General features: G+C 66.0%; 53 protein-coding genes (2 of these 53 running past the window's edge). 32 read left to right on the top strand and 21 right to left on the bottom strand.

Going from position 1 to position 56,238, the window contains the following annotated elements; genetic code table 11:
• The 10 genes from WFQ67_RS16385 to WFQ67_RS16340 all read left to right on the top strand — a co-directional run.
• Positions 1–1,079, top strand: the 3' portion of a protein-coding gene (locus WFQ67_RS16385; protein WP_213626716.1) for a sodium:proton antiporter. It extends 79 nt beyond the left edge of the window; the window shows 1,079 of its 1,158 coding nt (coding positions 80–1,158); its start codon lies beyond the left edge, outside the window; it ends in the stop codon at positions 1,077–1,079.
• Positions 1,066–2,307 carry an NAD(P)/FAD-dependent oxidoreductase gene (locus WFQ67_RS16380; protein WP_337057531.1) on the top strand — a complete coding sequence of 414 codons (1,242 nt, stop codon included), beginning with the start codon at positions 1,066–1,068 and terminating at the stop codon, positions 2,305–2,307. Before WFQ67_RS16385 ends, WFQ67_RS16380 begins: the two co-directional genes overlap by 14 nt.
• Positions 2,308–2,318: 11 nt before the next feature.
• Positions 2,319–3,047: a class I SAM-dependent methyltransferase gene (locus WFQ67_RS16375; RefSeq protein ID WP_213626720.1), complete on the top strand. Its 729-nt coding sequence runs from the start codon at positions 2,319–2,321 to the stop codon at positions 3,045–3,047.
• Positions 3,044–3,535 (top strand): DUF3261 domain-containing protein, encoded by a 492-nt coding sequence (locus tag WFQ67_RS16370; protein ID WP_173171199.1) that lies wholly within the window; start codon positions 3,044–3,046, stop codon positions 3,533–3,535. Before WFQ67_RS16375 ends, WFQ67_RS16370 begins: the two co-directional genes overlap by 4 nt.
• On the top strand, positions 3,532–4,719 hold the full coding sequence (locus WFQ67_RS16365) for a beta-ketoacyl-ACP synthase (RefSeq protein WP_337057527.1): 1,188 nt from the start codon (positions 3,532–3,534) through the stop codon (positions 4,717–4,719). Before WFQ67_RS16370 ends, WFQ67_RS16365 begins: the two co-directional genes overlap by 4 nt.
• Positions 4,716–5,165, top strand: coding sequence for a hotdog family protein (locus WFQ67_RS16360; protein WP_337057525.1), 450 nt, complete (start codon positions 4,716–4,718; stop codon positions 5,163–5,165). Before WFQ67_RS16365 ends, WFQ67_RS16360 begins: the two co-directional genes overlap by 4 nt.
• Positions 5,162–5,890, top strand: a complete 729-nt coding sequence (gene fabG, locus WFQ67_RS16355) for a 3-oxoacyl-ACP reductase FabG (protein ID WP_213626724.1) — start codon at positions 5,162–5,164, stop codon at positions 5,888–5,890. The genes WFQ67_RS16360 and fabG overlap by 4 nt, the downstream gene beginning before the upstream one ends.
• Complete coding sequence (locus WFQ67_RS16350) at positions 5,890–7,116, top strand: beta-ketoacyl-ACP synthase (RefSeq protein WP_337057521.1); 1,227 nt, start codon at positions 5,890–5,892, stop codon at positions 7,114–7,116. Before fabG ends, WFQ67_RS16350 begins: the two co-directional genes overlap by 1 nt.
• A gap of 43 nt (positions 7,117–7,159) precedes the next feature.
• On the top strand, positions 7,160–7,606 hold the full coding sequence (locus tag WFQ67_RS16345; protein WP_173171186.1) for an excinuclease: 447 nt from the start codon (positions 7,160–7,162) through the stop codon (positions 7,604–7,606).
• Positions 7,607–7,733: 127 nt separating this feature from the next.
• Positions 7,734–7,961 carry a hypothetical protein gene (locus tag WFQ67_RS16340; RefSeq protein WP_337057519.1) on the top strand — a complete coding sequence of 76 codons (228 nt, stop codon included), beginning with the start codon at positions 7,734–7,736 and terminating at the stop codon, positions 7,959–7,961.
• 49 nt (positions 7,962–8,010) lie between these two features.
• Here the strand turns inward: WFQ67_RS16340 and hemE are convergent, their stop codons facing one another.
• From hemE to WFQ67_RS16285, 11 genes are all read right to left on the bottom strand, one after another.
• Positions 8,011–9,078: a uroporphyrinogen decarboxylase gene (hemE, locus tag WFQ67_RS16335; protein ID WP_173171184.1), complete on the bottom strand. Its 1,068-nt coding sequence runs from the start codon at positions 9,076–9,078 to the stop codon at positions 8,011–8,013.
• Between the two features lie 264 nt (positions 9,079–9,342).
• On the bottom strand, positions 9,343–10,761 hold the full coding sequence (locus WFQ67_RS16330) for an FAD-dependent oxidoreductase (RefSeq protein WP_213626728.1): 1,419 nt from the start codon (positions 10,759–10,761) through the stop codon (positions 9,343–9,345).
• Between the two features lie 100 nt (positions 10,762–10,861).
• The gene (gltB, locus tag WFQ67_RS16325) at positions 10,862–15,307 is read right to left on the bottom strand and encodes a glutamate synthase large subunit (RefSeq protein ID WP_337057514.1); all 4,446 of its coding nucleotides are present in this window, start codon (positions 15,305–15,307) and stop codon (positions 10,862–10,864) included.
• A 253-nt stretch (positions 15,308–15,560) separates the two neighbouring features.
• Positions 15,561–17,234: an AAA family ATPase gene (locus WFQ67_RS16320; RefSeq protein WP_337057512.1), complete on the bottom strand. Its 1,674-nt coding sequence runs from the start codon at positions 17,232–17,234 to the stop codon at positions 15,561–15,563.
• A gap of 10 nt (positions 17,235–17,244) precedes the next feature.
• On the bottom strand, positions 17,245–18,348 hold the full coding sequence (gene aroB / locus WFQ67_RS16315; protein WP_263151512.1) for a 3-dehydroquinate synthase: 1,104 nt from the start codon (positions 18,346–18,348) through the stop codon (positions 17,245–17,247).
• A gap of 51 nt (positions 18,349–18,399) precedes the next feature.
• Positions 18,400–18,918: a shikimate kinase AroK gene (aroK, locus tag WFQ67_RS16310; protein ID WP_173171174.1), complete on the bottom strand. Its 519-nt coding sequence runs from the start codon at positions 18,916–18,918 to the stop codon at positions 18,400–18,402.
• Between the two features lie 5 nt (positions 18,919–18,923).
• Positions 18,924–21,002 carry a type IV pilus secretin PilQ gene (pilQ, locus tag WFQ67_RS16305; RefSeq protein WP_173171172.1) on the bottom strand — a complete coding sequence of 693 codons (2,079 nt, stop codon included), beginning with the start codon at positions 21,000–21,002 and terminating at the stop codon, positions 18,924–18,926.
• Positions 21,003–21,055: 53 nt separating this feature from the next.
• On the bottom strand, positions 21,056–21,589 hold the full coding sequence (pilP, locus tag WFQ67_RS16300; RefSeq protein WP_173171170.1) for a type 4a pilus biogenesis lipoprotein PilP: 534 nt from the start codon (positions 21,587–21,589) through the stop codon (positions 21,056–21,058).
• Positions 21,586–22,209 carry a type 4a pilus biogenesis protein PilO gene (gene pilO / locus WFQ67_RS16295; RefSeq protein WP_337057506.1) on the bottom strand — a complete coding sequence of 208 codons (624 nt, stop codon included), beginning with the start codon at positions 22,207–22,209 and terminating at the stop codon, positions 21,586–21,588. The genes pilP and pilO overlap by 4 nt, the downstream gene beginning before the upstream one ends.
• Complete coding sequence (locus WFQ67_RS16290; RefSeq protein WP_173171166.1) at positions 22,206–22,778, bottom strand: PilN domain-containing protein; 573 nt, start codon at positions 22,776–22,778, stop codon at positions 22,206–22,208. The genes pilO and WFQ67_RS16290 overlap by 4 nt, the downstream gene beginning before the upstream one ends.
• Entirely contained in the window at positions 22,778–23,842 is a 1,065-nt protein-coding gene (locus tag WFQ67_RS16285; protein ID WP_173171164.1) for a pilus assembly protein PilM, read from the bottom strand. The genes WFQ67_RS16290 and WFQ67_RS16285 overlap by 1 nt, the downstream gene beginning before the upstream one ends.
• Before the next feature lie 184 nt (positions 23,843–24,026).
• Between WFQ67_RS16285 and WFQ67_RS16280 the strand changes: the two genes are divergently transcribed.
• Positions 24,027–26,447, top strand: a complete 2,421-nt coding sequence (locus WFQ67_RS16280; RefSeq protein ID WP_337057614.1) for a penicillin-binding protein 1A — start codon at positions 24,027–24,029, stop codon at positions 26,445–26,447.
• A gap of 113 nt (positions 26,448–26,560) precedes the next feature.
• Here the strand turns inward: WFQ67_RS16280 and WFQ67_RS16275 are convergent, their stop codons facing one another.
• The 3 genes from WFQ67_RS16275 to rpmE form a co-directional block, all read right to left on the bottom strand.
• Positions 26,561–27,829 carry a malic enzyme-like NAD(P)-binding protein gene (locus tag WFQ67_RS16275; protein WP_337057504.1) on the bottom strand — a complete coding sequence of 423 codons (1,269 nt, stop codon included), beginning with the start codon at positions 27,827–27,829 and terminating at the stop codon, positions 26,561–26,563.
• Positions 27,830–27,928: 99 nt separating this feature from the next.
• The gene (locus tag WFQ67_RS16270) at positions 27,929–29,383 is read right to left on the bottom strand and encodes a M48 family metalloprotease (protein ID WP_337057503.1); all 1,455 of its coding nucleotides are present in this window, start codon (positions 29,381–29,383) and stop codon (positions 27,929–27,931) included.
• A gap of 198 nt (positions 29,384–29,581) precedes the next feature.
• Positions 29,582–29,794, bottom strand: coding sequence for a 50S ribosomal protein L31 (gene rpmE / locus WFQ67_RS16265; protein ID WP_111262825.1), 213 nt, complete (start codon positions 29,792–29,794; stop codon positions 29,582–29,584).
• A gap of 162 nt (positions 29,795–29,956) precedes the next feature.
• Here rpmE and WFQ67_RS16260 point away from each other — a divergent pair, with 162 nt between their 5' ends.
• The 10 genes from WFQ67_RS16260 to WFQ67_RS16215 all read left to right on the top strand — a co-directional run bounded on the left by WFQ67_RS16260 (position 29,957) and on the right by WFQ67_RS16215 (position 42,734).
• Entirely contained in the window at positions 29,957–32,176 is a 2,220-nt protein-coding gene (locus tag WFQ67_RS16260) for a primosomal protein N' (protein ID WP_337057501.1), read from the top strand.
• A gap of 146 nt (positions 32,177–32,322) precedes the next feature.
• Positions 32,323–34,062, top strand: a complete 1,740-nt coding sequence (gene argS / locus WFQ67_RS16255; RefSeq protein ID WP_337057500.1) for an arginine--tRNA ligase — start codon at positions 32,323–32,325, stop codon at positions 34,060–34,062.
• A gap of 6 nt (positions 34,063–34,068) precedes the next feature.
• Entirely contained in the window at positions 34,069–34,767 is a 699-nt protein-coding gene (locus WFQ67_RS16250) for an SPOR domain-containing protein (RefSeq protein ID WP_337057499.1), read from the top strand.
• Between the two features lie 96 nt (positions 34,768–34,863).
• Complete coding sequence (gene hslV, locus WFQ67_RS16245) at positions 34,864–35,394, top strand: ATP-dependent protease subunit HslV (protein WP_213626752.1); 531 nt, start codon at positions 34,864–34,866, stop codon at positions 35,392–35,394.
• 26 nt (positions 35,395–35,420) lie between these two features.
• The gene (gene hslU, locus WFQ67_RS16240) at positions 35,421–36,758 is read left to right on the top strand and encodes an HslU--HslV peptidase ATPase subunit (protein ID WP_173171150.1); all 1,338 of its coding nucleotides are present in this window, start codon (positions 35,421–35,423) and stop codon (positions 36,756–36,758) included.
• Positions 36,759–36,838: 80 nt separating this feature from the next.
• Positions 36,839–37,210, top strand: coding sequence for a DUF971 domain-containing protein (locus tag WFQ67_RS16235; protein WP_337057498.1), 372 nt, complete (start codon positions 36,839–36,841; stop codon positions 37,208–37,210).
• A 291-nt stretch (positions 37,211–37,501) separates the two neighbouring features.
• The gene (phaC, locus tag WFQ67_RS16230; protein WP_337057496.1) at positions 37,502–39,181 is read left to right on the top strand and encodes a class II poly(R)-hydroxyalkanoic acid synthase; all 1,680 of its coding nucleotides are present in this window, start codon (positions 37,502–37,504) and stop codon (positions 39,179–39,181) included.
• Between the two features lie 152 nt (positions 39,182–39,333).
• On the top strand, positions 39,334–40,191 hold the full coding sequence (phaZ, locus tag WFQ67_RS16225) for a poly(3-hydroxyalkanoate) depolymerase (protein ID WP_021221356.1): 858 nt from the start codon (positions 39,334–39,336) through the stop codon (positions 40,189–40,191).
• Between the two features lie 184 nt (positions 40,192–40,375).
• Entirely contained in the window at positions 40,376–42,058 is a 1,683-nt protein-coding gene (phaC, locus tag WFQ67_RS16220) for a class II poly(R)-hydroxyalkanoic acid synthase (RefSeq protein WP_337057494.1), read from the top strand.
• Positions 42,059–42,119: 61 nt separating this feature from the next.
• On the top strand, positions 42,120–42,734 hold the full coding sequence (locus WFQ67_RS16215) for a TetR/AcrR family transcriptional regulator (RefSeq protein WP_213626760.1): 615 nt from the start codon (positions 42,120–42,122) through the stop codon (positions 42,732–42,734).
• 46 nt (positions 42,735–42,780) lie between these two features.
• On the opposite strand, the gene WFQ67_RS16210 is transcribed toward WFQ67_RS16215, so the two are convergent.
• The 3 genes from WFQ67_RS16210 to WFQ67_RS16200 all read right to left on the bottom strand — a co-directional run bounded on the left by WFQ67_RS16210 (position 42,781) and on the right by WFQ67_RS16200 (position 44,595).
• Positions 42,781–43,668 carry a phasin family protein gene (locus WFQ67_RS16210; RefSeq protein ID WP_337057492.1) on the bottom strand — a complete coding sequence of 296 codons (888 nt, stop codon included), beginning with the start codon at positions 43,666–43,668 and terminating at the stop codon, positions 42,781–42,783.
• 10 nt (positions 43,669–43,678) lie between these two features.
• The gene (locus WFQ67_RS16205; RefSeq protein WP_111262815.1) at positions 43,679–44,119 is read right to left on the bottom strand and encodes a phasin family protein; all 441 of its coding nucleotides are present in this window, start codon (positions 44,117–44,119) and stop codon (positions 43,679–43,681) included.
• Between the two features lie 200 nt (positions 44,120–44,319).
• Positions 44,320–44,595, bottom strand: a complete 276-nt coding sequence (locus tag WFQ67_RS16200; RefSeq protein WP_213626765.1) for a polyhydroxyalkanoic acid system family protein — start codon at positions 44,593–44,595, stop codon at positions 44,320–44,322.
• A 142-nt stretch (positions 44,596–44,737) separates the two neighbouring features.
• Between WFQ67_RS16200 and ubiE the strand changes: the two genes are divergently transcribed.
• The 11 genes from ubiE to WFQ67_RS16145 all read left to right on the top strand — a co-directional run bounded on the left by ubiE (position 44,738) and on the right by WFQ67_RS16145 (position 53,200).
• Positions 44,738–45,508, top strand: a complete 771-nt coding sequence (gene ubiE, locus WFQ67_RS16195) for a bifunctional demethylmenaquinone methyltransferase/2-methoxy-6-polyprenyl-1,4-benzoquinol methylase UbiE (RefSeq protein ID WP_111262836.1) — start codon at positions 44,738–44,740, stop codon at positions 45,506–45,508.
• A complete protein-coding gene (locus tag WFQ67_RS16190; protein WP_173171136.1) occupies positions 45,508–46,125 on the top strand; it encodes a ubiquinone biosynthesis accessory factor UbiJ in 618 nt (205 codons plus the stop codon). Before ubiE ends, WFQ67_RS16190 begins: the two co-directional genes overlap by 1 nt.
• The gene (gene ubiB, locus WFQ67_RS16185) at positions 46,122–47,717 is read left to right on the top strand and encodes a ubiquinone biosynthesis regulatory protein kinase UbiB (protein ID WP_173171135.1); all 1,596 of its coding nucleotides are present in this window, start codon (positions 46,122–46,124) and stop codon (positions 47,715–47,717) included. Before WFQ67_RS16190 ends, ubiB begins: the two co-directional genes overlap by 4 nt.
• An 80-nt stretch (positions 47,718–47,797) precedes the next feature.
• Positions 47,798–48,199: a phosphoribosyl-AMP cyclohydrolase gene (gene hisI, locus WFQ67_RS16180; protein WP_337057490.1), complete on the top strand. Its 402-nt coding sequence runs from the start codon at positions 47,798–47,800 to the stop codon at positions 48,197–48,199.
• Entirely contained in the window at positions 48,192–48,527 is a 336-nt protein-coding gene (locus WFQ67_RS16175; protein ID WP_111262810.1) for a phosphoribosyl-ATP diphosphatase, read from the top strand. Before hisI ends, WFQ67_RS16175 begins: the two co-directional genes overlap by 8 nt.
• A 23-nt stretch (positions 48,528–48,550) precedes the next feature.
• The gene (locus tag WFQ67_RS16170) at positions 48,551–48,817 is read left to right on the top strand and encodes a twin-arginine translocase TatA/TatE family subunit (protein WP_173171130.1); all 267 of its coding nucleotides are present in this window, start codon (positions 48,551–48,553) and stop codon (positions 48,815–48,817) included.
• 6 nt (positions 48,818–48,823) lie between these two features.
• Positions 48,824–49,234, top strand: a complete 411-nt coding sequence (gene tatB / locus WFQ67_RS16165; protein ID WP_213626771.1) for a Sec-independent protein translocase protein TatB — start codon at positions 48,824–48,826, stop codon at positions 49,232–49,234.
• Positions 49,231–50,025: a twin-arginine translocase subunit TatC gene (gene tatC, locus WFQ67_RS16160; RefSeq protein WP_173171124.1), complete on the top strand. Its 795-nt coding sequence runs from the start codon at positions 49,231–49,233 to the stop codon at positions 50,023–50,025. The genes tatB and tatC overlap by 4 nt, the downstream gene beginning before the upstream one ends.
• Entirely contained in the window at positions 50,022–50,729 is a 708-nt protein-coding gene (locus WFQ67_RS16155) for a 16S rRNA (uracil(1498)-N(3))-methyltransferase (RefSeq protein ID WP_173171121.1), read from the top strand. Before tatC ends, WFQ67_RS16155 begins: the two co-directional genes overlap by 4 nt.
• 72 nt (positions 50,730–50,801) lie before the next feature.
• Positions 50,802–52,718, top strand: a complete 1,917-nt coding sequence (locus WFQ67_RS16150; RefSeq protein WP_337057489.1) for a methyl-accepting chemotaxis protein — start codon at positions 50,802–50,804, stop codon at positions 52,716–52,718.
• A gap of 59 nt (positions 52,719–52,777) precedes the next feature.
• The gene (locus WFQ67_RS16145; RefSeq protein ID WP_173171116.1) at positions 52,778–53,200 is read left to right on the top strand and encodes a UPF0158 family protein; all 423 of its coding nucleotides are present in this window, start codon (positions 52,778–52,780) and stop codon (positions 53,198–53,200) included.
• 95 nt (positions 53,201–53,295) lie between these two features.
• Here WFQ67_RS16145 and WFQ67_RS16140 read toward each other — a convergent pair whose 3' ends face one another.
• From WFQ67_RS16140 to dtd, 4 genes are all read right to left on the bottom strand, one after another.
• Entirely contained in the window at positions 53,296–54,030 is a 735-nt protein-coding gene (locus tag WFQ67_RS16140; protein WP_173171698.1) for an amino acid ABC transporter ATP-binding protein, read from the bottom strand.
• Entirely contained in the window at positions 54,023–54,985 is a 963-nt protein-coding gene (locus WFQ67_RS16135) for an amino acid ABC transporter permease (RefSeq protein WP_173171113.1), read from the bottom strand. The genes WFQ67_RS16140 and WFQ67_RS16135 overlap by 8 nt, the downstream gene beginning before the upstream one ends.
• 110 nt (positions 54,986–55,095) lie before the next feature.
• Positions 55,096–55,887 (bottom strand): transporter substrate-binding domain-containing protein, encoded by a 792-nt coding sequence (locus tag WFQ67_RS16130; protein ID WP_111262802.1) that lies wholly within the window; start codon positions 55,885–55,887, stop codon positions 55,096–55,098.
• Between the two features lie 138 nt (positions 55,888–56,025).
• Positions 56,026–56,238 carry the 3' end of a D-aminoacyl-tRNA deacylase gene (dtd, locus tag WFQ67_RS16125; protein ID WP_111262801.1) on the bottom strand. It continues 225 nt past the right edge of the window, so the window shows 213 of its 438 coding nt (coding positions 226–438); the start codon falls outside the window, past its right edge; its stop codon occupies positions 56,026–56,028.

Genomic DNA, 56,238 nt, shown 5'->3' with positions numbered 1-56,238 from the left:
TCCCCATCGTCAGCCAGCTGTTGCTGGCCAGCTTCGGCCTGCCGCTGGTGATGCTCTGGCTGGCCGCGCCGGTGGGCCTGGACAACGCCCAGGTGCTGGCCGCGCCCTGGCTCAAGCCGCTGTACGGCGTGGCCTTCACCCTGCTGCTGGGGCACATCCTCAGCGATGTGATCGACCTGCGCCTGGAAGCGGCCAGCGTGAAGATCGCCCTGCCGAGCTTCTTCCTGCCGTTCTTCTGCGGCCTGGGCTGTGCCCTCTGGCTGCTGCCCGCCGACGGCCTGCTCTCGGCCATCGCCGTGGGCCTGCTGTTCGCCCTGACGGCGATCCCGGTGCTGTTCCTCTACCTGCGCCACCTGGGCTACGCCGAGGCGTCCATCCGCCGCCTGCTGCAGGCGGCGATCCTGATGGACCTGATGTGCTGGAGCATCTTCGGCCTGGCCCAGGGCAGCGCCGCGCCCGGCGCCCTGCTCTGGCCACTGCTGGCCGCCCTGCTGCCCCTGGCGCTGCACCTGGCGCGGGTGCGTGCGCCGCTGGCCTACAGCCTGGCCTTCTTCGCGCTGCTGCTGACGCTGCAGCAGCTCAAGCTCAACGCCCTGGTGTTCGGCATCGCCTACCTGCTGGTGATGGCCCTGCTGCGCGTGCCGTTCCGCCTGCCGTTGCCGGCGCGCGTCTTCCACGACGTGCAGGTGTGGCTGGCGGTGCCGCTGATCCTCGCCTTCGGCCTGCTGCAGATCGACTGGCACACGGCCTGGCAGAACTATTCCTGGCTGCAGTTCGGCGCCCTGCTGGTGTTGCCCATCGTCAGCAAGCTGGCGGGCAACTGGCTGGGCCTGTCCTGGGCCGAGGGCCGCCTGGCGGCCAGCCCGGTGAAGTGGCGCGAGACCGTGCTGCTCAACACCCGCGGCCTGACCGAGATCGTCTTCCTCAACCTTCTGTTCCAGCAGCACATCATCAGCGCGCAGCTGTACTTCGCGCTGATGCTGATGGGACTGATCGCCACCCTGTTGCCGGCCCTGACGCGCAGAGCGCACGCGGTCGCCACCCCCGCCCCGGAAAGGAGTCCCCATGAAGCCCATTGAAATCCAGCAGCGCCAGGTCGTGGTCATCGGTGCCGGCCCCTCCGGCGCCATCGCCGCCGCCCTGCTCAAGCGCAAGGGCCACGATGTGCTGATCCTCGAACGCCAGCGCTTCCCGCGCTTCTCCATCGGCGAGAGCCTGCTATCCCACTGCCTGGACTTCATCGAGGAAGCGGGGATGCTCGAAGCGGTCATGGCCGCCGGCTTCCAGATCAAGCACGGCGCGGCCTTCGCCTGGGGCGGGCGCTACACCGCCTTCGATTTCCGCCACAAGTTCACCCCCGGCAAGGGCACCACCTTCCAGGTACAGCGGGCCGACTTCGACAAGCTGCTGGCCGACCAGGCCGAACTGCAGGGCGTGGAGATCCGCTACGAGGAGGAGATCATCGCCGCCGCGTTCGAGGGTGACTGCCCGCGGCTCACCGTGCGCCGCCTGGACGGCAGCCAGTACCAGGTGGAGACCGCCTTCGTCCTCGACGGCAGCGGCTACGGCCGGGTGCTGCCGCGCCTGCTGGACCTGGAGGCGCCGTCCAGCTTCCCGGTGCGCCAGGCGGTGTTCACCCATATCGAGGACCGCATCGACGATGCCGGCTTCGACCGCGAGAAGATCCTCATCAGCATCCACCCCGAGCACCGTGACATCTGGTTCTGGCTGATCCCCTTCAGCAACGGCCGCTGCTCCCTGGGCGTGGTGGGCGAAGCCGGCCGCTATGCGGGCCGCCCCGAGGACCTGGATGCCTGCCTCAAGGGCTTCATCGCCGAGACGCCGAACCTGCGCCGCCTGCTGGCCAATGCCGTGTGGGACACCCCGGCCCGCGCCCTGGGCGGCTACTCGGCCAACGTGAAGGCCTTGCACGGCCCGGGCTTCGCCCTGCTGGGCAACGCGGCCGAGTTCCTCGACCCGGTGTTCTCCTCCGGCGTGACCATCGCCATGCGCTCGGCGAGCATGGCCGCGGCGGTGCTCGACCGGCAGCTGAACGGCGAACAGGTGGACTGGGAGAGCGAGTTCGCCACGCCGCTGAAGAAGGGCGTGGACACCTTCCGTGCCTACGTCGAGGGCTGGTACGAGGGCAGCTTCCAGGACGTGATCTTCCATGAGGGCGGGTCGCCGGAAATCCGCGGGATGATCTGCTCGATCCTCGCCGGCTACGCCTGGGACACGCGCAACCCCTTCGTCGCCGAGCCCAAGCGCCGCCTGCGCATGATCAGCGAATTCTGCGCCACGGAATGAGGGAGCCGACCATGGAACGCGCCGCCGCCACCTACGTCGAGGAGACCCGCTTCGGCTTCTGGTTCCTGCAGAGCCACACCTGGCAGCACCATGTGCTGCGCGTGGCGATCAACGACCTCAGGGGCCTGTTCAGCGAGCCGCTGCCGGAGGCGCCGGTGCTGCTGGACGCCGGCTGCGGCCAGGGCAAGTCCTTCCGCCTGCTGGCGGACACCTTCACCCCGGCGCGGATGATCGGCCTGGACGCCGACCCGCACAGCCTCGACTGCTCCCGCGCCGAAGCCGAGCGCCTGGGCCTGGAGGTGCAACTGGTGAGCAGCGACTGCGCCGCGATCGCCCTGCCGGACGCCAGCGTCGACCTCCTCTTCTGCCACCAGACCTTCCACCACCTGGTGGAGCAGGAGCGCGCCCTGGCCGAGTTCTGGCGGGTGCTGAAGCCGGGCGGCTACCTGCTGTTCGCCGAATCCACGCGCTACTACATCGACACCTGGGTGATCCGCTGGCTGTTCCGCCATCCGATGCACGTGCAGCGCACCGCCGAGCAGTACCTGGAGATGCTGCGCGGCCAGGGCTTCGTCTTCGAGGCGCGCAATGTGTCCTACCCCTACCTGTGGTGGAGCCGCTCCGCCGACTTCGGCCTGCTGGAGCGCTGGGGGCTGCGCAACCCGCCGCCGCCCGGCCAGCGCAACGAGACCCTGGTCAACGCCGTGGCGCGCAAGCCGCTGGAGACTGACGGTCGATGAAGCGCCTGCTGCTCGCCGGCCTGTGCCTGCTGCTCGCCGCCTGTGCGGCGCGTACGCCGGTGCCCGAACGACCGCCGCGGCTGGACCTGCCGCAATCCCTGCAGGTGCAGCGCCAGGCGCAGGGCGAGACCCGCGACTGGCTGCTGGTGGTGCAGGCCGAGGGGCCGGCATTGCGCTGGTCGCTGTTCGACCCGCTGGGAGTGCCCCTGTCGCGCCAGGTGCTGGAGGACGGTTCCTGGCGCAACGACGGCCTGCTGCCGCCCAACGACGAGGCCCGCGAACTCTTCGCCGCGCTGCTCTATGCCCTGGCCCCGGCCGAGGCATTGCAGCCGGCCTACGCCGGTATCGAGCAACGCATCGCCACCGATGGCCGGCGCGAGCTGGCCGGACGCTGGAGCATCGCCTACCGCGCGCCGCTGGACTTCGACCTGCAGCGCCGCGACGGCCCGCACTACCGAATCACCGCTCTCGACGAGGAACCCCGATGATCGCCAATCTCAATGCCCTGGGCCTGGTCTGCGCCCTGGGCCAGGGCAAGCAGGCGGTGGCCGACGCGCTGTTCGCCGGCGACGCATCGGGCATGCGCCGCCAGGCCGGCTGGGTCGCGGGACGCGAACTGAGCATCGGTGCGGTGCCCGGCGACCTGCCGGCCATGCCCGCCGGCCTGGAGGCCTGCCAGAGCCGCAACAACCAGTTGCTGCTGGCCGCCGCGCTGGAGATCGAGCCGCAGTTGCGTGCCGCCATCGAGCGCCATGGCCTGGACCGCGTGGGCATCGTCCTCGGCACCAGCACCTCGGGCATCCAGGAAGCCAGCGAAGGCATCGGCGAGCACCTGCGCACCGGCACCCTGCCGGATGACTACCGCTACCCGCAGCAGGAACTGGCCGCCCCGGCCGCCTTCCTCGCCGCCTGGCTGGGCACGCGCGGCCCGGCCTATTGCATCTCCACCGCCTGCACCTCCAGCGCCCGCGCCCTGCTCAGCGCACGCCGGCTGCTGGCACTCGGCGTGTGCGACGCGGTGATCTGCGGCGGCGTGGATTCGCTCTGCGGCCTCACCCTCAACGGGTTCAGCGCGCTGGAAGCGGTCTCCGCCGAGCCCTGCAACCCGCTGTCGCGCAACCGCAACGGCATCAACATCGGCGAAGGCGCGGCGCTGTTCCTGCTCGACCGCGAGCCGGGCCCCATCGCCCTGCTGGGTGCCGGCGCCTGCTCCGACGCGCACCACATCTCGGCCCCGGAGCCCGGCGGCGTCGGCGCCCAGCGCGCCATGCGCCTGGCCCTGGCCGACGCCGGGACCAACGCCGCAGGCATCCACTACCTGAACCTGCATGGCACCGCCACGGTGCACAACGACGCCATGGAGAGCCATGCCACCGCCGCGCTGTTCCCCGCCGGGCTGCCGGTGTCGTCCACCAAGCCGCTGACCGGCCACACCCTGGGCGCCGCCGGTGCGCTGGAGGCCGCCTTCTGCTGGCTGGCGCTGAGCGAGCACAACCGCGACCGCCTGCTGCCGCCGCACCTGTGGGACGGCGAGGCCGACCCCGAGCTGCCCGCGCTGGAACTTGCGCACCGTGGCCGCGCCCTGGAGCCATCCTCGGGCCGCCGCCTGATGAGCAATTCGTTCGCCTTCGGCGGCAGCAACATCAGCCTGATCATCGGAGATGCGCCATGAACGACTGGCCGATTGCCGAGCTGGTCCCCCATGCCGGGGACATGATCCTCATCGACCGCGTCCTGCGCTTCGGCGACGAGGACGTGGAAACCCTCGCCACCGTGCGCCCCGGGCTGTTCAGCCAGGACGACGGCAGCCTGCCGGCCTGGGTCGGCGTGGAGCTGATGGCCCAGAGCATCGCCGCCTACGCCGGCTGCCAGGCACGCCAGGCGGGGCTTCCCGTGGAGCTGGGCTTCCTGCTCGGCACCCGCAACTATCAATGCGACGTCGACCGCTTCCCGGCCGGCGCCGAGCTGCACATCATCGCCACCCGCACGCTGCAGGACGACAACGGCATGGGCGTGTTCGAATGCCGCCTGGAGGGGCCGGGCCTCACGGCCTTCGCCCGCCTCAATGTCTTCCGTCCGCCGCAGGTGGCCAGTTACCTGGAGGAACCCCAACCATGAGCGAGACCATCCTGGTCACCGGCTCCAGCCGTGGCATCGGCCGCGCCATCGCCCTGCGCCTGGCGCGCGCCGGCTTCGACCTGGTGCTGCATTGCCGCTCGCGCCGCGACGAAGCCGAGGCGGTGAAGGCCGAGATCCAAACCCTGGGCCGCAGCGCCAGGGTGCTGCAGTTCGACGTCTCCGACCGCGCTGCCTGCCGCGCGCAGCTGGAGGCCGACGTGGAAGCCCACGGCGCCTACTACGGCGTGGTGTGCAACGCCGGCCTGACCCGCGACGGTGCCTTCCCGGCCCTCAGCGAGGACGACTGGGACAGCGTGCTGCGCACCAACCTGGACGGTTTCTACAACGTGCTGCACCCGCTGTGCATGCCGATGATCCGCCGCCGCAAGCCGGGACGCATCGTCTGCATCACCTCGGTCTCGGGCCTGATCGGCAACCGTGGCCAGGTCAACTACAGCGCGTCCAAGGCCGGCGTGATCGGCGCGGCCAAGGCCCTGGCCATCGAGCTGGGCAAGCGCCGCATCACGGTCAACTGCGTGGCCCCGGGGCTGATCGATACCGAGATACTCGACGAGCAGGTGCCGGTGGAGGAGATCCTCAAGATGGTTCCGGCGCAGCGCATGGGCACGCCGGAAGAAGTGGCCGGCGCCGTGAATTTCCTGATGTCCGAGGAGGCGGGGTACATCACCCGCCAGGTCCTCGCTGTGAATGGTGGGTTGTGCTGATGAAACGCGTCGTCATTACCGGCATGGCCGGCGTCACCTCCCTGGGCAACGACTGGGCCGGCATCTCGGCCAACTTCCTGGGCAACCGCAGCGGCATCCGGCGCATGGACGAGTGGGACCGCTTCACCGAGCTGAACACCCGCCTGGCCGGCCCCATCGATGATTTCGCCACGCCCTCGCACTGGACGCGCAAGCAGATGCGCAGCATGGGTCGCGTCTCCAAGCTGGCGGTCTACGCGGCGGAGCGGGCGCTGGCCGATACGGGGCTGGCGGGTGAGGCGATGATCAAGGACGGGCGCATGGGCGTGGCCTGTGGCTCGTCCACCGGCAGCACCGACGAGATCAAGGCCTTCGGCAACATGCTGCTGAACTCGGTGGCGGACGGCCTCAACGCCAACTCCTACGTGCGCATGATGCCGCACACGGCAGCGGCCAATATCAGCATCTTCTTCGGCCTCAAGGGCCGCCTGATCCCCACCTCCAGCGCCTGCACCAGCGGCAGCCAGGGCATCGGCTACGCCTATGAGGCGATCAAGTTCGGCCGCCTGCCGATGATGCTCGCCGGCGGCGCCGAGGAGCTCTGCCCCACCGAGGCGATGGTGTTCGATGCGCTCTACGCCACCAGCCTGAAGAACGACGCCCCGCACACCTCGCCGCGCCCCTACGACAGCGGCCGCGACGGCCTGGTGATCGGCGAAGGCGCCGGCATCCTGGTGCTGGAGGAGCTGGAGCATGCCCTGGCCCGGGGCGCGAAGATCCACGCCGAGATCGTCGGCTTCGGCTGCAATGCCGACGGCCAGCACACCACCAAGCCGGAGCAGGCGACCATGCGCGGCGCGATGGAGCTGGCCCTGGCCGACGCCGGCCTGGCACCGGAGGCCATCGGCTACGTCAACGGCCACGGCACCGCCACCGAGCAGGGCGACGTGGCGGAGACGCTCGCCACCAGCAGCCTGTTCGGCGCGCGCATGCCCATCAGCTCGCAGAAGAGCTTCCTCGGCCACACCCTGGGCGCCTGCGGGGCGCTGGAGTCCTGGTTCAGCATCGAGATGATGAACAGCGACCAGTACATCCACACCCTCAACCTCGACGCCGTAGACCCGGCCTGCGGCGAGCTCGACTACCTGCGTGGCGAGCCCCGGCAGATGAGCAACGAATACGTGATGAACAACAACTTCGCCTTCGGCGGGGTCAACACCTCGTTGATCTTCCGTCGCTGGCGCTGACTTCCAAGCCCCCATACCCAACAAGACCGTCAAGGAGACGACCATGAGCCTCAAGACCTGGACCGCTGTTGCTGTACTGTCCGCCGCTGTTCTGCCCGGCATCAGCCAGGCCCGCGATACCGTGCATTACCTCGACTTCAATTCGGTGGTCACCGAGGCCGTGCAGGCAGGACGCCTGGATGGCAGCGTGAAGTTCTACCTGGCCGGCAACACCCCCGCCGGCAAGGTGACGGTGATCAACCCCAACATCACCACCAACCAGAAGACCAACGCCTTCAACAAGAGCGACGAGGAAGCCTGCCGCTGGGTGCTGCAGTCCGCCCTGATCCGCCTGCAGGACGCGGCCAAGTCGGCCGGCGCCAACGCGGTGGTGGACATCGCCAGCAACTACAAGCGCAAGGAATACAAGGACGCCAGCAAGTACGAGTGCCACGCGGGCGCCTTCGTCGCCGGCGTCGCCCTCAAGGGCGCCATCGCCAACGTCAAGTAAGGCGTTGCAGCTGTTGGGGAAGGCCGCGCGAGCGGCCTTTTTCATGGGCGCGGGAAATGCCCTGAACGAAATAGCTGACCGCCAAGTCAACTCAATCGAGACCGCCCACCCTCCGAGGAGACCGCGCATGCCCCTGCAGCCGTACACGATCCACTATCGCTTCCACGACGAACCGCGCCGCCACGTGCTGGAGCTGGAGCACCGCCCCGACCCGTGCGAAACCGCCATGCACCTCCTGGTGCTGCATTTCGCCGACGCCGAGAACAGCCTGGTGATGCCCGCGGCGGACGCTTCTGCGCAGGAGATCATCCAGCAGGCCGAGCTGCTGGGGATAAGCGATATGCGCCTGGACTAGGGCAGAAGAAAGGCCGCATCAGCGGCCTTTTTTCACGGGCGGGTGCCACTCAGCGGTGGTACTGCGCCGACAGCTCGTGGACGGCCTCGAAGAAGGCGCCGGCGTTGGCCGGGTCGACTTCCGGGGTGACGCCATGGCCGAGGTTGAACACCTGGCCGCTGCCCTGGCCGTAGGCGGCGAGGATGCGCCCCACTTCGGCGCGGATGGCGGCGGGGTTGGCGTAGAGCACGGCCGGGTCCATGTTGCCCTGCAGGGCGACCTTGGCGCCGACGCGGGCGCGGGCGCTGCCGATGTCGCAGGTCCAGTCCAGGCCCAGCGCTTCGGCGCCGCTATCGGCCATGGATTCGAGCCACAGGCCGCCGCCCTTGGTGAAGAGGATCACCGGCACGCGACGCCCGTCATGCTCGCGGATCAGGCCGTCGATGATCTGTTTCATGTAGGCCAGGGAAAACTCCTGGTAGGCCGCCGCCGAGAGGCTGCCGCCCCAGGAGTCGAAGATCTGCACGGCCTGGGCGCCGGCGCGGATCTGCCCGTTGAGGTAGGCGATGATGGATTTCGCCAGCTTGTCGAGCAGGGCGTGCATGGCCTGGGGGTCGTTGTAGAGCATCGCCTTGGACTTGCGGAAGTCGCGGCTGGAGCCGCCTTCGACCATGTAGGTGGCGAGCGTCCAGGGGCTGCCGGTGAAGCCGATCAGCGGCACGCGGCCGTTCAGCTCGCGACGGATGTTGCGCACGGCGTCCATCACGTAGCCCAGGTCCTGCTCGGGATCGGGGATCGGCAGGGCCTCGACGTCGGCCAGGCTGCTCACCACCTTCTTGAAGCGCGGACCTTCGCCGGTCTCGAAGTACAGGCCCTGGCCCATGGCGTCGGGGATGGTGAGGATGTCGGAGAAGAGGATCGCGGCGTCCAGCTGCGGGTAGCGGTCCAGCGGCTGGATGGTGACCTCGCAGGCCAGCTCGGGGTTCTTCATCAGGCTGACGAAGTCACCGGCCTTGGCGCGGGTGGCCCGGTATTCCGGCAGGTAACGACCGGCCTGGCGCATCATCCAGACGGGGGTGACATCGACGGGCTGCTTGAGCAGGGCGCGGAGGAAACGGTCGTTCTTCAAGACGGTCATGGCAGTGTCCAACGAAAAAGTGCGGGCATTTTCGCAAAGCCCAACGCAAAAGGCACGGCGGGGGCCGTGCCTTTTGTCTTTAGCGACAGAATGTCGCGGTCAGGAGCTACACGCCTCAAGTCACAAGCGGGCGTCACTTGTGGCATGTCGGGTGGACCACACTCCACCGGCCCACCGCAGCGGAGCCCCGATCAGCACCGCTGGTGGATGCAAAGAGCGGCATCCACCCTACGCACTTGTAGCTTGTAGCGTGCGGCTTGCCCCTCAGACCCCCAGATAATCGAGGATGCCTTCGGCAGCGTTGCGGCCTTCGAAGATCGCCGTCACCACCAGGTCGGAACCGCGGACCATGTCGCCACCGGCGAAGATCTTCGGGTTGCTGGTCTGGTGCTTGAACGCGTTCTGCTCGGGTGCGACGACGCGGCCCTGGCTGTCGATGCTGATGCCGAACTGCTCGAACCAGGGGGCCGGGCTCGGGCGGAAGCCGAAGGCGATCAGCACGGCTTCGGCCGGGATGATCTCCTCGGAGCCCGGGATCGGCTCGGGGCTGCGGCGGCCACGGGCGTCCGGTTCGCCGAGACGGGTCTCGACCACCTTGACGCCTTCCACCCTGTCTTCGCCGACGATGGCGATGGGCTGGCGGTTGAAGAGGAACTTCACGCCCTCTTCCTTGGCGTTCTTCACCTCTTTGCGCGAGCCGGGCATGTTCTCTTCGTCGCGGCGGTAGGCGCAGGTCACGGACTTGGCGCCCTGGCGGATGGAGGTGCGGTTGCAGTCCATCGCGGTGTCGCCGCCACCGAGGACGACGACGCGCTTGCCCTTCATGTCGATGAAGTCTTCCGGCGCCTTCTCGAAGCCGAGGTTGCGATTGACGTTGGCGATGAGGAAGTCGAGCGCGTCGTGCACGCCCGGCAGGTCTTCGCCCGGGAAGCCGCCCTTCATGTAGGTGTAGGTGCCCATGCCCATGAACACGGCGTCGTACTCATCCAGCAGTTGCTGCATGGTGACGTCCTTGCCGATCTCGGTGTTCAGGCGGAACTCGACGCCCATGCCGGTGAAGACCTCGCGGCGGCGGCTCATCACGGTCTTTTCCAGCTTGAACTCGGGGATGCCGAAGGTCAGCAGGCCACCGATCTCGGGGTTCTTGTCGAATACCACCGGGGTCACGCCGTTGCGCACCAGGATGTCGGCGCAGCCGAGGCCGGCCGGGCCGGCGCCGATGACGGCGACGCGCTTGCCGGTGGGCTTGACCTTGGACATGTCCGGACGCCAGCCCATGGCGAAGGCGGTGTCGGTGATGTACTTCTCCACCGAGCCGATGGTGACCGCGCCGAAGCCGTCATTGAGGGTGCAGGCACCTTCGCAGAGGCGGTCCTGCGGGCACACGCGGCCGCAGACTTCCGGCAGGGTGTTGGTCTGGTGGGACAGTTCGGCGGCGGCCAGGATGTTGCCTTCCGAGACCAGCTTCAGCCAGTTCGGAATGAAGTTGTGCACCGGGCACTTCCACTCGCAATAGGGGTTGCCGCAACCGAGGCAGCGGTGCGCCTGGTCAGCCGCCTGCTGCGGCTTGAACAGGTCGTGGATCTCGACGAACTCGCGCTTGCGCTGGCGCAGCAGCTTCTTCTTCGGATCCTTGCGCCCGACCTCGATGAACTGGAAGTCGTTGTTCAGACGTTCAGTCATTTGAAAAACCTCTTAACAGCAGCGGCAAGCTACAAGCTGCAAGCTGCAAGACTCATCACGGTACCCGGCAGGCCGATGGGCCTGCCGGGCTGGGCGTTTGTTATTGCGGGTTGGCTCGGGTGCTGGAGAGCAGCGAGGCGAGATTCGCGGCCTTCGGCTTGACCAGCCAGAACTTGCGCAGGTAGTCGTCCAGGTTCTCCAGCAGGTGGGCGCCCCACTCGCTTTCGGTTTCCTTGACGTACTCGGCCAGCACGCTGTGCAGATGGCTGCGGTAGGCCTCCATCGCCTCGTTGCTGATGCGCTGGATCTCCACCAGTTCGTGGTTCACCCGGTCGACGAAGCTGTTGTCCAGGTCGAGCACGTAGGCGAAGCCGCCGGTCATGCCCGAGCCGAAGTTGTAGCCGGTCTTGCCGAGGACGCAGACGAAGCCGCCGGTCATGTATTCGCAGCAGTGGTCGCCGGTGCCTTCCACGACCGTGTGGGCGCCGGAGTTGCGCACGGCGAAACGCTCGCCCGCGGTGCCTGCGGCGAACAGCTTGCCGCCGGTGGCGCCGTACAGGCAGGTGTTGCCGATGATGGCCGACTCCTGAGTCTTGAACGGGCTGCCCTTGGGCGGGGTGATGACCAGCTTGCCGCCGGTCATGCCCTTGCCGACGTAGTCGTTGGCGTCGCCTTCGAGGTACAGGTTCAGGCCGCCGGCGTTCCACACGCCGAAGCTCTGGCCCGCGGTGCCCTTGAAGCGGAAGGTGATAGGCGCCTTGGCCATGCCCTGGTTGCCGTGCACACGGGCGATCTCGCCGGAGACACGGGCACCGATGGAGCGGTCGCAGTTGCAGATGTCGAGGGCGAACTCGGCGCCGCTCTTGGCGTCGATGGCGGCCTTGGCCAGTTCGACCATCTTCTCGGCCAGCAGGCCCTGGTCGAACGGCGGGTTCTTCTCGACTTCGCAGAACTGCGGCTTGTCGGCCGGGACCTTGTCGCTGCCCAGCAGCGGGGACAGGTCCAGGTGGCCCTGCTTCTCGGTCTCGCCGGGGAGCATTTCCAGCAGGTCGGTGCGGCCGATCAGCTCGCCCAGGCTCGGCACGCCGAGCTTGGCCAGCCACTCGCGGGTGTCTTCGGCGACGTAGGTGAAGTAGTTCATCACCATTTCGACGGTGCCGATGAAGTGGTCCTTGCGCAGCTTGTCGTTCTGGGTGGCCACGCCGGTGGCGCAGTTGTTCAGGTGGCAGATGCGCAGGTACTTGCAGCCCAGGGCGACCATCGGGCCGGTGCCGAAGCCGAAGCTCTCGGCGCCGAGGATGGCGGCCTTGATCACGTCGAGGCCGGTCTTCAGGCCGCCGTCGGTCTGCACCCGGACCTTGCCGCGCAGGTCGTTGCCGCGCAGGGTCTGGTGGGTCTCGGCGAGGCCGAGCTCCCAGGGGCTGCCGGCGTACTTGATGGAGGTCAGCGGCGAGGCGCCGGTGCCGCCGTCATAGCCGGAGATGGTGATCAGGTCGGCATAGGCCTTGGCCACGCCGGCGGCGATGGTGCCGACACCGGCTTCCGCCACCAGCTTCACCGAGACCAGCGCCTTGGGGTTGACCTGCTTGAGGTCGAAGATCAGCTGCGACAGGTCTTCGATGGAGTAGATGTCGTGGTGCGGCGGCGGCGAGATCAGGGTCACGCCGGGGACCGCATAGCGCAGCTTGGCGATCAGGCCGTTGACCTTGCCGCCGGGCAGTTGGCCGCCTTCGCCGGGCTTGGCGCCCTGGGCGACCTTGATCTGCAGCACTTCGGCGTTGACCAGGTACTCGGGGGTGACGCCGAAGCGGCCGGTGGCGACCTGCTTGATCTTGGAGCTGCGCACGGTGCCGTAGCGCGCCGGGTCTTCACCGCCCTCACCGGAGTTGGAGCGGCCGCCGAGGCGGTTCATGGCTTCGGCGAGGGCCTCGTGGGCCTCCGGAGACAGGGCGCCGAGGGAGATGCCGGCCGCGTCGAAGCGCTTGAAGATGGCGTCCAGCGGCTCGACCTGGTCGAGCGACAGCGGCTGGTCGGCGAGCTTGACCTTGAGCAGGTCGCGCAGCATCGACACCGGACGGTTGTCCACCAGCGCGGCGTATTCCTTGTACTTGGCGTAGTCGCTCTGCTGCACGGCGGCCTGCAGGGTGTTGACCACATCGGGGTTGTAGGCGTGGTACTCGCCGCCGTAGACGAACTTGAGCAGGCCGCCCTGCTGGATCGGCTTGCGGTTGTTCCAGGCTTCGAAGGCGAGCAGCTTCTGCTCGGCCTCGATGTCGACGAAACGCGCACCCTTGATGCGGCTGGCGACGCCCTTGAAGCTGAGCTCGACCACTTCCTCGGAGAGGCCCACGGCTTCGAACAGCTGCGCGCCGCGGTAGGAGGCGATGGTGGAGATGCCCATCTTCGAGAGGATCTTCAGCAGGCCCTTGGAGATGCCCTTGCGGTAGTGCTTGAAGACTTCGTAGAGATCGCCCAGCACTTCGCCGGTACGGATCAGGTCGGCCAGCACTTCGTAGGCCAGGTACGGGTACACGGCGGAGGCGCCGAAGCCGACCAGGACGGCGAAGTGGTGCGGGTCACGCGCGGTGGCGGTCTCGACCAGGATGTTGCAGTCGCAACGCAGGCCCTGCTCGGTCAGGCGGTGGTGCACGGCGCCGACGGCCAGGGACGCGTGGGCCGGCAGCTTGCCGGGGCCGATGTGGCGGTCGCTGAGGACCAGCAGCACCTTGCCCGAGCGCACGGCTTCCTCGGCCTGGTCGGCGATGTTGCGTACGGCGGCCTCGAGGCCGATGGACTCGTCGTAGTTGAGGTCGATCACCTGGCGCTCGAAGCCTTCGCGGTCGAGGCTCATCAGCGCACGCCACTTGGCCGGGGAGATCACCGGGCTGCTGAGGATCACGCGGGTGGCGTGCTCGCGGGACTCGGAGAAGATGTTGCGCTCGGCGCCCAGGCAGATTTCCAGGGACATGACGATGGCTTCGCGCAGCGGGTCGATCGGCGGGTTGGTGACCTGCGCGAATTGCTGGCGGAAGTAGTCGTAGGTGGAACGCACGCGACGCGAGAGCACGGCCATGGGAGTGTCGTCGCCCATGGAGCCGACGGCTTCCTGGCCCTGCTCGCCCAGCGGGCGCAGCACCTGGTCACGCTCCTCGAAGGTGACCTGGAACATCTTCATGTACTGCTTGAGCTGGTCGCTGTCGTAGCTGGCCACGCCGTGGTCGTCGTCGAGCTTGGCCTGGATGCGCACGGCGCTCTGGCGCAGCCACTGCTTGTAGGGGTGGCGCGACTTGAGGCGGTTGTCGATGTCGTCGGTGGTGAGGACCTGGCCGGTCTCGGTGTCCACGGCGAGGATCTGGCCGGGGCCGACACGGCCCTTGGCGATGACGTCCTCGGGCTTGTAGTCCCAGACGCCGATCTCGGAGGCCAGGGTGATGTAGCCGTTCTTGGTGGTGACCCAGCGGGCCGGGCGCAGGCCGTTGCGGTCGAGCAGGCAGACGGCGTGACGGCCGTCGGTCAGCACGACGCCGGCGGGGCCGTCCCAGGGTTCCATGTGCATGGAGTTGTATTCGTAGAAGGCGCGCAGGTCGGCGTCCATGGTCTCGACGTTCTGCCAGGCCGGCGGAATGATCATGCGCAGGCCGCGGAACAGGTCGATGCCGCCGGTGACCATCAGCTCGAGCATGTTGTCCATGCTGGAGGAGTCGGAACCGACGCGGTTGACCAGCGGGCCGAGCTCGTCGATGTCGGGCAGCTGGTCGTTGGCGAACTTGGTGCGACGGGCCAGGGCCCAGTTGCGGTTGCCGGTGATGGTGTTGATCTCGCCGTTGTGGGCGAGGAAGCGGAAGGGCTGCGCCAGCGGCCACTTCGGCAGGGTGTTGGTGGAGAAGCGCTGGTGGAAGACGCAGATGGCGGTCTGCAGGCGCTCGTCACCCAGGTCCGGGTAGAACTGCTGCAGGTCGGCCGGCATCATCAGGCCTTTGTAGATGATGGTCTTGTGCGAGAGGCTGCAGATGTAGTGCTCGCTGTCATCGGCGTTGGCCACCGAGGAACGACGACGGGCGCTGAACAGCTTGATGGCCATCTCCTGGTCGGAGAGGCCTTCGCCACCGATGAACACCTGCTCGATCTGCGGCAGGCGCTCGAGGGCCAGGCGGCCGAGGACGCTGGTATCGATCGGCACCTTGCGCCAGCCGATCAGCTGCAGGCCGGCGGCTTCGATCTCGCGGTTCATGTTGGCGCGGGCGGCGTCGGCACGAGCCTGGTCCTGGTTCAGGAAGACCATGCCCACGGCGTACTGGGTGGGCAGGTCGACCGCGAACTCGGCCTTGGCCGTGGCGCGCAGGAACAGGTCGGGTTTCTGGATCAGCAGGCCACAACCGTCGCCGGTCTTGCCGTCGGCGTTGATGCCGCCGCGGTGGGTCATGCAGGTCAGTGCTTCAATAGCGGTTTGCAGAAGATGGTGGCTTGCCTCGCCTTGCATGTGGGCGATCAAGCCGAAACCGCAGTTATCCTTGAACTCATCAGGATGGTACAGACCTGCTTTCATAGGGAACTCTCACCAGGAACTGCCTTGGTAAAAAGGCAAAATTGCTTTGTAGTTCAACCACTTACCACACGCGCAGGACTAGGCGCCAGCTTTGCGCAGGCAAAAGGGAGGTCATTGTACATATCCACTTGGTCCGTCACAAATCTTCGCGACGATTAAGTGAAAGTTTATGTCGCCAAACCGAAGGATTAGACCGAAAGGTCGTGCTAACGACCCTCCGGTCACGGAGGCGGGAGGGAGATGGCGCCCGCTGTCAGCGGGCGATTTCCTGCTGGATGCTGGCGAAGCTCTTGGGCCAGGGCTTGCCGGCCTGGACCTTGGCGGGGAGCCCCTTGATCGCGGCCTGGGCGGCATTGCGGCTGGGGAAATTGCCATAGGTGACGACGTACAGCGGCTTGCCCTGGTGGACTTTCTTGAAGTAGCGGTACTCGCCGCCGTTCTGCTGGACGAATGCCTTGGCACTGCCTTCGGAGCTGGTCCCGAGGATCTGCACGGCGTAATGACCGCCGGCCTGGGAGCGATACCAGCCATCACCGGCACCGGCGGACGCAGTGCCGGCAGCGGCCACGGCCGGTGCGGCAGCGGGCTTGGCAGCAGGCTTCTCGGCCGGCTTGGCCGGAGTCGTGGCCGCAACGGCGGGCTTGGCGGGCGCCGTGGGCACGGCAGCCGGGGCGGACGCGGCGGAAGTCGGCGCAGTGGCGATCGGCTGGATCGGCTTGACCGCCGGCTGCTGGGTGATCACCGGAGCGGGCGGCACGGCCGGAGCGGTGCCGGCGACAGCGCCCACAGGCGGTGCGACGGTGGTGACGGTCGGCGGAATGGCCGCCTGGGAGCCAGGCTGGGCACCACCATCATCGAGATCGTCCTGGCCTGCCGCCTGCGCCAGCGGCTCGCGGATCACCGGCTGGGCTTCGCCCACCAGGGGCAGCGGCAGGGGCTGCGAGGAGCCGGCGAATTCCACCGCGGGTGCTTCCGCCGGTGCCTGGGGCTGGCCAGCGGGCGCTTCACCGGCAGGCGTCGGCTGCTGGCCCATGGGCAGCTGTGCGGTCGTGGGCTGCGTGGAAGCCGGGCTGTCCGAACGGTTCTGCATCAACAGGGCCGCGACGACGCCAATGGCGACGACCCCCAGTGCCAGCAGGTGCTTCTTCGGTAGATTCAAGCTGAACCCTCCTTTGCGCGAGGCCCCCCGCTCGGCGAGCATGGCCTCGACCAACAGTTCACGAGCGGACTGATTGATGCCGCCGGGCCAACCACCGGATTGCAGATGGATGTCCTCGATCTGCTCCTCGGTCAGCAGCTCAATCCCCTGTCCGGCGCCTTCGAGCCGCTGCGCCAGATATTCGCGGGTTTCGTCCTCGCTGTAGGGCAGAAGTTCAATGGCGTGGAAACGTTCTTCGCCATCGGCGAGCAGTTCCAGGCGCGGCAGCAGGTTGGAGTCGGCGAAGAGGAAGACATGCGGGCGCGCCTCGCTGTTGCCAGCGGCCAGGGTCAGCAGGTTGTCGAGGCCGGCGTCGTCGAGGTCTTCGGCATCGTCCACCAGCAGGTAGACCTCCTGGCCGGTCAGCGCGAGCTGGCCGACCTGGGCGAGGACCGAGCGCGCGTCACTCTGGGCAACGCCCAGCGCCTGGGCGACCAGGCGCATCAGACCACCCGCCTCGGCCGCGCCGCGCGCGGAAACCACCACGCTTTGCACCGCCTGCTTGTTGGTGCTGGCGACCAGCGCCTGGCGCAGCAGCGTCTTGCCGCTGCCCTGGGGACCGGTCACCACCAGCAGCAGCTGGCTGTAGCGGGCCAGGTGGTGCAACTGCCCAAGCACCGGCTTGCGCTGGGCGGGATAGAACTTGAAGCCGGGTACCCGCGCGGCGAAGGGGTCGTGGGTGAACTGGTAGTGGGCCAGGAAGGCCTCGTCGGCGTGCAGGCTGGTCATGGGACTCTTTTTACTCTCCAAGCTGGTCAGCCAGGGCGCGATAGTCCGCGCTCAGGGTGTCGTCCAGAATATTTCGCGGGTAATCCGCAGTGACAACGGCCTCGCCGATCGCGCGCAACAGCACCAGGCGCAGCTGTCCGTCGAGGACCTTCTTGTCCACTGCCATGTGTTCGAGGAACTGCTCGGGCGTCATCTCCTCCGGCGGCACGATGGGCAAGCCGGCATCGCGCAGCAGGCGGATCGAACGATCACGCTCCTCTTCGTTGATCCAGCCCAGGCGCCGGGACATCTCCAGTGCCATGACGGTGCCGGCGGAAACCGCCTCGCCATGCAACCAGACGCCATAGCCCATGTGGGTCTCGATGGCATGGCCGAAGGTGTGGCCGAGGTTGAGAGTGGCGCGTACGCCGGACTCGCGCTCGTCGGCCCCGACGACCCGGGCTTTCGCCGCACAGGAGCGCTCGATGGCTTCGGTCAGGGGCTCCTGTTCGAGGCTGCGCAGGGCGGCCATATGCTCTTCAAGCCAGGGCAGGAAGGGCTCGTCGCAGATCAGGCCGTATTTGATCACTTCGGCGAGGCCGGCGGAGAGCTCGCGCGGCGCAAGCGTGCGCAGCGTCGCAGTATCGATGATCACGGCCCGGGGCTGGTAGAAGGCGCCGACCATGTTCTTGCCCAGCGGGTGGTTGATGCCGGTCTTGCCACCCACGGAGGAGTCCACCTGGGACAGCAGGGTGGTGGGCACCTGGATGAAATCGACACCACGCTGGTAGCAGGCCGCCGCGAAGCCGGCCATGTCACCGATCACGCCGCCGCCCAGGGCGATGACGGTGGTGCGGCGATCGTGACGGGCGGTGAGCAGGCCGTCGAAGATCAGTTGCAGGGTTTCCCAGTTCTTGAAGGCTTCGCCGTCGGGCAGGACGATCGGCTGCACCTTGTAGGCGGAAAGCGTGCGGGTCAGCTGTTCAAGATAGAGAGGGGCGACGGTCTCGTTGGTGACGATGGCCACCTGCTTGCCGGCGATATGGGGCGCGAAAAGCTCGACCTGCGTCAGCAGGCCAGCGCCGATATGGATGGGATAACTACGCTCGCCAAGATCGACCTGAAGTGTCCGCATGGGGCCCCCACTATGAAAAGGGCACTAGGATAGCGCAGTTCGGTCCCTGCTTTAACGGGGTGGCAGCGCCTGCAATCGTTCGAGGATTTCCTGGACCACCAGACGCGGAGGCCGCTCATCGGTCTCGATGATGATGTCGGCGATCTCACGGTAAAGGGGGTCGCGGATGGCCATGAGGTCACGCAGTACACGCCCCGGATCAGCGGTGCGCAGCAACGGCCGGTTTCGGTCGCGGGAGGTGCGGTCGATCTGCTGCTCAACCGAGGTGTGCAGATAGACGACCCGGCCTCCCCCCCTGAGCGCTTCGCGGTTGGCAGGCCGCAAGACAGCTCCGCCCCCCGTCGCAACCACGACGCCATCGGCGAGGCAGAGCTCCTGAAGCATCGACTGCTCGCGATCACGAAAACCCTGCTCGCCTTCGACATCGAATATCCAGGGGATGTCCGCACCCGTCCGCTGCTCGATTTCCTTGTCGGAATCCTTGAAGGGCAGGCGCAGTTCTTTGGCAAGCAAACGCCCGATGGTGCTCTTTCCAGCTCCCATCGGGCCAACGAGGATCAAATTACGCACTGATGTCAGCGACTCACCGCAATAGCCTGGTTGTTCATGATACGCGGGGTGAGGAAGACCAGCAGCTCGGATTTCTTGTCCTGGACCACATCACGCTTGAACATGCGGCCGAGGAACGGCAGGTCGCCGAGGAATGGGACCTTGTCAGTCGCCTTGGTCTGGGTGTTGGAGAACACACCACCGATCACGATGGTCTCGCCATCGCTGACCAGAACCTTGGCATTGACCTCGTTCTTGTTGATCGGCGGTACGCCGTTCAACGCGTTGGAGAAGTCCGGGGCATCCTTGGTCACCTTGACTTCCATGATGATGCGGTTGTCAGGCGTGATCTGCGGAGTCACCTCCAGGGACAGGGCCGCTTCCTTGAAGGACGTGGTACTGGCACCGCTGGAGCTGGCTTCCTGGTAGGGAATCTCGGCGCCCTTAAGGATCTTCGCGGTTTCCTTATCCGAAGTTACGACCTTCGGCTGGGATACGATCTCGCCGTTGCCGGTCTTCTCCATGGCGGAGAGTTCGAGGTCGAGGATGGTGTTGTCGGTTACGAAGCCGATGCCAATGGAGGAAGTAGCACCTGTAGCCCCCATATCAACAAAGGTACCAAGAGCCGCGTTGGGGCTGGTGCCACCACCACCGGTACGAGTGCCACCTTCCCCGCCGATGACGAAGTTGTTGTCACCCACACGCGCACCGCGCCAGTTCACACCCAGCGATTTGTCGTAGTCGACGTTCGCCTCGACGATACGAGCCTCGATCATCACCTGACGGACCGGGATATCGAGCTGGGCCACGATGCGGCGCAGTTCGTCCAGCTTGTCCTGGGTCTGGTAGGCGATGATGCTGTTGGTGCGGTCATCCACAGTGATCGAACCACGCTCATCCGACGACTCGTTGCCACTGGTCACGGACTGGAACAGCTTGGCGATATCGGCAGCCTTGGCGTAGTTCACCTGGATCAGCTCACGACGCAGCGGAGCCAACTCGGCGATCTGCTTCTGGGACTCCAGCTCTTGACGCTCACGAGCAGCAATTTCGTCAGCCGGTGCAACCAGCAGCACGTTGCCAACCTTGCGCTTGTCGAGCCCCTTGGTTTTCAGCACCAGGTCCAACGCCTGGTCCCAGGGCACGTTCTGCAGGCGCAGGGTGATGTTGCCCTGCACGGTGTCCGAGGCCACCAGGTTGAGGTCGGTGAAGTCAGCAATCAGCTGAAGCACCGAACGCACATCGATGTCCTGGAAGTTCAAAGAGAGCTTTTCACCCGAGTAGGCAAAACGCTCGGACTTGCGCTTCTCGACATCTTCTTGCGTCAGCGGCTTGATGCTGACAGTCAACTTGTTATCGGTTTGATAGGCCAGGTAATCGTAGAAACCAGTCGGCTCGATGGTGATGCTGGCGTTACCTGAAGAGCCCGCTGCGCTGACGAACTGAACCGGCGTAGCGAAATCCTTCACATCCAGGCGTACGCGCAACGACTCGGGCAATTGGGTCTTGGCGAAATCAAGGCGAATCTTGCCACCCTGTTCCTGAATGTCCGGGCTTACAGTGGGATCGGAAAGCGTGATTACAACATTGCCTTCACCCTGGTCACCGCGCTGAAAATCAATGTTGCTGATGGCCTTGCCTGCCGCAGCAAAAGTCTTGACGGGTGCTGCGGGGGCTGCCGGAGCGGCAACAGGAGAAGTACGGGTCGCTTGCTGCGTGGCACCGCCCGCCTCACCCACCACGACATAGAGATTGTTACCTTCGACACGCGTGCTGTAGGGCACGAGTGTCGCCAGGTTGATAATCATCCGGGTGCGATCCTTGGCCTCGACTATGGTGACGCTCCGCGCGTTGCCCACACCCAGCTCACGATTCTTGCTCCCCAGCTTGTTGGTTACCCCGGGCAGGTCCAGGGCAATACGCGCAGGCTGCTCGATGGTATAGCCCCGAGGCGCGACAACCGGCTCGTCGAAGGCAAGTTTCAGTTCAACCTTACCGCCAGGCAAGGCTGCCACATCGAGACCCTGCAGGTCGGCAGCCAGCAATACTGGCGACAACATGGCGGCCAATAGGGTAAGGCCGAAGCGCGAAAGCGAGCTGTTCATCATCTGGTTCCGTTGTGCAGACCGGTGTTTGTTTTTCATAAGTCACCCCGCCCTTAAGAGCGCTCCTTGAGCGTGAGACTGCGCGGGCGCTCGAGCCAGCCACCCTCGCCATCCGGGACTATCTCTACGACGTCGATCTTGGATTCGTTTATCGCGACGACCTTGCCGTCATTGCGCCCAAGGAAATCACCCACCCTGATTCGATGCACCCCTCCAGCGCCTCGAACCAGAGCGAACATGCCTCCCTCATTGGAAAGCGTGCCAACCATCTCGAAGGACTCGATGTTGAACCCTTCAAGGAATTGTTTTACCCGCGTCTCATCCGGGTGCACGTCCTTGCTGCCCTTGATCTTGTTCGCCAGGTCGATCTTCACCGGCGGCTGGAACGGGCTGCGCAAGGCGGCTGCGCTGTATGTAAAGGCCTCATAGGGCTGGAACTTCGGGAGCGGTTCGATCGTGCCTTTCGGGCGGGCACGAACTTCATCCATGTAAGCCTGGAGATCGGCGAAATCACCGCCACCTCCGCATCCGGACAGGCTAGCCAGCAGAAGACCACTGAGAATCAGACGGGAGCTGGTACGAATCATTTCTGCAGCCCCTTGTCGTTGTAGCGATAGGTCTTCGCCAGGATACTCATGCGCAACTGCGTGGTGCTTCCAGCATTGGCAGGAGCAATGCTGAAATCATGCAGCGTCACGATGCGGGGAAGGCTTGCAACTCCGCTCACAAAGGTGGCCAGGTCGTGGTACGTCCCCACCACCGATATCTGGATCGGCAGCTCGATATAGAACTGCTGGGCGACTTCCGGAAGGAGCTTGATCTCCTCGAACTCCAACCCGCTTCCAAGACCAGTGCGGGTGATGTCCTCCAGCAAGCCAGGGACTTCGGTATCACTGGGCAGCTGCCGAAGAAGGGCACCAAAGGAAGTTTCCATTTCCTTCATTTGATCTTTATAGGCTTCGAGGTTGGCCGCCTGGAAAGCCTTTGTCGTGAACTGCTGCTTGAGCGTTTCTTCTTCGGCGCGCTGCTGATCGAGCTGAAGTTCCAGATCCTTGAGATGGAAGTTGTAACCCAGCGCAAGGACAGCTGCGATCAGCAAGACGCAGGCAATTACTTTTACCGCGCCCGGCCAGGAACCAACGTTGTTGAAGTCGAGGTCGTTCAGATCGACCTTGCGTAGACTTTCGAGCGAATCAGCCAAGCTCATTTCTTGGCTCCTTCTGCGTCGGCGGCAGGCTGGGTCTGCTGCACGGTCAACTGGAAGACATTTGCCTGGTCGACCGCGCCAGCGGTAATCGCCCGGACCTCGGTAAGGTTCGGAGCGGTCAACCATTCGGAGGCATCGAGATTACGCATCAGGTTGGAAACCCTGTTGTTGGACTCGGCAGCGCCAACGATGGCGATGCTTTGCCCTTTCATCGCTACGTTCGTGAAGAAGACCCCATCCGGCAACGTGCGCACCAACTGGTCGAAAACGCGACCAATGATGGGGCGGTTGCCCTGCAGGTCCTGAATGATCTTCATTCGCTCGAGCAGTTGCTGGCGACGCGTCTTGAGCTCGCTGATCTCTTTGATCCGAGTGTCCAGCACCGCAATTTCCTTGCGCACGAACTCGTTACGCGCCTGCTGGTTCTCGATCTCGCCGTTCAGGTACTGATCGCCGAGGAAAACCAGGCCAGCCGAAATCACCAGCACACCCGCAAGGGCCACGAGAAATCGCTGCTTGCGTTCCTCGCGCAGCTGCTCCCGCCAGGGGAGTAGGTTGATGCGTGCCATCAGTCGAAACTCCTCATCGCCAGTCCGCAGGCAATCATCAGCGCCGGGGCATCACTGGCCAATGCGCCCGCATTGACCTTGCCACTCAGCGCCATCTCCGCGAAGGGGTTGGCAACCTGGGTAGGAGTGCCGATCTTCTGCTGGATCAAACGATCCAGATCAGGAATGGACGCCGTGCCACCCGCCAGGAGGATGTAGTCGACATCGTTGAACTGGCCCGCAGCGAAGAAGAACTGCAGCGAACGGGACACTTGCTGGACCACTGCGTCCTTGAACGGTTGCAACACTTCGCTGTCGTAGTCATCCGGAAGACCGCCCTGCTTCTTGGCAAGACCCGCTTCTTCCACGGACAGGCCATAGCGGCGCTGGATCTCCTCGGTGAGCTGGCGTCCGCCGAAAAGCTGCTCGCGGCTGTAGATGGTCCGGCCGTTGTGCAGGACGCTCAGGGTCGTCATGGTCGCCCCGATATCCACGACGGCGACCGTCAGTTCGTCGCTCCCGTTGCCCAGTTGCGCAGCGAGAAGTCCGTAGGCACGTTCCAGCGCATAGGCTTCGACGTCGACGACCTTGGCGGTCAGGCCCGCCAGGGCCAGAGCGGCTTCACGGACCTCGACGTTCTCCTTGCGGCACGCGGCGAGGAGCACATCGACCCGCTCAGGGTTGCGCGCGGAAGCGCCCTGGACCTCGAAGTCGATCGCGACTTCTTCGAGCGGATAAGGGATGTACTGGTCCGCCTCGATCTTCAGCTGGTTCTCCAACTCATCGTCGGAAAGACCGGCATCCATCTCGATCGTCTTGGTGATTACAGCGGAGCCCGCGACCGCTACGGCGACGGACTTCGAACTGGCCTTGGCCTTGCCAAGAACACGAGACAACGCCTGGCCGACCCCCTCCAGTTCGGCGATGTTCTTTTCGACCACAGCATTCGGTGGGAGCGGCTCGACGGCGTAGGCCTCTACCTTGTAGCGGCTTCCCGAGCGACTCAATTCAAGGAGCTTGACTGAAGTCGAGCTTATGTCGATCCCCAGCAGCGTATTCGCTTTCTTGTTGAAGAGCCCTAGCACGACCGATTTCCTATCAGCATCCGAGACTTACGGACGATTTATGTTTTTCCACATTAAATAACAGTCTTGACAGAAGCGCAAATGGCTACCCGGGAAAAAAAACGCATATAATGTGAACAGTTTTTCCCTTTTAAGATCTGCTTCCGCTTAACTCATTCTTTTATCTGGAAATCCAAGAGCCTTGATACGCCTGCTGAAGTTTTTCTGGTGGTCCTGCGTCGCCGTTTTTTGTGGGCTGTTGCTCAGTTTCAGCGGCGCTTATCTCTACCTTAGCCCGACTCTTCCTTCTGTCGATTCCCTGCGCAGCATCCAGCTGCAGATCCCGCTGCGCGTGTACAGCAGCGACGGCAAGCTCATCGCCGAGTTCGGCGAAATGCGCCGTGCGCCCATTCGTTTCGCGGACATACCACCGGAATTCATCCAGGCATTATTGGCTGCCGAGGATGACAACTTCGCCAACCATTATGGCGTCGACCTCACCAGCCTGGTGCGCGCTGCCACGCAATTATTGAAGAGCGGTCATATTCAGAGCGGCGGCAGCACCATCACCATGCAGGTGGCGAAGAACTACTTCCTCACCAGCGAGAGAAGTTTCTCCAGAAAGATCAATGAAATACTTCTCGCCCTGCAGATCGAGCGGGAGCTCAGCAAGGATGAAATCCTCGAGCTCTACGTGAACAAGATCTACCTGGGCAACCGCGCCTACGGCATCGAAGCCGCCGCCCAGGTCTACTACGGCAAGTCCATCCGCGACGTCAGCCTGGCGCAGATGGCGATGATCGCCGGCCTGCCCAAGGCACCTTCGCGCTTCAATCCCCTGGTCAACCCGACCCGCAGCAAGGAGCGTCGCGACTGGATCCTCGGCCGCATGTTCAAGCTCGGCCGTATCGACCAGGCCCGCTACGACCAGGCGATAGCCGAGCCGATCGACGCCAGCTACCACGTGCCGACGCCGGAAGTGAACGCTCCCTACGTCGCCGAGATGGCCCGCGCCGAAATGGTCGGCCGCTATGGCAGCGATGCCTATACCGAAGGCTTCCGCGTCACCACCACGGTACCGAGCGACCTGCAGGAAGCAGCCAACAATGCACTGCGCAGCGGCCTGATCGAATACGACCAGCGTCACGGCTACCGAGGCCCGGAATCGCGCTTCCCCGGCATGACCCGCGAGAGCTGGGCCCAGGAGCTGGCCAAGCAGAAGTTCATCGGGGGCCTGGAGCCTGCGATCGTCACCCAGGTGGAGAAGAGCGGCATCCTGGTGCTCACCCGTAGCGGCAAGGAAGAAGCCGTGGGCTGGGACAGCATGAAATGGGCCCGCCCCTTCCTCAACACCAACAGCCTCGGTCCGCGCCCCCAGCAGCCCGCCGATGTCGCACAGGTCGGCGACCTGATCCGCGTCCAGCGCCAGGCGGACGGCACGCTGCTGTTCGTCCAGCAACCGGCGGCGCAGAGCGCCCTGGTGTCCCTGGACCCGCAGAACGGCGCGATCCGTTCCCTGGTCGGTGGCTTCTCGTTCGAGCAGAGCAACTACAACCGCGCGGTCCAGGCCAAGCGCCAGCCGGGCTCCAGCTTCAAGCCGTTCCTCTACAGCGCGGCACTGGATAACGGCTTCACCGCCGCCAGCCTGGTGAACGACGCCCCGATCGTCTTCGTCGACGAATACCTGGACAAGGTCTGGCGCCCGAAGAACGACAACAACACCTTCCTTGGCCCGATCCGCCTGCGCGAAGCGCTTTACAAGTCGCGCAACCTGGTGTCGATCCGCCTGCTCCAGGCGGTGGGCATCGAGTACGCGCTGAACTACATGAGCCGCTTCGGCTTCAACAAGCAGGAGTTGCCGCGCAACCTGTCCCTGGCCCTGGGCACCGCGACCCTGACGCCGATGGAGATCGCCAGCGGCTGGAGCACCTTCGCCAACGGTGGCTACAAGATCCAGCCCTACCTGATCGAACGCATCGAGAGCCGCGACGGCAAGGTCATCTTCACCGCCAACCCGCCGACCGTGCCGAAGAACGACGCCCCTGACACGCAGGTCGCCCAGACCGTCGCCGCGCCGGATACCCGCCTTCCCGGCGCGGAGCCGCAGGAACCCGCAGTCGCCGAGCGCATCGTCGATGCACGCACCACCTACATCCTCACCAGCATGCTGCAGGATGTGATCAAGCGCGGGACCGGCCGGCGCGCCCTGGCCATGGGGCGCGGCGACATAGCCGGCAAGACCGGCACCACCAACGAATCCAAGGACAGCTGGTTCTCCGGCTACAACGCGGACTACGTGACCACCGTCTGGGTCGGCTTCGACCAGCCGGAAAGCCTGGGCCGCCACGAATACGGCGGCACCGTGGCCCTGCCCATCTGGATGACCTACATGAGCGCTGCCCTGAAGGACAAGCCGGAGCACGTGCTGCCCGAGCCCGAAGGCCTGCTCACCCTGCGCATCGACCCGCTCAGCGGTCGCGCTGCGGCCCCGGGGACGCCCAACGCCTTCTTCGAACTGTTCAAGAGCGAAGATTCGCCGCCGCCCATGAGCGAATTCGATCCAGGCATGAGCGCGCCGGGCAGCCCACTGCCCGCCGACGAGGCAGCCCCCATCGATCTGTTCTGATCGCCGCGAAGACAACAAGAAGCCCGCCTCGACAGCGGGCTTTTTGTTGCCCGAAGGAAATCGCGCCCAATAAAAAACCCGCCGTGAGGCGGGTTCTTCATCGACCAGGCCGATCAGCCGTTGAACACGTCTTCCACCGACTTCAGCGGATAGTGTTTCGGGTAGGGCAGCGTCGCGACACCGGACTCGATGGCGGCCTTGGCCACGGCATCGGAAACCACGGTGATCAGGCGCTTGTCCATGGGCTTCGGAATGATGTACTCACGGCCGAACTCGAGGGACGCGACGCCATATGCATCGCATACATCCTTGGGCACCGGCTCCTTGGCCAGGTCGCGAAGGGCCAGGGCGGCGGCGATCTTCATATCTTCGTTGATGCGGGTCGCGCGAACGTCCAGGGCACCACGGAAGATGAAGGGGAAGCCCAGCACGTTGTTGACCTGGTTCGGATAGTCCGAGCGGCCGGTGGCCATGATCACGTCATTGCGGGTCGCGTGTGCCAGTTCCGGCTGGATTTCCGGGTCCGGGTTGGAGCAGGCGAAGACGATCGGGTTCGGCGCCATGCGCTTCAGGTCTTCGGCGCTCAGCAGGTTGGCGCCCGACAGGCCGACGAACACGTCCGCGCCATCCAGTGCATCCGACAGGGTGCGCTTGGAGGTTTCGTGGGCGAAGACCGCCTTGTACTGGTTCAGATCATCGCGACCAGCATGGATGACGCCCTTGCGGTCGATCATGAAGATGTTCTCGACCTTCGCCCCCATGCTCACCAGCAGCTTCATGCAGGAGATGGCCGCAGCGCCGGCGCCCAGGCAGACGATCTTGGCTTCCGGCAGGCTCTTGCCGGCGATTTCCAGGGCGTTGAGCATGCCGGCAGCGGTCACGATGGCGGTGCCGTGCTGGTCATCGTGGAAAACCGGGATGTCGCACTGTTCGATCAGGGTGCGCTCGATCTCGAAGCACTCGGGCGCCTTGATGTCTTCAAGGTTGATGCCACCGAAGGTGATGGAGATGCGCTTGACGGTATCGATGAAGGCCTGGGGGCTCTCGGCGTCGACCTCGATGTCGAACACGTCGACACCAGCGAAGCGCTTGAACAGCACGCCCTTGCCCTCCATGACCGGCTTGGAGGCCAGCGGGCCGAGGTTGCCGAGGCCGAGAATCGCGGTGCCATCGGAGATCACTGCCACCAGATTGCCCTTGCCGGTGTACTTGAAGGCCAGCTCCGGATCGCGGGCGATCTCGCGGACGGGCTCGGCCACACCCGGGCTGTAGGCCAGCGACAGGTCGCGGGCGGTGGCGGTCGGCTTGGTCAGCTCGACGCTGAGTTTCCCGGGACGGGGCTGGGCGTGGTACTCGAGAGCGGCAGTTTTCAGATCAGACATTTTGGCATTCCGCTTTTACTGTTGTGACAGACGGACGGGCGAGGATACGCAAGATACCGGGGGCCTACAAGACTGTTCAGTCACGCCACGTCAAGCCCTCTAACGTACGACTTTAAGCCAATCCCCGGCCTTGGGCTCGCCGATTGGATACAAATTATTGATCAATCGGATACGATTTTCCAGCTCCGCCTGATCCCCCGCCGCCCCACTGGCGCGAACGATGCCGGCTACGGTTTCCGCAGCCTTCACCTGGACCAGATGCAACCTCGGCGGCTGCGCCAGGGCCCTCTCCTCGGGCTTGAGGGCACGGAAGCTGTAAATGACGGAAAGGAACCGGGCATCTTCGGTTTCCAGGGATGCCCTGCCCTTCATGCCGGCGATAAACAGATACGCCTGATCCCCTTTGAAGACGACAGCCACACGTCGGGCGGAATCGCCGGGGACCACCGCCGTCACACCGATGATGCCGTCCTGGCTGAAGGTCTCCTCCATCACCAGGCGCTGGCGTCCGGCGCGCTGATGCAGCAACTCGGAGGGCGTCAGCCCCGGTGTGCGCTCCGCCAGCTGCATGGCGATGAAGGCCTGCTCATCACGAGGATGGCCGATCAGCACTTCGGGGCGGTTCACCAGCTCCCAGCCGTCGGGGTAACGCAGGGTGAAGTCCAGTCCGACGTGGTAGAACTGCTGCCCGCGGCGGATGCCCGTATCGGCCGAATCACCGAAGGGCATGCCGTCGATGGCCTTCAGGTAAGCCTCGCGATTGACCTCCTGCTGCCCACCAGCCAGGGCGCGTGCCGGCCTGACCACCTGCTGCAGGCGCGTGTCGTTGTCCGGGTGGGTATCGAAGACGCCGTGATAGCTGCCCGCCTCGGGCACCTCCTGCCCCTTGCGCTTCGCTTCGTCGCGCGCGAACGCCTCCTGGTTCTTCAGCACCTTGACCACCTCGATCATCGCCTGGGGGTCATAGCCACTGCGGGCCAGGTACTGTGCGCCGAGTCCGTCGGCCTGCAGCTCCATGTCGCGGCCATAGCCCCGAACCATCGCGCCACCCAGCACATTGGTCAGGTCGCCCGCCGCACTGACGCCGGTACCGATGGCGACCGCCTGCCCGAGTATGTTCCAGGCCTGCGACTGGCTCTGCTGCTGCACGCTGTGCCGAGCCGTGACGTGCCCCACCTCGTGTGCCAGCACGGCTGCCAGCTCCGCTTCTGAGTTCAGGTAGGCCATCAGGCCGCGATGTATATAGATGTAGCCACCCGGCAGGGCGAAGGCGTTGATGTCCGGCGAATCGACCACCGTGAAGATGTAATTGAGGTTGGCACGATGGCTGTGCCGCGCCACGCGCTCGCCCACCCGCTGCACATAGGCTTGCAGCCGATCATCGGCGTAGCGGGGGAATTCCTTCTGGATCTGCTGGTTGTAGCGGCTGCCGAGGTCGAGCTCCTGGCGTTCGCTCATCATCACGAAATTGCGCTCCCCGGTAGCCGGGTTGACGGCACAGCCGGTGAGCAGGGACAGCAGCAGGCATGACAGCAGAATCGGCAAAGCGGGCATGGATCACCTCGGCGACCGCTCGCGCAACCACTGCGTCCTGCGGGGCTATGCGGCTTTTTACGCCGCCCCGGCTAGCCGGTCAATCGCCATCCCGGACGCGCCAGGACTGAACGCCAGAAACGAAAAAGGCGCCCATTGGGCGCCTTTCTCTGTACAGCTGGAAGGGCTTCGTCGAAGCCTCCCCGGTCACTCGGTCGCTTACTTGGCGCCGAATACACCGAAACGCTGCTTGAAGCGATCGATACGGCCGCCGGTGTCCAGGACCTTCTGCTTGCCGGTGTAGAACGGGTGGCACTCGGAGCAAACGTCGAGGCTGATGTTCTTGGCCAGGGTGGAGCGGGTCTTGATGACGTTACCGCAGCTGCAGGTAGCTTCGATCGCTACGTATTCGGGATGGATTTCCGGTTTCATGGCTTGATCCTCAGGTCTGGCGTGCCGCCACCCGACCCTATGTCGAGCACCGCACGGAAACAGGCGCAGGATCATACCAGAGCCGCGCCATCACGCAAGTCGGCCGCCGAGCCCGGCGACGTGCGGCCGTGCTAGGATCGCCCCGCCCGATCGGAGACCCCCGTGCCCAACGCCATCCTGCGCCTTGCCCTGCCCTCGCCCCTGCGCCGCCTGTTCGACTACCGCGCGCCCGCCGGCGTCCCGGCCAGACAGCTGCAGCCCGGCGTGCGCCTGCGCGTGCCCTTCGGCCGCCGCGAGGTGATCGGCGTACTGGTGGAAGTGGCCGAGCACAGCGAGGTGCCGGACGACAAGCTGCGCCCCGCCCTGGAGCTGCTCGACCAGAAGCCCCCGCTGCCCGCCGAGCTGTTCAAGCTCTGCCTGTGGACCGCCCAGTACTACCAGCACAGCCTCGGCGACACCCTCAGCTGGGCGCTGCCCGTGCTGCTGCGCCAGGGCGAGCCCGCCGAAGCCCGCCAGGAGCGTTTCTGGCACGCAAGCGAAGGGGCTCGCGCCGACGATCCGCGCCTGGCCCGCGCGCCGCGCCAGCGTCAGGCGCTGACCACCCTCGCCCAGCACCCCCATGGCGTCGCCCACCAGTTGCTCAGCCAGTTGCAGCTGAACAAGGACAGTCTCGACCTGCTGCTGGAAAAGGGCCTGGTCTACATCGAGACCCGCCGCGGAACGGCCGCGCCGCGCCACGAGCACTGGCTGGCGCAGGCCGAGTTGCCGCTCAACGCCGAGCAGCGCGCCGCCTACGACGCCGTGTTCTCGACCTTCGGCCAGTTCAATGCCTTCCTCCTGGCCGGCGTCACCGGTAGCGGCAAGACCGAGGTCTACCTGCAGCTGATCCGCGAAACCCTCGCCGCCGGCAAGCAGGCCCTGGTGCTGATCCCGGAGATCAACCTCGGCCCGCAGACGCTCGAACGCTTCTCCCGGCGCTTCAACGCCCGCATCGCCCTGCTGCACTCCGCCGTCAACGACCGCGAGCGCCTGGACGCCTGGCTCGCCGCCCGCGACGGCGAGGCCGACATCATCATCGGCACGCGTTCCGCGCTGTTCACGCCGATGAAGAACCCCGGCCTGATCATCATCGACGAGGAACACGACGCCTCCTACAAGCAGCAGGAGGGCCTGCGCTACCACGCCCGCGACCTGGCCCTGGTGCGGGCGCGGCAGGAGAACATCCCCATCCTCCTCGGCTCCGCCACGCCGTCGCTGGAAAGCCTGCAGAACGCCCACGCCGGCCGCTATGGCCTGCTGCGCCTGACCCAGCGCGCCGGCGGTGCCCGCCAGCCGCGCTTCCTGCGCCTGGACATCAAGAGCCGCCCGCTCGACTCCGGCATTTCCGGGCCGCTGCAACAGGCCATCGAGCAGACCCTCAAGGCCGGCCAGCAGGTGCTGGTGTTCCTCAATCGCCGCGGCTTCGCCCCGACCCTGCTGTGCCACGACTGCGGCTGGATCAGCCAGTGCCCGCGCTGCGACGCGCGCATGACCCTGCACCAGCGCTCCGGCGAACTGCGCTGCCACCATTGCGGCCAAGCCCAGCGCCAGCCCCGCGCCTGCCCGGACTGCGCCAAGGTCGACCTGCGCCCCGTCGGCGCCGGCACCGAGCGCGCGGAAGAGCGCCTGAACATTCTCTTCCCGGACGTCCCCGTGCTGCGCATCGATCGCGACAGCACCGCGCGCAAGGACGCCATGAACAAGCTCTTCGCCACCATCAACAAGGGTGAACCCTGCATCCTTGTGGGCACCCAGATGCTCGCCAAGGGGCACCACTTCCCCCGCGTCACCCTGGTCGCGATCCTCGATGCGGACGGAGGCCTGTTCTCCGCCGACTTCCGCGCCAGCGAGCGCATGGCCCAGCTCATCGTGCAGGTGGCGGGCCGCGCCGGCCGGGCGGAAGAGCCGGGCCGGGTGATCATCCAGACCCACCTCGCCGACCACCCGCTGCTGGTGCAGCTCACCGAAGAGGGCTACTTCGCCTTCGCCGAGCAGGCCCTCTCCGAGCGCCGCGCGGCCGGCCTGCCGCCCTTCGCCCACCTGGCGCTGCTGCGTGCCGAGGCGCACAAGCCCGGGCAGGCCGAGGAATTTCTCGATGCCGCCTGCGCCGAAGCGGAACATTTGCTCGCAGAACAGGGTCTGTCCGGCATCGAGTTGCTCGGCCCGGTGCCTGCCCCCATGGAGCGCCGCGCCGGCAAGCACCGCGCGCAATTGCTGATCCAGGCCAACGCCCGCGCGAGCCTGCACCGCCTGCTGACGCCCTGGAGCCTGGCCCTGGAGCAGTTGCCCGGCGGGCGCACCGTGCGCTGGTCGCTGGATATCGACCCGATCGACCTTTTCTAGCGGCGGGTCGCGCGCCAGGGCCTCCACCAGGGGGTTCCGGCACTCGGCCTGGCGCTTGGCGCTTGAAGCTGCGGGCTCAGCCCGCCGATAATGCCCAGTTTTCAACCAGCGCCCAGGCGCCGCCGCACACCGGCCGAGAGCAGAACATGAAAGACACCATTCGCCAGCTGATCCAGCAAGCCCTGACCCGTCTCGCCAGCGAAGGCGTGCTGCCCGAAGGCCTGGCTCCCACCATCCAGGTGGAAAACACCAAGGACAAGACCCACGGCGACTTCGCCAGCAACATCGCCATGATGCTGGCCAAGCCGGCCGGCCTGAAGCCGCGCGACCTGGCCGAGAAGCTGATCGCCGCCCTGCCCCAGGACAACCAGGTGAGCAAGGTGGAGATCGCCGGCCCCGGCTTCCTCAACTTCTTCCAGAACACCCAGGCCCTGGCCCAGCGCCTGGACGCCGCCCTGGCCGACGCCCACCTCGGCGTGCGCAAGGCCGGCCCGGCGCAGCGCGTGGTGGTCGACCTCTCCGCCCCCAACCTGGCCAAGGAGATGCACGTCGGCCACCTGCGCTCCACCATCATCGGTGACGGTGTGGCCCGCGTCCTGGAGTTCCTCGGCGACGAGGTGATCCGCCAGAACCACGTGGGCGACTGGGGCACCCAGTTCGGCATGCTGCTGGCCTACATGCAGGAACAGCCGGTGGACAGCGACGCCGAGCTGTCGGACCTGGAAGGCTTCTACCGTGCCGCCAAGAAGCGCTTCGACGAATCCAGCGAATTCGCCGACCGCGCCCGAGAACTGGTGGTCAAGCTGCAGGCCGGCGATGCCGAATGCCTGCGCCTGTGGAACCGCTTCAACGACATCTCCCTCAGCCACTGCCAGGCCGTCTACGACCGCCTGGGCGTGAAACTGACCATGGCCGACGTGAAGGGCGAGAGCGCCTACAACGACGACCTGCCCAACGTGGTCGCCGACCTGCGCGCCAAAGGCCTGCTCACCGAAAGCGACGGCGCGCTGTGCGTGTTCATGGACGAGTTCAAGAACGCCGAGGGCGACCCGCTGCCGCTGATCGTGCAGAAGGCCGGCGGTGGCTACCTCTACGCCACCACCGACCTCGCCGCCACCCGCTACCGCAGCGGCGTGCTCAAGGCCGACCGCGCCCTCTACTTCGTCGACCAGCGCCAGGCCCTGCACTTCCAGATGGTCTTCGCCGCCGCGCGCCTGGCCGGCTTCGTGCGCCCCGAATTCGAGATGGAGCACATGGGCTTCGGCACCATGAACGGCGCCGACGGCAAGCCCTTCAAGACCCGCGACGGCGGCACCATCAAGCTGATCGACCTGCTCGACGAGGCCGAGGAACGTGCCTATGCCCTGGTCAAGGAGAAGAACCCGGAGCTGGACGAGACCGAACTGCGCCAGATCGCCCGCGCCGTCGGCATCGGCGCCGTCAAGTACGCCGACCTCTCCAAGCACCGCACCAGCGACTACAGCTTCAACTTCGAGCAGATGCTGAGCTTCGAGGGCAACACCGCGCCCTACCTGCTCTATGCCTACACCCGGACCGCCAGCGTCTTCCGCAAGCTGGGCAAGGGCATCGACGAGATCGGCGGGCAGATCGTCCTCGCCGCCGAGCAGGAGCAGGCCCTGGCGGCCAAGCTGGCGCAGTTCGCCGACATCCTCAACAACGTCGCCGCCAAGGGCGTGCCGCACATCCTCTGCACCTACCTCTACGACCTTGCCGGCCTGTTCTCCAGCTTCTACGAGAACTGCCCGATCCTCGCCGCCGAGGACGAAGCCACCCAGCAGAGCCGCCTGCGCCTCGCCGCGCTGACCGGCCGCACCCTCAAGCAGGGCCTGGAGCTGCTCGGCCTGCAAACCCTGGAACGCATGTAACGGACTATGGCGAAGAAGAAAGCAGCACCCAAGCGCGGGGCCAGCCGCTACCAGGCACCGCCGAAGAAGCCGGTGCCGGGCTGGGTCTGGCTGGTGATGGGCCTGGTCATCGGCGGCTTCGTGGTCATGCTGATGAAGCTCGAGCCGGGTCGCGACGATATCCGCCGCACCAAGCCCGAGCAGCAGGCGGCGAACGGCAAGCCGACGCCGCGCCCGCAAACGGGTGGCCAGCCGCAAACCCAGGCGACACCGGAACCGGCCAAGCCCAAGTACGACTTCTACACGCTACTGCCGGAGTCCGAGGTCATCGTGCCGCCGGACGCCCTGCCCAAGGACACGCCGCCGACGCCGCCCACCCAGCCGGTGACGCCCGAGGAAGCGGCGAAGATCGACGCAGCTCGCGCCGAGGCCGCCCTCGCTGGCCAGACGCCGCCTCCCCCGCCCACCGTGGCCAAGGCGCCGGTGACCCAGTTCTTCCTGCAGGCCGGCTCCTTCCGCAAGAAGGACGACGCCGACCGCGTGCGCGCGCAGATCATCCTGCTGGGCCAGAATGTCCAGGTGGAATCCGGCACCGTGCGCGAGGAAACCTGGTACCGCGTGCTTGTCGGCCCCTTCGCCACCCGCGAGCAACTGGCCGGGGCACAGAAACAGTTGGCCGGCAGCGGCTTCGGTAATCTCCTGTTGCAACAGCGGCAGGTACGCTGATCGGCTATTCGCAGGCGCGCGGTTGAAAAGCCGCGTCGCCTCCCCCATCTGGGTTTCCATTCGGGCAATTCGCCCCGCTGCGTGGAGACTTCCCCCTTGACCACCATCGTTTCAGTCCGCCGCAACGGCAAAGTCGTCATGGGCGGCGACGGCCAGGTTTCCCTCGGCAACACCGTGATGAAAGGCAATGCCAAGAAGGTGCGTCGCCTCTACCACGGCCAGGTTCTTGCCGGCTTCGCCGGTGCCACCGCAGATGCCTTCACCCTGTTCGAACGTTTCGAAGGCCAGTTGGAGAAACACCAGGGCCACCTCGTCCGCGCCGCCGTCGAGCTGGCCAAGGACTGGCGCACAGACCGCTCCCTCAGCCGCCTGGAGGCCATGCTCGCCGTGGCCAACAAGGACGCCTCGCTGATCATCACCGGCAACGGCGACGTGGTCGAACCCGAGCACGGCCTGATCGCCATGGGCTCCGGCGGCGGCTTCGCCCAGGCCGCGGCCACCGCGCTGCTGCAGCGCACCGACCTGTCCGCTCGCGAGATCACCGAGACCGCCCTGAACATCGCCGGCTCGATCTGCGTGTTCACCAACCAGAACCTCACCGTCGAGGAGCTGGACGCCGCCGAGTGAGGCCGTTCAGACCGGAGTTTCCGTACATGTCCATGACCCCCCGCGAGATCGTCCACGAACTCAACCGCCACATCATCGGCCAGGACGACGCCAAGCGCGCCGTGGCCATCGCCCTGCGCAACCGCTGGCGGCGCATGCAACTGCCGGTCGAGCTGCGCGCCGAGGTGACGCCGAAGAACATCCTGATGATCGGCCCGACCGGCGTCGGCAAGACCGAGATCGCCCGCCGCCTGGCCAAGCTGGCCAACGCGCCCTTCCTCAAGGTCGAGGCCACCAAGTTCACCGAGGTGGGTTATGTGGGCCGAGACGTCGAATCGATCATCCGCGACCTGGCCGACGCCGCCGTGAAGATGATGCGCGAGCAGGAGATGCACAAGGTGCGCTTCCGCGCCGAGGACGCCGCCGAGGACCGCATCCTCGACGCCCTGCTGCCGCCGGCCCGCAACGGCTTCGGCGACGAGCCGCAGCGCGAGGACTCCAACACCCGGCAGCTGTTCCGCAAGCGCCTGCGCGAAGGCCAGCTGGACGACAAGGAGATCGACATCGAAGTGGCCGAAAGCCCCGCCGGCGTCGAGATCATGGCCCCGCCCGGCATGGAGGAGATGACCAGCCAGCTGCAGAATCTCTTCTCCAACATGGGCAAGGGCAAGCGCAAGAGCCGCAAGCTCAAGGTCAAGGAAGCGCTGAAACTGGTGCGTGACGAGGAAGCCGCGCGCCTGGTCAACGAAGAGGAACTCAAGGCCCGCGCCCTGGAAGCGGTGGAGCAGAACGGCATCGTCTTCATCGACGAGATCGACAAGGTCGCCAAGCGCGGCAACGTCGGCGGCGCCGATGTCTCCCGCGAGGGCGTGCAGCGCGACCTGCTGCCGCTGATCGAAGGCTGCACCGTCAACACCAAGCTGGGCATGGTCAAGACCGACCACATCCTGTTCATCGCCTCCGGCGCCTTCCACCTGTCCAAGCCCAGCGACCTGGTGCCCGAACTGCAGGGCCGCCTGCCGATCCGCGTGGAGCTCAAGGCACTCTCGCCGGAGGACTTCGAGCGCATCCTCACCGAGCCGCATGCCTCGCTGACCGAGCAGTACAGCGCGCTGCTGAAGACCGAAGGCCTGAACATCGAGTTCGCGCCCGAAGGCATCAAGCGCCTGGCCGAGATCGCCTGGCAGGTCAACGAGAAGACCGAGAACATCGGTGCCCGCCGCCTGCACACGCTGCTGGAGCGCCTGCTCGAGGAAGTCTCCTTCAGCGCCGGCGACCTGGCCGCCCAGCACGACGAGAAACCGATCCTGATCGACGCCGCCTACGTCAACAGCCACCTCGGCGAGCTGGCGAAGGACGAAGACCTGTCGCGGTATATTCTCTGACCGCAGCCTCAAGCCCCAAGCTGCAAGCGGCAAGCACCACGCCTCTTGCAGCTTGAAGCTTGCCGCTTGGAGCTATCGCTATGCGCATCCCCACTTCGATCGAATTGCACAAAGCCTCCCGCACCCTGGTGCTGGGCTATGGCGATACGCGCTACAGCCTGCCAGCCGAATTCCTGCGGGTGCATTCGCCGTCGGCCGAGGTGCAGGGCCACGGCAAGCCGATCCTGCAGTACGGCAAGGCACGGGTCGCGCTCACCGGCGTCGAACCGGCGGGCAACTATGCCCTGAAACTGGTCTTCGACGATGGCCACGACAGCGGCCTCTTCACCTGGGACTACCTCTTCGAACTCGCCACCCGCCAGGACGAACTCTGGAAGGACTACCTGGAGCAGCTTGCCGCCGCCGGCCGCTCTCGCGATCCCGACGAAAGCGTCGTCCGCCTGATGCTCTGATCCGGTGCACCGGCCAGCCCCCTTCTGGCCAGGCCGCACAAGGTTAGAGCGCATTTTCTAGAACCCCGCGACATACTCCCTCCGCGCGCGCCCGTCCCCGGGCCAGCTTGCGCAAATCCACAAACTCGGGTAACCAAGAACTGGCAGGTTCCATGCATTTGGCAACCACAGGTTCATAGAAATCGGCGAAGTTCTCTTCGCACCCCCGGTAACCCGAGCAGTACCAGGCACGCTTAACTGTCCCGTACAGCAGTCACCCGGTATCCGCCTCTGGACAATGGAGCGTCGTAGATGAGCAACAAGAACAATGAAGACCTGCAGCGACAAGCCTCGGAGAACACCCTGGGCCTGAACCCGGTGATCGGCATCCGTGGCAAGGATCTGCTGACCTCCGCGCGCATGGTCATGCTGCAGGCCATCAAGCAGCCCTTCCACAGTGCCAAGCACGTCGCCCATTTCGGGGTCGAGCTGAAGAACGTCCTGCTCGGCTCCTCCGCCTTGCAACCCGAAGCCGACGACCGTCGCTTCGCTGACCCGGCCTGGAGCCAGAACCCGCTCTACAAGCGCTACCTGCAGACCTACCTCGCCTGGCGCAAGGAACTGCACCAGTGGATCGAGCACAGCGACCTGTCCGCATCCGACACCAGCCGCGGCCACTTCGTGATCAACCTGATGACCGAAGCCATGGCCCCCGCCAACACCATGGCCAACCCGGCGGCGGTGAAGCGCTTCTTCGAGACCGGCGGCAAGAGCCTGCTCGACGGCCTCTCGCACCTGGCCAAGGACCTGGTGAACAACGGCGGCATGCCCAGCCAGGTGAACATGGACGCCTTCGAGGTCGGCAAGAACCTCGCCACCACCGAAGGGGCGGTGGTGTTCCGCAACGACGTGCTGGAACTGATCCAGTACAAGCCCATCACCGAGCAGGTGCATGAGCGCCCGCTGCTGGTGGTGCCACCGCAGATCAACAAGTTCTACGTCTTCGACCTGTCCCAGGAGAAGAGCCTGGCGCGCTTCAACCTGCGCAACGGCATCCAGACCTTCATCGTCAGCTGGCGCAACCCGACCAAGGCCCAGCGCGAGTGGGGCCTGTCGACCTACATCGAAGCGCTCAAGGAAACCATCGAGGTGGTGCTGAAGATCACCGGCGCCAAGGACCTCAACATGCTCGGTGCCTGCTCCGGCGGCATCACCACCGTCGCCCTCCTGGGCCATTACCAGGCGATCGGCGAGCACAAGGTGCACGCCTTCACCCAACTGGTCAGCGTGCTCGACTTCAACCTCGACACCCAGGTCGCGCTGTTCGCCGACGAAACCACCTTGGAAGCCGCCAAGCGCCGCTCGTACCAGTCCGGCGTGCTCGAAGGCAAGGACATGGCCAAGGTCTTCGCCTGGATGCGCCCCAACGACCTGATCTGGAACTACTGGGTGAACAACTACCTGCTCGGCAACGAGCCGCCGGTGTTCGACATCCTCTACTGGAACAACGACACCACGCGCCTGCCCGCCGCCTTCCACGGCGAGCTGGTGGAGATGTTCAAGACCAACCCGCTGACCCGCCCCGATGCGCTGGAGGTCTGTGGCACCCCGATCGACCTGAAGAAGGTCACCTGCGACTTCTTCTGCGTAGCCGGCACCACCGACCACATCACCCCCTGGGAGGCCTGCTACCGCTCCGCCCGCCTGCTGGGCGGCAAATGCGAGTTCGTGCTGTCCAACAGCGGGCACATCCAGAGCATCCTCAACCCCCCGGGCAACCCCAAGGCGCGCTTCTCGACCAACAGCGAGATGCCGGCGGACCCGAAGGAATGGCAGGAGAACGCCACCAAGCATGCCGACTCCTGGTGGCTGTACTGGCAGACCTGGCTGGCGGAGCGCTCGGGCAAGACCAAGAAGGCCAGCTTCACCCTCGGCAACAAGGCGTACCCGGCCGGCGAGGCATCGCCCGGGACCTATGTCCACGAACGTTGATCGCGCGGCTCGCGCATTGCTGCCCTGGCACCCGGACGTGCCGACCTGGCCCACCGCCAAGACCGGCGGCGGCCTGAACCAGGCTTGGCCTGGCGCTACAGGGAGGCCCCTCGCGGGTGCCTCCCGTCGTTTCAATCCATAGGGGCCAGCGCATGCCGCAACCTTTCGTCTTCCGCACCATCGACCTCGATGGCCAGACCATCCGCACCGCCGTCAGGCCCGGCAAGGACCACCTGACGCCGCTGCTGATCTTCAACGGCATCGGTGCCAACCTCGAACTGGTGTTCCCCTTCGTCCAGGCGCTCGACCCGGACCAGGAGGTGATCGCCTTCGACGTGCCCGGTGTCGGCGGCTCGTCCACCCCGAGCAAGCCCTATCGCTTCCCCGGCCTGGCCAAGCTCGCCGCACGCATGCTCGACTACCTGAACTACGGCCAGGTCAACGCCATCGGCGTGTCCTGGGGCGGCGCCCTGGCGCAGCAGTTCGCCCACGACTACCCCGAGCGCTGCAAGAAGCTGATCCTCGCCGCCACCTCGGCCGGCGCGATCATGGTGCCCGGCAAGCCCAAGGTGCTCTGGCGCATGGCCAGTCCGCGACGCTACATCCAGCCGTCCTACGGCGTGCACATCGCCCCGGACATCTACGGCGGCGCCTTCCGGCGCGACCCGACCCTGGCCATGGCCCACGCCAGCAAGGTGCGCTCCTCGGGCAAGCTCGGGTACTACTGGCAGCTGTTCGCCGGCCTCGGCTGGACCAGCATCCACTGGCTGCATCGCATCCGCCAACCGACCCTGGTCCTGGCCGGCGACGACGACCCGATCATCCCGCTGGTGAACATGCGCATGCTCGCCTGGCGCATCCCCAACTCGGAACTCCATGTCATCGACGACGGCCACCTGTTCCTCGTGACCCGCGCGGAGACGGTGGCGCCGATCATCATGAAGTTCCTCGCCCAGGAGCGTCAGCGGGCGGTCATCCATCCGCAGCCCATGCAACTGCGCAACCCCTGAAGCCCAGGCGCGCCGGTGGCTCCGCTCCATGATGGGGCGGAGGCACCGCATTCGCCCCTCCGGGAGCGCGTTGTAACGAACTTGAATTTCCAGCGCAGTAGTCTGGAATGCACCTATTGCGCTCAGTGGTACGAGCCTTGCCTAACCCTCCTTGACGACGGATTGATTACGGAGTGTTGCCCCCATGCGAGAGAAACAGGTGTCGGGTGCCTTGCCGGTCCCCGCTAACTACATGAACGCGCAGAGCGCGATCGTCGGCTTGCGAGGCAAGGACCTGGCCTCCACCGTCCGCACCCTTGCCCTGCAGGGGCTCAAGCACCCCGTGCACAGCGCCCGGCACGTGCTCGCCTTCGGCGGCCAGCTCGGCCGCGTGCTGATGGGCGACACCCCGCACAAGCCCAATCCCCAGGACGCACGCTTCGCCGATCCCTCCTGGAGCCACAACCCGTTCTACCGTCGCGGCCTGCAGGCCTACCTGGCCTGGCAGAAACAGCTCTACGCCTGGGTCGAGGACAGTGACCTCAGCGATGACGACCGCGCCCGCGCGCGCTTCGTCCTGGCACTGGTCAGCGACGCCATGGCGCCGTCCAACAGCCTGCTCAATCCCCTGGCGGTCAAGGAGCTGTTCAACACCGGCGGCTTGAGCCTGATCAACGGCGTGCGCCACCTGTTCGACGACCTGCTGAACAACAACGCGATGCCCAGCCAGGTCAGCAAGCACGCCTTCGAGATCGGGCGCAACCTGGCCACCACCTCCGGCTCGGTGATCTACCGCAACGAGCTGCTGGAGCTGATCCAGTACAAGCCGATGAGCGAGAAGCAGTACCTCAAGCCCCTGCTAATCGTCCCCCCGCAGATCAACAAGTTCTACATATTCGACCTCTCGCCGGAGAAGAGCTTCGTCCAGTACGCGCTGAAGAACGGCCTGCAGGTGTTCATGGTCAGCTGGCGCAACCCCGATGCCCGCCACCGCGAATGGGGCCTGTCCACTTACGTGCAAGCGCTGGAGCAGGCGGTCGACGTGGCCCGTTCCATCACCGGCAGCAAGGACGTCAACCTGATGGGGGCCTGCGCCGGGGGCCTGACCATCGCCGCCCTGCAGGGCCACCTCCAGGCCAAGCGCCAGTTGCGCAAGGTCAGCAGCGCCAGCTACCTGGTGAGCCTGCTGGACAGCCAGGTCGACAGCCCCGCCGCACTCTTCGCCGACGAGCAGACCCTGGAAGCGGCCAAGCGCCGCTCCTACCAGCACGGCGTGCTGGATGGCCGCGACATGGCCAAGATCTTCGCCTGGATGCGTCCCAACGACCTGGTGTGGAACTACTTCGTCAACAACTACCTGCTGGGCCGCCAGCCACCGGCCTTCGACATCCTCTACTGGAACAACGACAACACCCGGCTGCCCGCCGCACTGCATGGCGACCTGCTGGACTTCTTCAAGCACAACCCGCTCACCCGCGGCGGTGCGCTGGAAATCTGCGGCACCCCGATCGACCTGCAGAAGGTGACCGTGGACAGCTTCAGCGTCGCCGGCATCAACGACCACATCACTCCCTGGGACGCGGTCTACCGCTCGGCACGCCTGCTCGGCGGCGAGAGCCGCTTCCTGCTGTCCAACAGCGGGCACATCCAGAGCATCCTCAACCCGCCGGGCAATCCCAAGGCCAACTACCTGGAGAACGGCAAGCTTAGCTCCGACCACCGTGCCTGGTATTACGACGCGAAGAACGTCCAGGGCAGTTGGTGGCCCGAATGGCTGAGCTGGATACAGGCGCGCTCGGGGGAGCAGCGCGAGACCCTGGTCGCCCTCGGCAACCAGGCCCACCCACCCATGGAGGCAGCACCCGGCACTTACGTGCACGTGCGCTGAAGACGTTCGGCTGGCCGGGGCGCACCCGGCCGGCCGCATGCAACGACGACAAGAAGACTGGATGAAGACCCGAGACCGGATACTCGAATGCGCCCTGATGTTGTTCAACCGCGAGGGCGAGCCCAACGTCACCACCCTTGAAATCGCCACCGAACTGGGCATCAGCCCGGGCAACCTCTACTACCACTTCCACGGCAAGGAACCCCTGGTGATGGCGCTGCTGGAGCGCTTCCAGGATGAGCTCGCGCCCCTGCTCGACCCACCCGAGGACGTGGAGCTCGGCGTCGAGGACTACTGGCTGTTCCTGCACCTGATCGTCGAGCGCCTGGCACAGTACCGCTTCCTCTTCCAGGACCTGTCCAACCTCGCCGGGCGGCTGCCCAAGCTGGCCCGTGGCATGCGCAACTGGCTGAATGCCCTCAAGCGCACCCTGGCCTCGCTGCTGGCACGGCTCAAGGCGCGGGAACGACTGGTCAGCGATACCGAATCCCTCGGCCAGTTGGTGGAGCAGATCACCCTCACCCTGCTGTTCTCGCTCGACTACCAACGCATCCTCGGCAACGAAGGAGAAGTGCGCCTGGTGGTGTACCAGATCATGATGCTGGTGGCCCCGCACCTGCAGGACGAATCACGCCAGGCCGCCGAACGCATGGCCCGGCGCTACCTGGAGGCCTGAAACGCAAACGCCCGGCGCAAGGCCGGGCGTCTGTGGTCCCTGGAGATCAGGACTGGCTTGGCGTGCTCGCCGGAGCGGCCGGTGCCGGAGTGGCGGCCGGGGTGCTCGGTGCAGCGGCCGGAGCCGGGGTCGCGGCCGGGGTCGACGGCTTGGCGGCTGCCGGTTTCGGCGCAGCGGCTTTCTTCACCGCAGGCTTCTTCGCAGCAGGTTTGGCAGCGGGCTTCGCCGCAGGCTTGGCCGCAGCTGCAGGCTTGGCAGCGGCTGCGGGTTTGGCCGCCGCCGGCTTCGCCGCAGGTTTGGCTGCTGCCTTCGCAGCGGGTTTCGCGGCCGGCTTGGCGGCGGCCTTGGCTGCCGGTTTGGCGGCGGCGGTCTTCGCTGCAGGCTTCGCAGCGGCCTTCGCGGCCGGTTTGGCGGCGGGCTTGGCAGCCGGTTTGGCCGCAGCGGTCTTCGCAGCCGGCTTGGCGGCGGGTTTCGCTGCTGCCTTGGCGGCAGGCTTGACCGACTTGGCGGAGACGCCGGTGAGCTTCTCGATCTGCCGGGTCAGGCTGTCGACCTTGCTGTTCAGGTCCTTCACTTCGTTACGGCTGGGTACGCCGAGACGGGAGATGGCACTGTTCAGGCGCTTGTCGAACGCCTCTTCCAGCTCGCTCCACTTGCCGATCGCCTTGTCCTTGACCTCATCGACCTTGGACTTGGCGGAGCCGACGCGTGAACCAACGCGGGACTTGACCGCATCGACCTGCTTGTCGACTTCGGTCTTGGCCTGTTTTTCAGCCTTCTCACCGTCCTTGACCAGCGCATCGAACAGCTTGGTGCCGTCGTTGCTGACCTTCGAGTAGGCCCCCAAGCCAGCCAGCCAGATCTGGCGCGAGTATTTCTCGATCTCGCCGATCCAGGAGTTGGTTTCTTTCGTGGTTTTTTTCTTACCAGCCATCCTGCTCTCCTTATTTGGTTCGCGCGACGTGCTCGAGCAACGCGCTCAGCTCATCAAGCTTAGCAGAGAGTGCCTCAACGTCCTGTCGCGAGGGAATACCCAGGCGATTGAGGGCGACGGCGACACGGTTGTCGAACGCCTTTTCGATCTTGTCGAGCTGCACTTCGACCTTTTCCTTCACGCCGGTGACCGAGCCCTTCACGCTGCCCTTCACCGAATCGATCTGGCTGTTGGCGGCTTCGACTCGCGCATCGACGGCCTTGCGGCCCTGCTTCTCGACACCCTCGCCGGCCTTCACCAGGTCACGCAGGTAGTCGGCGCCTTCCTGCCCGGCCTTGGCGTAGGCACCCAGGCCGGCCAGCCAGATCTTGCGGGCATAGAGACGGACATCGGAAAGGACGGTGGTCTTGCTTGCTTCGACTTTCTTCTTGACGACGGCTGCTTTGGCCATGGTGCACCTCACTCGGATAATGGAGGACTCGCCCTTTCTCAGGGCTTGGGGTGCACGTTAGCGAGGAAAATTAGAAACCGCATACTAGCCGCGGGTAGGGTCCGGTCGGCCGGGGCGCCGCGTGGAGCCCGTGATGGCGAAGCCGTTGCAGCCCCGCCGGAACCGGCATCCCCGACGCAGCGGGGATGCCGCTGGAACACTCAGACCAGGTACTCGTCCAGCGCCTTCTCGATCTCGCGCTTGATGCTGCCGCTCATGGCCGAGAGCAACAGGCCCAGCTTCACCTCGACGTTGACCTTGTCGTCGCTGACCTCGATCTGCCCGTCGGCACCGCTGCGCTTGAACTCCAGGGTGTCGCCACGCCACTGGTAGCGCACGTCGTACTCGCGGGCGAGGCGCTCGGCGAGCTGCTCGGCCTTGGCCCTGACAGCGGTGCGACCCAGGCTGTGGGAACGTTCGACATTGATGCGGGCCATGGGCCAACTCCTGACTGCGACTTATGGTCGCGCGACTATAGCAGGCCGGCCCTGGGCCCTGGCGAACCGGCACCGCTCGGGGCCAAGACAAAGCAGGGCAACCGCGCCTAAAATGGCCGCCAATTTCTTCCGGGGCAGCGACATGAACGATCCGCGCAAAGGCAGCGATGCCGAACCCACCACCCACTTCGGCTACCAGAGCGTTCCCGAGAGCCAGAAGGCCGACAAGGTCGCCGAGGTGTTCCATTCCGTGGCCGCCAAGTACGACCTGATGAACGACCTGATGTCCGGCGGCGTCCATCGGCTGTGGAAGCGCTTCACCATCGAGCTCTCCGGCGTGCGTCCGGGCAACCGCGTGCTCGACATCGCCGGCGGCACGGGCGATCTCACCCGCCAGTTCTCGCGCCTGGTCGGCCCGACCGGCGAGGTGGTACTGGCCGACATCAACGCCTCGATGCTCAAGGTCGGTCGCGACAAGCTGCTGGACAGCGGCGTCGCCGGCAACGTCAGCTTCGTCCAGGCCGACGCCGAGCAGCTGCCCTTCCCCGACAATCATTTCGATGTCGTCACCATCGCCTTCGGCCTGCGCAACGTCACCCACAAGGACGCCGCCCTGCGCTCCATGCTGCGCGTGCTCAAGCCCGGTGGCCGCCTGCTGGTCCTGGAGTTCTCCAAGCCCACCAGCGGCCTGCTTTCCAAGGCCTATGACGCCTACTCCTTCAGTCTCCTGCCGCTGATGGGCAAGCTGATCACCAACGACTCCGAGAGCTACCGCTACCTGGCCGAGTCGATCCGCATGCATCCCGACCAGGAAACCCTCAAGGCCATGATGGTGGAGGCCGGCTTCGAACGCGCCACCTACCACAACATGACCGGCGGCATCGTCGCCCTGCACCGCGGCATCAAGCCCTGATGCTCACCCAGGCCCTGCTCGCCGGCGTCGAACACGGCATCAACCGCGTCCTCAGGCTCGACGGCACCGCGTTGCCACGCCTGTCGCGCCTCGAAGGCAAGGTGATCGAGATCGACTGCCTGGCCCCCGCCCTGCAGCTGTTCATCCTCCCCGGGGGCGACGGACTGCAACTGGCCGCGAACTGGGCCGCCCCGGCCGATTGCCGCCTGCGCGCGCCGGCCGCCAGCCTCCTGCGCCTGGCCCTCAGCCGCGAGAAGACCGCCGTCCTGCACCGCCCGGAAGTCGAGCTGGACGGCGACAGCGCCGCGCTCATGGAGCTCGCCGGCATACTCCAGGACCTCGAACTGGACTGGGAGTACGAACTGTCACGCTGGCTCGGCCCGGTCGCCAGCCAGCTGCTCGGCGCGCACGTCCGCAGCCGGGTCGACTGGACCGCACAGAGCCTCGACAGCCTGCGCCTGAACCTCGCCGACTACCTGGCGGAGGAGTCGCGCACACTGGTCGGCCAACGTGAGGCGGATGCCCGCTTCGCCGAACTGGACCGCCTCAAGGTCGACCTCGACCGCCTCGACGCCCGCATCGGGCGCCTGACCCAGAAAAGCAAACCCAACGCATGAAGCTGCTCGCCGTCCGCCGTCTGCTGCGCATCCAGAGTGTGGTCATCCGCTACCGCCTCGATGACCTGGTCTTCGACCTGCCGCTGCCCTGGTGGCTGCGCGCCCTGAGCTACCTGCTGCCCTGGCGCTGGCTCCCGCGCAAGCGCCTGGAGCTCTCCCGCGGCGCGCGCCTGCGCCTGGCGCTGGAAGGCCTCGGCCCGATATTCATCAAGTTCGGCCAGTTGCTGTCCACCCGCCGCGACCTGCTGCCGCCGGACATCGCCGACGAGCTGGCACGCCTGCAGGACCAGGTCCCGCCCTTCGACCCCGCGCAGGCCGTGGCACGCATCGAGGAGCAGCTCGGCGCCCGCGTCAGCGAGGTCTTCGCGCGCTTCGACGTCGCCCCGCTGGCCTCCGCCTCGGTGGCCCAGGTCCACGCCGCGCAGCTGAAAAGCGGCGAGGAAGTCGTGGTCAAGGTGATCCGCCCCAACCTGCGGCCGATCATCCGCCAGGACCTCGCCTGGCTGTTCATCCTCGCCCGCGTCGCCGAGCGCCTGTCCAGCGACGCCCGCCGCCTGCGCCCGGTGGAAGTGGTCAGCGACTACGAGAAGACCATCTACGACGAACTCGACCTGCTCCGCGAGGCGGCCAACGCCAGCCAGCTGCGGCGCAACTTCGAAGGCTCGCCGCTGCTCTACGTGCCCCAGGTGTACTGGGACTGGTGCCGCCCCAAGGTGCTGGTGATGGAGCGCATCTACGGCGTCCCGGTCACCGACCTGGCGACCCTCGCCGACCAGCGCACCGACCTCAAGCTGCTGGCCGAACGCGGTGTGGAGATCTTCTTCACCCAGGTGTTCCGCGACAGCTTCTTCCACGCCGACATGCACCCCGGCAACATCTTCGTCAGCAACCGCCAGCCCTGGAACCCGCAGTACATCGCCATCGACTGCGGCATCATCGGCAGCCTCACTCCAGAGGACCAGGACTACCTGGCACGCAACCTCATCGCCTTCTTCAAGCGTGACTACCGCCGCGTCGCCCAGCTGCACATCGACTCCGGCTGGGTGCCCGCCGAGACCCGGGTCAACGATTTCGAGGCGGCCATCCGCACCGTCTGCGAGCCGATCTTCGAGAAGCCGCTCAAGGACATCTCCTTCGGCCAGCTGCTGCTGCGGCTGTTCCAGACCGCGCGCCGCTTCAACATGGAAGTGCAGCCGCAACTGGTGCTGCTGCAGAAGACCCTGCTCAACATCGAAGGCCTCGGTCGCCAGCTGTACCCGGACCTCGACCTCTGGAGCACCGCCCAGCCCTACCTGGAGCGCTGGATGCGCGAGCGCATCAGCCCCAGGAGCCTGCTGCACAACCTGCAATCCCAGGTCGAGCAGGTGCCGCACCTGGCCAACATGACCCGCGACCTGCTGGAACGCATGAGCCAGCCCCATGCCGCCGATCCGCCGCCGCCCTGGCACAAGCCCCGCGACGGCCTGGCCCTGCGCCTGATCGGCGCCGCCCTGCTGGTGGGCGCCGCCACCCTCGGCCTGGAGCAGCATGCGGCGGCCTGGCCCGCCTGGCTGATGCTGGCCGGTGGTCTGTATCTGGTATTGCGCCGATAGCCAAGCCTGCGCCGGCGCTGGCACACTAACCGCCCCGGTCAGGCCACGCATGGGCGCCTGACCCGCTCGTGGAAGCACAAATGAACGACTGGCTTGAACAGATCCACTGGAATGCGGACGGCCTGGTCCCGGCGATCGCCCAGGACCACAAGACCGGGCGCATCCTGATGATGGCCTGGATGAACCGCGAATCCCTGGCCCTGACAGTCGCCGAGAACCGTGCCATCTACTGGTCACGCTCGCGCGGCAAACTGTGGCGCAAGGGCGAGGAATCCGGCCATGTGCAACGCCTGCACGAGCTGCGCCTGGACTGCGATGCCGACGTGGTGGTGCTGATGGTCGAGCAATTCGGCGGCATCGCCTGCCACACCGGCCGTGAAAGCTGCTTCTACCGCGTCTTCGAAAATGGCGACTGGAAGACCGTCGACGCGGTCATCAAGGACCCCGATGCGATCTACCACGCAGGACATACGCATGAGTGACACCCTCACCCGCCTCGCCGAGGTCCTGGAGGCGCGCAAGGGCGCCGCTGCGGACTCCTCGTACGTGGCCAGCCTGTACCACAAGGGGCTGAACAAGATTCTCGAGAAGGTCGGCGAGGAATCGGTGGAAACCATCCTGGCCGCCAAGGACGCCGCCACCAGCGGCGACTGCAGCGATCTGATCTACGAAACCGCCGACCTCTGGTTCCACAGCCTGGTCATGCTCGCCGCCCTCGGCCAGCACCCCCAGGCCGTTCTGGACGAACTGGATCGTCGCTTCGGCCTGTCCGGGCACGCTGAAAAAGCCGCCCGCCAGCCTTCCGCATAACGCATTAGCCTCAGGAGCAAACCATGGGTATTTTCGACTGGAAACACTGGCTGGTCATTCTGATCGTCGTCGTCCTGGTGTTCGGCACCAAACGCCTGAAGAACCTCGGCTCCGACGTCGGCGAAGCGATCAAGGGCTTCCGCAAGGCGATGAACACCGAGGAAGACCAGAAGGCCGAGCAGGCCGCCGCCCAGCCGCAGGCACAGCAGCCCGGCGCTCCGCTGAACCAGCCGCACACCATCGACGGCCAGGCGCAGAAGGTCGAAGAGCCGGTAGTGCGCAAGGACTGACCCAGCATGTTCGGTATCAGCTTTGGTGAACTGCTGCTGATCGGCCTGGTGGCGCTGCTGGTGCTCGGCCCCGAGCGCCTGCCCGGTGCCGCCCGCACCGCCGGCCTGTGGATCGGCCGCCTCAAGCGCAGCTTCAACGCCATCAAGCAGGAAGTGGAACGCGAGATCGGCGCCGACGAGATCCGTCGCCAGCTGCATAACGAACAGATCATGGCGCTGGAGAAGCAGATCAAGGAGAGCATCGTGCCTCCCGCTGCGGAACCCGTGCCCACGCCGGCCGCCCCGCAGCCTGCGCCCGAGGCCGCGCCAGCAGTGGCGGCCGAGTCGAGCCCCGCCGTACCGGCCGCTGACGCCTTAGCGGCCAGCGCACCCGTCGTCGCGCCCATCGAACAGCCACAGCCGCCACGCCCCCTATGAGCGATCAGAAGCCGGAACTGGACCAGGAAATGCCCCTGGTCTCGCACCTCACCGAACTGCGTACCCGCCTGCTGCGCTGCGTGGCCGCGATCTTCCTGATCTTCGCCGGGCTGTTCTACTTCGCCCAGAAGATCTACACCCTGGTCTCCGCCCCGCTGCGCCAGTACCTGCCCGAAGGCGCGACCATGATCGCCACCGACGTGGCCTCGCCCTTCCTCACGCCCTTCAAGCTGACCATGGTGGTGGCGCTGTTCCTCGCCATGCCGGTGATCCTGCACCAGGTCTGGGGCTTCATCGCGCCCGGCCTGTACAAGCACGAGAAGCGCATCGCCATGCCGCTGCTGGTGTCCAGCATCGTGCTGTTCTACGCCGGCATGGCCTTCGCCTACTTCCTGGTGTTCCCGCTGATCTTCCACTTCTTCGCCAGCGTCACCCCCGAAGGCGTGTCGATGATGACGGACATCAGCAGCTACCTCGATTTCGTCATGACCCTGTTCTTCGCCTTCGGCGTCGCCTTCGAGATCCCGGTGGCCGTGGTGCTGCTGATCTGGATAGGCGTGGTCGACGTCAGCTACCTGAAGAAGATCCGCCCCTACGTGATCATCGGGTGCTTCGTGGTGGGCATGGTCCTCACCCCGCCGGACATCTTCTCCCAGACCCTCCTGGCCATCCCCATGTGGCTGCTGTTCGAAGTCGGCGTGTTCTTCGGCGGGTTGATCCGCAAGCGTGGCGACCATCCCGAGGACAGCACCGACGAGCCCGGCGACCAGCCGCCCGCCACCCAGCCGTGAACCTGCTGCTGCTCGAAGAGGGCGACCTGATCGCCCCTGATCGTGCCCTGTTGCAGGGCCGCCGCCTCAGGCACCTGCACGAGGTGCACCGCGCCGAGGCCGGTGACAGCCTGCGCGTAGGCCTGCTCGGCGGCGCCATGGGCGAAGGCCGCCTGCTGAGCCTGGAGGCCGACCGCGCCGAGCTGCAGTTCAGCCTGGAGCAGGCCCCGCCGGCCAAGCTGCCGATCACCCTGCTGCTGGCCCTGCCGCGCCCGAAGATGCTCCGTCGTGTGCTGCAGACCGTCGCCGCCATGGGCGTACCGCGCCTGGTGCTGCTCAACAGCTACCGCGTGGAAAAGAGCTTCTGGCAGACCCCCTTCCTCGAGCCCGCCGCCATCCGCGAGCAGCTCGTCCTCGGCCTGGAACAAGCCCGCGACACCGTGCTGCCCGAGGTGGTGATCGAGAAGCGCTTCAAACCCTTCGTCGAAGACCGCCTGCCCGCGCTGGCCGCCGGCACCCTCGGCCTGGTCGGCCACCCCGGCCCCTGGCCCGCCTGCCCGCGCGCAGTGGACGGCCCCCTCACCCTGGCCATCGGCCCGGAAGGTGGCTGGATTCCCTACGAAGTGGAAAAGCTCCAGGAAGCCGGCCTCGACCCGGTGCAGCTGGGCGAGCGCATCCTGCGCGTGGAAACCGCCGTCACCGCCCTGCTCGCCCGCCTGTTCTGACATCGCAGCCTTCAAGCCGCGCCCGCGCCTGCCGATAACCACGGAACTGCCTCGTTCGCTGGAGAAGTCCTCATGTTCCGCTGGTTCGGCAATATCAGTGTCAACGTCAAGCTGACCCTCGGCTTCGGCCTGGTACTGCTGCTCACGGTGCTCATCACCCTCACCGGCTGGCTGGCCCTCGACGCCACCCTGGAGCGCGGCGACAAGCTCGGCGCCAGCGCCAAGCTCAGCGAGATGACCAAGGACCTGCGCATCGCCCGCCAGGAGTACCAGATCAAGCAGGAGCCGGCGACGGCCGACAGGGTCGACGCCGCTCTCAGGGCGATCGAGGCCTTCGCCCAGGAGCTCGACAAGCAGCTCAGCGATCCCAGGGACCACGACCTCATCGACCAAGAGGAAGCCGCGCTCGGCGCCTACCGGCAGGCCTTCGGCCAGCTCGGCCAGGCCTACCAGGCCCGTGAGGCTTCACGCGCGCAACTCGGCGCCAGCGCCGATGCCGCCGTGCTGGCGATCGGCGAGATCGAGCAGCGCATTCTCTCCGACATCGCCCTGGACGAAGCCTCGCGCCTCGACCAGTACCGCCAGATCAACGAACTGCGCCTCGCCGTGCAACAGGCCCGCTTCCAGGTGCGCGGCTACACCTACAGCAACGACTCCAGCCTGGAGCAGGCCGCCCTCACCGCCGTGGATACCGCCCTGGCCGGCCAGGCCAAGCTCGGCGAGACCCTCGGGGAGGACGAAGACCTGGCCAAGGTCGCCGCCGGCCTCAAGGCCTACCGCGCCGCCATCGGCGCCTTCCGCAGCGCCACCGATGCCACCCTGGCGCACGCCCAGGCCATGACCACGCAGCGCGACAAGCTGTTGCAGATCAGCAACCAGCTGTTCGAGAGCCAGTCCGCCAAGCGCGAGAGCGAATCCGCCCAGACCCGCACCCTGCTGCTGACGACCATCGCCATCGCCCTGGCCATCGGCATCGCCGCCGCCGTGATCATCACCCGGCAGATCGTCCTGCCGCTGCAGCGCACCCTGGCCGTGGCCGAACGCATCGCCTCGGGCGACCTGAGCGAAGACCTAAAGGTCGATCGCGGCGACGAACTCGGCCAACTGCAGAAGAGCATGCAGCGCATGACCCTGAGCCTGCGCGAACTGATCGGCCATATCCGTGACGGCATCACCCAGATCGCCAGCGCCGCCGAGCAGCTTTCCGCCGTCACCGGGCAGACCAGCGCGGGGGTCAACAACCAGAAGGTCGAGACCGACCAGGTCGCCACCGCCATGAACGAGATGGCCGCCACCGTGCAGGAAGTCGCGCGCAACGCCGAGCAGGCTTCCGAGGCCGCCAGTTCCGCCGACCGCCTGTCCCGCGAGGGCGAGGTGGCGGTGAACGAGGCGGTCGAGCAGATGGATCGCCTGGCCACCGAAGTGGGCCGCTCCAACGAGGCCGTCGGCCGCCTCAAGCAGGAGAGCGAGAAGATCGGCAGCGTGCTCGACGTGATCAAGTCGGTGGCCGAGCAGACCAACCTGCTGGCCCTCAACGCCGCCATCGAAGCCGCCCGCGCGGGCGACGCCGGGCGCGGGTTCGCCGTGGTGGCGGACGAGGTGCGCGGCCTGGCCCAGCGCACGCAGAAATCCACCGAGGAGATCGAGGAGCTGATCGCCGGCCTGCAGAGCGGCACCCAGCAGGCCGCCAGCCTGATGGACACCAGCCGCAGCCTGACCGAAAACACCGTCGAGCTGACCCGCCGTGCCGGCCGCCGCCTGGGCACCATCGCCCAGGCCGTCTCCACCATCCAGCAGATGAACCAGCAGATCGCCGCGGCAGCCGAGCAGCAGGGCGCGGTGGCCGAGGAGATCAACCGCAGCGTCATCAACGTGCGCGACATCTCCGAGCAGACCGCCTCGGCCAGCGAGGAAACCGCCGCTTCCAGCATCGAGCTGGCGCGCCTGGGCAATGAACTGCAATCGATGGTGTCGCGCTTCCGCGTCTGACAAAACGGCGCCCCGGGGGTAGGATCACGCAGTCGCCCTTCCCCCCCAAAGGCCCCGTCATGCGCCCACTGACCATCGACCTCGACGAACTGGCCTTCGCCCTCAACACCGAAGGCCTCGATCACTACCTTGACCTGCTCAGCGGCAAGCTGCTGCTGATCCCCGAAGAAGACCCCGACCCGGAGCTGGACGCCCTGCTGCGTGCCGAGCCCGAACGCTTCCTGCTGGTGGAGCCGCTGACACCCGGCGAGAGCCTGCGGCTGATGCAGGAATTCCTCCACGAGGTGTCCCATCCCCACGCCTACACGGCGCTCGAGCAGGCCCTGGCCGGGCGCAAGCCGGTGCGCACCTTCAACCACGTGCTGATGGAGTACCCGGTGCTGCTGCAAGCCTGGCAGGCCTTCGAAGCCGCGCGCCTGCGCGAGCTGGCCCAGGACTGGCTCGAAGAGAACGAGCTGCGACCGGCCACGCCGCTGCACTGAACGGGAACCGCACGCCGCCACTCGCCACCCGGCTCATGCCCGCCCTGCGGCACGGCGATCGAAAATGAAAACGGGCCGCATCGCGGCCCTAACCGTTACAGCACCTGGCGCAGGAAGGCTTGCGCGCGCGGGTCCTGTGGCTGCTCGAAGAACTGCGCCGGCGGCGCATCCTCCAGCAACTTGCCATGGTCGAAGAACAGCACCCGGTCGGCCACCTCGCGGGCGAAGCCCATCTCGTGGGTGACGCAGACCATGGTCATGCCCTCGACGGCCAGCTGCTTCATCACGTCCAGCACCTCGCCGACCATCTCCGGGTCCAGCGCCGACGTGGGTTCGTCGAACAGCATCACCTTCGGTTCCATGCACAGGGCACGGGCGATGGCCACGCGCTGCTGCTGGCCGCCGGAGAGGCGCGAGGGGTACTCGTCGACCTTCTGCGAGATGCCTACCTTGGCCAGCAACGCCCGGGCCTTCTCCTCGCGCTCGGCCTTGCCGCGCTTGCGCACGACCTTCTGCGCCAGGCACAGGTTCTCCAGCACCGTCATGTGGGGGAACAGGTTGAAGTGCTGGAACACCATGCCCACCTCGCGGCGGTAGGCGTTCACATCGGTCCTGGGGTTGGCCAGGTCGACGCCGTCGATGCTCACCGAACCGGAGTCCAGCGCCTCCAGGCCGTTGAGGCAGCGCAGGAAGGTGGACTTGCCGGAGCCCGAGGGCCCGATCACCACCACCACTTCGCCGCGCTTCACCTGGGTGGTGACGTTGTCGACCGCGCGCACTTCATGGCCACGGGCGTCGAAGACTTTTACCAGCTCACGGACTTCAATCACTTTGCGCAAGCCTCCGTTCCAGGCGGTTGGCGATCTGCGACAGGGGCAGGTTGATCACGAGGTAGAGCGCGGCGACGCAGAACCAGATCTCGAATGTGGAGAAGGAAGTGGTGATCGCCTCGCGGCCGCTCTTGGTCAGTTCGGTGATGGCGATGACCGACACCAGCGAGGTGTCCTTGACCAGGCTGATGAACTGCCCGGCCAGGGGCGGCAGCACACGCTTGAAGGCCTGGGGCAGGATCACGTGGCGCATCGACTGCCCCGCGGAGAGGCCGAGCGAGCGCGCCGCCTCGTTCTGCCCGCGGGCGATGGACTGCACGCCGGCACGGACGATCTCGCCGACATAGGCGCCGGTGAACAGCGCCAGCGCCGCCACCCCGGCGAACTCGCGGGACAGGTTGAGCACGGTGCCGATGAAGAAATAGAAGATGAAGATCTGCACCAGCAGCGGCGTACCGCGCACCAGCTCGACGTACACGGTGGAGAGGTCGCGCAGGGTGGGGTTCGGCGACAGCCGGCAGAGCCCGGTGAACAGGCCGATGGCCAGGCCGAAGGCACCGGACAGCACGGAGATCCACAGGGTGGTCCAGAGGCCCCAGAGCAGCGGGCCGGCGGCCCAGTGGCGGGTCACCCCGACGACGTCGCCCTCGGCCACGTCATCGCCCTGGGAGACCTGCAGGCTGTCCCTGGCGATCACCAGCTGCTGCTCTTCGCCCGCCTCGTTGACCAGCGTCACCCGGGCGTTGGCGCCCTCCTCGGCGATGGCGTCGACCCGCGCGTATTCGGCGGCGCGCTGGGCTTCTTCGGCGTGGTAGGCGAAGTACTGGGGCACCCGGTTCCAGCGCCACTCGTAGGAGATCAGGGAGGTTGAGTACCAGAGGCCGTAGGCGACCACGACCAGGATCAGGCCGGTCAGTACGTGCCAGGGCCAGGTGCGACGTTGTTTTCTAGTCACGGGCTATCTCTTGCATGGCGGGAGGCCATAGAAGGCAAAAAGGCAGGCCCGGCCTCGTGAGCCGGAACCTGCCGTCTGCAGCGTGAAGCGTCGGGGCTTCGCGGCTGCGGTTACTCCATATCCTTCAGCCAGGCGGTGTTCTTGAACCACTTGGCATGGATGCGATCGTAGGTGCCGTCCTTCTGGATCTGGTGCAGCCAGTTGTTGATCCAGTTGATGCTGTCGTAGTCACCCTTCTTCAGGCCGAAGGCCAGGGGCTCGTAGGTGAAGGGCTCCTCCAGGTACACCAGCTTGCCGGCACCGGCCTTGTTCACCGCGACCACGTTGTAGGGCGCGTCATAGATGAAGGCGTCGGCCTTGCCGTTGACCACGTCCATCACCGCTTCCTGCTCGTTGTCGAAGCCGTTGTACTTGGCCTTGGCGATCAGCTTCTTGGCGACCATCTCGCCGGTGGTGCCGATCTTCGAGGTGATGCGGTACTGGGCGTCGTTCAGGTCCTTGTAGGATTTGATCTTGCCTTCCAGCTCCTTGCGGATCAGCAGCGTCTGGCCGACCACGATGAAGGGCTCGGAGAAGTTGACGCGCAGGTTGCGCTCCTGGGTCAGGGTCATGCCGGAGCCGATCATGTCGAACTTGTCGGTCAGCAGGGCCGGGATGATGCCGTCGTAGCTGGTGGAGACCAGTTCCAGCTTCACGCCCATCGCCTTGGACATGGCCTTGAGCAGGTCGACTTCGAAGCCGACGATCTCGCCGCGCTTGTTGGTCATCTCGAAGGGCATGTAGGTGGGGTCCATGCCGACGCGCAGGGTGCCGCGCTTGACCGCATCATCGACGACGCCAGCGTGGGCCAGGCCGGTGACGGCACAGGCGGAGAGCAACAGGGATGCGAGAAGCTTCTTCATTCTTACTCCTGGTTGGGCAGATCGTTATTGTGTGCAGCCCACGGACGTCGGGCAGGCGCAGAATGCTAACCGCCCGGATCGTGGATGGCGAGTCAGAGGCAAGAAGTACGCCAGAATCGGACGGGTGGCGGGTGAAGCCTAGCTCTCCAGGAGGAAGGTGACCGGCCCGTCATTGACCAGGTGCACCTGCATGTCGGCACCGAAGCGCCCGGTGGCCACCTGCGGGTGCTTGAGGCGCGCCTGCTGCACCAGGTAGTCGAAGAGTTCCTCGCCCAGGGCGGGCGGCGCCGCGCTGGAGAAGCTCGGGCGCAGGCCGCTGCGGGTATCGGCGGCCAGGGTGAACTGGGAGAC

It is taken from the genome of Pseudomonas sp. USHLN015, from assembly GCF_037153275.1.
Classification (GTDB): domain Bacteria; phylum Pseudomonadota; class Gammaproteobacteria; order Pseudomonadales; family Pseudomonadaceae; genus Metapseudomonas; species Metapseudomonas tohonis.
Note: the sequence above shows the minus strand (reverse complement) of the source record. Positions and strands in the feature narration are given on the sequence as shown.

Excerpts from the sequence above, each read along its gene's own strand:
- WFQ67_RS16370 (WP_173171199.1), top strand. The coding sequence starts at position 3,044 with ATGAAGCGCCTGCTGCTCGCCGGCCTGTGCCTGCTGCTCGCCGCCTGT.
- WFQ67_RS16365 (WP_337057527.1), top strand. The coding sequence starts at position 3,532 with ATGATCGCCAATCTCAATGCCCTGGGCCTGGTCTGCGCCCTGGGCCAG.
- hisI (WP_337057490.1), top strand. The coding sequence starts at position 47,798 with ATGAACGACTGGCTTGAACAGATCCACTGGAATGCGGACGGCCTGGTC.
- aroB (WP_263151512.1), bottom strand. The coding sequence starts at position 18,348 with ATGCGGACACTTCAGGTCGATCTTGGCGAGCGTAGTTATCCCATCCAT.
- gltB (WP_337057514.1), bottom strand. The coding sequence starts at position 15,307 with ATGAAAGCAGGTCTGTACCATCCTGATGAGTTCAAGGATAACTGCGGT.
- tatC (WP_173171124.1), top strand. The coding sequence starts at position 49,231 with ATGAGCGATCAGAAGCCGGAACTGGACCAGGAAATGCCCCTGGTCTCG.
- WFQ67_RS16270 (WP_337057503.1), bottom strand. The coding sequence starts at position 29,383 with ATGCCCGCTTTGCCGATTCTGCTGTCATGCCTGCTGCTGTCCCTGCTC.
- phaC (WP_337057494.1), top strand. The coding sequence starts at position 40,376 with ATGCGAGAGAAACAGGTGTCGGGTGCCTTGCCGGTCCCCGCTAACTAC.
- fabG (WP_213626724.1), top strand. The coding sequence starts at position 5,162 with ATGAGCGAGACCATCCTGGTCACCGGCTCCAGCCGTGGCATCGGCCGC.
- WFQ67_RS16205 (WP_111262815.1), bottom strand. The coding sequence starts at position 44,119 with ATGGCCAAAGCAGCCGTCGTCAAGAAGAAAGTCGAAGCAAGCAAGACC.
- WFQ67_RS16340 (WP_337057519.1), top strand. The coding sequence starts at position 7,734 with ATGCCCCTGCAGCCGTACACGATCCACTATCGCTTCCACGACGAACCG.
- rpmE (WP_111262825.1), bottom strand. The coding sequence starts at position 29,794 with ATGAAACCGGAAATCCATCCCGAATACGTAGCGATCGAAGCTACCTGC.
- phaZ (WP_021221356.1), top strand. The coding sequence starts at position 39,334 with ATGCCGCAACCTTTCGTCTTCCGCACCATCGACCTCGATGGCCAGACC.
- WFQ67_RS16345 (WP_173171186.1), top strand. The coding sequence starts at position 7,160 with ATGAGCCTCAAGACCTGGACCGCTGTTGCTGTACTGTCCGCCGCTGTT.
- WFQ67_RS16175 (WP_111262810.1), top strand. The coding sequence starts at position 48,192 with ATGAGTGACACCCTCACCCGCCTCGCCGAGGTCCTGGAGGCGCGCAAG.
- WFQ67_RS16320 (WP_337057512.1), bottom strand. The coding sequence starts at position 17,234 with ATGACCAGCCTGCACGCCGACGAGGCCTTCCTGGCCCACTACCAGTTC.
- WFQ67_RS16350 (WP_337057521.1), top strand. The coding sequence starts at position 5,890 with ATGAAACGCGTCGTCATTACCGGCATGGCCGGCGTCACCTCCCTGGGC.
- pilQ (WP_173171172.1), bottom strand. The coding sequence starts at position 21,002 with ATGAACAGCTCGCTTTCGCGCTTCGGCCTTACCCTATTGGCCGCCATG.
- WFQ67_RS16130 (WP_111262802.1), bottom strand. The coding sequence starts at position 55,887 with ATGAAGAAGCTTCTCGCATCCCTGTTGCTCTCCGCCTGTGCCGTCACC.
- WFQ67_RS16275 (WP_337057504.1), bottom strand. The coding sequence starts at position 27,829 with ATGTCTGATCTGAAAACTGCCGCTCTCGAGTACCACGCCCAGCCCCGT.
- pilO (WP_337057506.1), bottom strand. The coding sequence starts at position 22,209 with ATGAGCTTGGCTGATTCGCTCGAAAGTCTACGCAAGGTCGATCTGAAC.
- WFQ67_RS16145 (WP_173171116.1), top strand. The coding sequence starts at position 52,778 with ATGCGCCCACTGACCATCGACCTCGACGAACTGGCCTTCGCCCTCAAC.
- WFQ67_RS16210 (WP_337057492.1), bottom strand. The coding sequence starts at position 43,668 with ATGGCTGGTAAGAAAAAAACCACGAAAGAAACCAACTCCTGGATCGGC.
- WFQ67_RS16375 (WP_213626720.1), top strand. The coding sequence starts at position 2,319 with ATGGAACGCGCCGCCGCCACCTACGTCGAGGAGACCCGCTTCGGCTTC.
- pilP (WP_173171170.1), bottom strand. The coding sequence starts at position 21,589 with ATGATTCGTACCAGCTCCCGTCTGATTCTCAGTGGTCTTCTGCTGGCT.
- WFQ67_RS16235 (WP_337057498.1), top strand. The coding sequence starts at position 36,839 with ATGCGCATCCCCACTTCGATCGAATTGCACAAAGCCTCCCGCACCCTG.
- phaC (WP_337057496.1), top strand. The coding sequence starts at position 37,502 with ATGAGCAACAAGAACAATGAAGACCTGCAGCGACAAGCCTCGGAGAAC.
- hemE (WP_173171184.1), bottom strand. The coding sequence starts at position 9,078 with ATGACCGTCTTGAAGAACGACCGTTTCCTCCGCGCCCTGCTCAAGCAG.
- WFQ67_RS16330 (WP_213626728.1), bottom strand. The coding sequence starts at position 10,761 with ATGACTGAACGTCTGAACAACGACTTCCAGTTCATCGAGGTCGGGCGC.
- WFQ67_RS16360 (WP_337057525.1), top strand. The coding sequence starts at position 4,716 with ATGAACGACTGGCCGATTGCCGAGCTGGTCCCCCATGCCGGGGACATG.
- WFQ67_RS16190 (WP_173171136.1), top strand. The coding sequence starts at position 45,508 with ATGCTCACCCAGGCCCTGCTCGCCGGCGTCGAACACGGCATCAACCGC.
- ubiB (WP_173171135.1), top strand. The coding sequence starts at position 46,122 with ATGAAGCTGCTCGCCGTCCGCCGTCTGCTGCGCATCCAGAGTGTGGTC.
- argS (WP_337057500.1), top strand. The coding sequence starts at position 32,323 with ATGAAAGACACCATTCGCCAGCTGATCCAGCAAGCCCTGACCCGTCTC.
- tatB (WP_213626771.1), top strand. The coding sequence starts at position 48,824 with ATGTTCGGTATCAGCTTTGGTGAACTGCTGCTGATCGGCCTGGTGGCG.
- WFQ67_RS16250 (WP_337057499.1), top strand. The coding sequence starts at position 34,069 with ATGGCGAAGAAGAAAGCAGCACCCAAGCGCGGGGCCAGCCGCTACCAG.
- WFQ67_RS16215 (WP_213626760.1), top strand. The coding sequence starts at position 42,120 with ATGAAGACCCGAGACCGGATACTCGAATGCGCCCTGATGTTGTTCAAC.
- hslU (WP_173171150.1), top strand. The coding sequence starts at position 35,421 with ATGTCCATGACCCCCCGCGAGATCGTCCACGAACTCAACCGCCACATC.
- WFQ67_RS16170 (WP_173171130.1), top strand. The coding sequence starts at position 48,551 with ATGGGTATTTTCGACTGGAAACACTGGCTGGTCATTCTGATCGTCGTC.
- WFQ67_RS16150 (WP_337057489.1), top strand. The coding sequence starts at position 50,802 with ATGTTCCGCTGGTTCGGCAATATCAGTGTCAACGTCAAGCTGACCCTC.
- WFQ67_RS16380 (WP_337057531.1), top strand. The coding sequence starts at position 1,066 with ATGAAGCCCATTGAAATCCAGCAGCGCCAGGTCGTGGTCATCGGTGCC.
- WFQ67_RS16200 (WP_213626765.1), bottom strand. The coding sequence starts at position 44,595 with ATGGCCCGCATCAATGTCGAACGTTCCCACAGCCTGGGTCGCACCGCT.
- WFQ67_RS16290 (WP_173171166.1), bottom strand. The coding sequence starts at position 22,778 with ATGGCACGCATCAACCTACTCCCCTGGCGGGAGCAGCTGCGCGAGGAA.
- ubiE (WP_111262836.1), top strand. The coding sequence starts at position 44,738 with ATGAACGATCCGCGCAAAGGCAGCGATGCCGAACCCACCACCCACTTC.